Here is a 47268-nt window from a genome sequence, read left to right on the forward strand (position 1 = left end):
CGGCAGCGCGGACCGGGGGCCGCGGCCGCGCGGCGTCAGGCGCGATCGACGCTGACCCAGTAACGCGTGCGGTATCGCAGCCTGAGGTCCAGCACGCCGGCCGCCACCTCCAGCGCCTTGTCGGTGTCGTCGATGCGGAAGGCCCCGGTGACTTCCAGGTTTGCCACGCTGGGGTCGCAGCGCAGGATGCCGACGCGGTAGCGGCCCAGTTCCGCCAGGAAGCGGTCCAGCCGCATGCGGTTTGCGACCAGCATGCCGGCAGCCCACGCCGGTCCCTTGCCGTCGACCCGGGACGAGGGCGACAGCGCGCGGTCGTTGAACTCTGCCTGTTCGCCGGCACGGACCACCCGCCCGGCGGGATCCACGCGCACGGCGCCTTCAAAGACGGCGAGCTGCGCGGAGCCGAGGCCGTCGTCCAGCTGGCGCACGGCAAAACGCGTTCCGAGCGGAGTGAGGACTCCGTGCCGGGTCTGCACGCTGAAGGGGCGTCCGGCGGCATCCGCCGCCGTCGCGATCAGGATCTCTCCGCTGCGCAGCTTGATGCGGCGCTGCTGCGTGTCGTAGTGCAGCACCACCGCGGTATCGGTGTTCAACGTCAGGACGGTGCCGTCGGGCAGGGTCATGGTCCGCTGTTCGCCGGTGGCGGTGCGATAGACGGTGCTGCCGTCCCACCAGCCTTCGCGCGCGCCTGCCCATGCCAGCGTACCCAGGCAGATGCCGCCGGCTGCCCATTTCATGACGTTGCGGCGCGAACGCTGCTCGCAGTAGCGCAGGATGGTCTGGCTGGCGGCAGCCTCGGGCGCGTTGCCCGCGCTGACGGCGTCGACGTCGCGTCCGATGCCCCGTAAACGTTGCCAAGCCAGCTCATGGCGCGCATCGGCCTGGCGCCATGCCGCACAGGCGGCCTGAGTGGCGGCGTCGGGTGCATCTCCGGTCCGCATCATCCATCGCGCAGCCTGTTTGATGATGTCCGGATGCAGCCGTTCGCCCTGGGCGGCGTTCATGCGTAGAGCACCGCGTAGCAATGTTCCCAGGCCTTGACGATGTCCCGCTGCACGGCCGCCACCGAAATGTCGAGCTGCCGGGCGATGTCCCGATAGGGCATGCCTTCCACCTGCGCCAGCAGGAAGACCCGGCGCGCGCGCGGCGGCAACTGCTCCAGCATGCGGCATACGGCGTTCAGCGCCTCTACCACCAGCGCGTGCGTTTCGGGGCTGGGTTCCAAGGCGTCGCTGCGCGAGGCCAGCGTTTCCAGATAGGCCTGTTCCACGGCGCGGCGGCGCGACTGGTCGATCAGGAGGCGCTTGGCGACGGTGGTGAGAAAACCGCGCGGCTCGGCGAAGGCCGCGCGCGACTCGCTGCGCATGACGCGTTCAAAGGTGTCGTGCGCCAGATCCGCGGCGTTTTCGGTGTTGCCGCTGAGCCGGCGGCGCAGCATCTGCACGAGCCAGCCGTGATGCTCGCGATACAGGCTGACGAAATCGTCGGAGGATGCAAAGTCGGCGGGGGGCAAGGGGCTTCCATCCAAACGCTAATAGGAATGATTGCTAATTGTATAGGATCGTCGTTCCTTGCGTCATGCCTGCGTTGGCGGCTATGGGGTTGCGTGGCGAGCCACAGGCTGGAGCGTGACGCGGCCGAGCAGGAAGGTCGGCCGCGCTGCGAATGCGTCAGATGGTGTGAAGCGGCGGATCGACGGCCGCCGGTCGGCCGTGTGCCTGATCTATCGAAGCGGCAAAGAGGGCAGCGGAGGTCTACCCTTAAACCGCGCCATGCGCGGCGATGTTGCGATACTGTCCCTTGAAATACAGCAATGGCTGCGTAGAAGCAGCTTCTTGCAGGTCCAACGCCTTCACTTCGCCAATCACGATCAGATGGTCGCCCGCGGCGTGTTCGGCATGGATCTCGCAATCAAGCCAGTGCAGGCTACCGGCAATGATCGGATTGCCGAGAGGCGATTCCCGCCAGTCCACGTCGTGCCACTTGTCCGTGCCTCGCTGAGCGAATTGGTTGGATATCCTGACCTGCTCGTCCGAAAGGATATTGACCACGAATCGGCCTGCCCGGCGGATTTTTGGATAGCTGGCGGAACTGCGCATCACACTGAACGACACCAGCGGCGGACTCATCGAAACGCTATGGAACGACTGGCAGGTGAAGCCTATCGGCTGGCCTTCGATGTGCGATGTAATTACCGTGATGCCGGACGCGTAGTGCCCGAGCGCTTCGCGAAAGCGCCTGGGCTCGATCGCCGTACTGGAAAGTGACATGGTGGGGGTTGGATACTGGGTGCAGCTCATGCGGGGTCGTCGCGAGCAGTTCGCGACGACAATTTTCCGCCTTGGGATCAGTTCGAGAGTTCCTTGCGGACGATTTCCGCGCCGGCGCTCAAAGCGCTCAGCTTGCCTCTTGCGACGGCGCGAGACAAGGGAGCCATGCCGCAGTTGGTGCAAGGATAGAGCTTGTCGGCATCCACAAACTGAAGCGCTTTGCGCAGCGTATTGGCGACTTCCTCGGGGGTTTCAATGGTGTCGGTTGCCACGTCAATGGCGCCTACCATCACTTTCTTGCCCCGGATGAGTTCGATCAGGTCCATGGGAACGCGCGAGTTGTGGCATTCCAGCGAAACGATGTCGATGCTGGATTTTTGCAGCTTGGGAAAAGCCTCTTCGTATTGCCGCCACTCCGATCCCAGCGTCTTCTTCCAATCCGTATTGGCCTTGATGCCATAGCCATAGCAGATGTGGACGGCGGTCTCACACTTGAGCCCTTCAATGGCTTTTTCCAGCGTGGCTACGCCCCAATCATTTACTTCGTCAAAGAACACGTTGAAGGCGGGCTCGTCAAACTGGATGATATCGACGCCCGCGGCCTCCAATTCCCTGGCTTCCTGATTGAGAATCTTGGCGAATTCCCACGCCAGTTTTTCGCGGCTTTGATAGTGGCCGTCATACAGCGTATCGATCATCGTCATGGGGCCCGGCAAGGCCCATTTGATCGGTTGCTTGGTCTGCTGGCGCAAGAACTTGGCATCTTCGACAAATACCGGCTTGCGGCGCGCCACGGCGCCCACGACCGTCGGCACGCTCGCATCGTAGCGATCACGAATCCTGACGGTCTTGCGGTTCTCGAAGTCCACGCCTTCCAGGTGTTCGATGAACGTCGTCACGAAATGCTGACGCGTTTGTTCGCCATCGCTGACGATATCGATGCCTGCGTGCTGCTGTTCTTGCAGAGACAAACGCAGCGCATCCTGCTTGCCCTCGCTCAGGCCTTCATCCTGCAATTTCCAGGGCGACCAGAGTTTTTCGGGCTCTGCCAGCCAGGAGGGTTTGGGCAGGCTGCCGGCGGTGGAAGTGGGTAGCAATTTTTTCACAATAGATGCCTTGGTGCTTTTGATGGGTCAAAGAGGGTAGTTGGCGGACCACTGCTGAAGAATCGCCTGGTAGGGTTTGATGAAGTGTTCCTCGACAAACCGTCCCTGCTCGATCGCCAACTGGCTACGTTCCTCTCGATCGTAGACAATCCGGGTCAGTGAATAATCCTGGTGCTTCAGGCTGGGCTGATAGGATTTTCCCGCTGCGGAATTCGCGTTGTAGATCTCCGGCCGGTAGATCTTCTGGAAGGTATCCATCGTGCTGATGGTGCTGATGAGCTCAAGATTGGTGTAGTCGCTCAGCAAATCGCCGGAAAAATAAAAAGCCAAAGGCGCAGCGCTGTTCGGCGGCATGAAGTAGCGAACCTTCATCCCCATCTTCTTGAAGTACTCGTCAGTCAGGGAATATTCGTCCTGCTGGTATTCAACGCCCAGCACAGGGTGCTGGTTCTCGGTCCGGTGATAGGTCTTGCTGCTCGATACGCTCAGGCATATGACGGGCGGCTTGCTGAAGTGCTCCTTGTAAGTGCTTGAATTCACGAAGCACTTGAACAGTTTCCCATGCAGGTCTCCAAAATTCTCCGGAGTGCTGAATCCCGGCTGATTCTTGGTGTGTTCCAGCAGCAGCACGCTGAAGTCATAATCCCGCACGTACGAGGAGAAGTTATTCCCTACGATGCCTTCGATGCGTTCGTTGGTTTTGTTGTCGACGATGCTCGTCTTCAGTATTTCGATCAAGGGGAGGGCATTGCCGTTGCTCGCGCCGGCTATGCTCATCTCGACGGAAATGATCTCAAGGTTAACGGCATAGCGGTCGCCCTTGGGATTGTCCCAATGCGCCAAGGCATTGAAGCGATTGTCTATCATCCTGAGGGTGTTGCGCAGGTTCTCCTGGCGACTCGTGCCCCGGGCAAGATTGGCGAAGTTGGTTGTGATCCGCGTATTGTCTGAAGGACGATAGTCCTCATCAAAACAAATGCTCTTGATGGCAAATTCAAACTCGTTGCTCATTGTGCTCTGCTGCCCTGAATCCTGAGATAAAACCCGCGTCTATGTCCTGCTTTTTCAGCGCTGCTTGTTTTCTTTTTTATTCAGCAGTCTTGACTTTGGCGGTACAGGGGGCGTAGTTTATGTCGCGCTATCCATGAATAAAAGTGAATTGATCTCATGGATCAATTAGATTGGCTCATGGATGGGCGAGCGGCCGATCTGCCCGCAGATCTGACCGCCTGGCGAGCAGACGCCGCCGCGAATCAAGCCGTGGCGGGCTTTTTCGCTTGTTCAATGAATGCGCGCATGTAGTCGATACCGACATCTGCCTCGCGCGCGCCCAGATAGATGTGTTTGGCAATGCCTTTCTTGCCCAGCCGGACCGGCACCACATTCATCGTGTCCGCATACTCCAGCACCAGCCAGCGTGGCAACGCCGCCACTCCACGGCCGCTGGCGACCATCTGCAGCATGATGTCGGTGGTCTCGATCGCCTTGTGCCGCTTGGGCGTGATACCAGCGGGCGTCAGGAACATGTTGTAGATGTCGAGCCGGTCGACCGGCACCGGATAGGCCACCAGTACTTCGTTGGAGAGTTGTTTGGGGGTGACATACTCCTCCTTGGCAAGAGGATGGTTGCCAGCGACGACCAGCACCTGTTCGTAGTCGAACACGGGCTCGAACACGAGCCCGGGCTTATTCAGCGGATCAGGTGTGACCAGCAGGTCGATTTCGTAGCCGAACAGCGCCCCGATGCCCCCGAACTGGAATTTCTGCTTCACATCCACGTCCACATCCGGCCAGGCCGCCAGATACGGGGAGACGATCTTCAGCAGCCATTGGTAGCAGGGATGGCATTCCATGCCGATCCGCAGCGATCCGCGCTCTCCCTGGGCGAACTGGCGCAGACGTTCTTCGGCCAGAGCCAGTTGCGGCAACACCCGATTGGCCACCGCCAGCAGGTACTGACCGGCTTGGGTGAGTCTCAGGCTGCGGCCTTCACGCAGCCAGATGTCGGTGCCCAGTTGCTGCTCCAGCTTTTTCATGCTGTGGCTCAAGGCGGACTGCGTCACGTGCAGGACGCCAGCGGCGGCGGTCAGTGAACCCTGCTTTTCCACCTCCTGCACGATGGATAGATGGACACGATCAAGCATCATCAAAATTCGTGATTTGTTGAAGTCTCGCCAGTTTACTCAGGACCTCGATATTCTTGCTTTCGACGTACTTCAAATCGCCGACAAGGTAGACCGCATCACGCGCGCGGGAGATTGCTACGTTCATTCGACGCGCATCCCCGTAGAAGGTTGCAGGTCCGGTCGTGCGCACAAATGAAAAGAAAACGATGTCGGCTTGGCGTCCTTGGAATGCGTCGACTGTATCCACCTCGACCGCCAGGTGCTCCTTGATGTCGAGCGTCTTGATAGCCTCTTTCAGCGCCCTGCACTGAGCGCGGTAAGGCGTAATCACAGCCACGCTGAGCTTTCTATCATGGGAATTCGCGGCTTTCCCTATGCGGCGCTGGCACATCTCAAGCAGCCTGTGCGTGATGATCTCGACTTCCCGTTGATTCTCAAGCACTCCGCCTTGCCGCACCGGCACACGGAAGCCGCGCGATTCATAAGTAAACCATCCAAAGTGCGTGAATTCGTGATCGCTTTCTTCGCGGTGATGGTCGAGCGAGCCGCTGTAGAAGTTCTCGGAGATGAATGAGCCGATGTGAGGCAGCATGCGGTACTGCTTGCCCAGCTGTCCCTTCATGGTGGCTGGAAGATTCTCGAAAATCCTGTCGATCACGCCGTCTTTGATAAGGCGAGCCTTGGATATGGCCAGGGTATCCAGTGCGTCGTTTTCTTCTTCACAGAACGTCGGAGGCAGCTGCTTGTGGTCGCCGACCAAGATGCACTTGCGGGCAACGCACATGGCCATGATCCATTCGGGCAGGGTTGCCTTGGAGCATTCATCAACGATGGCCAGATCGAAATCTTCGCTATCCGCGTCCAGCAGGTGGTCGATCTGGTTGCAGGTGACGCCAATGATCTGGTGATTGTCTGCCAGGTTCTGGAACTGCCATCGCGGTACCTGAACCTCCCCGTTTTCCACGTCCCCTTGTTCCAGGACGTTATAGAGCACGTTGGTGAGCCGGGGGGCGAAGTTTAGTGCCTTGTTCCACACCTCGTTTGCGCGAATCGCCGCAGCCGTTCCCTGTGTGTGTTCGGACTCATACTCGGTGACGGCGTAGCGCGGGTAGCGCATGGTCTTCGAGCGCATCTGGTCGTCTCCGATCTTGCATAAGCGATCCAGTGCGTTATCGACCGCCACGTGCGTTTCCGAGGTGACCAGGATGCGGGCATTCGGCTTCGCTTTCAGCGTTTGCAGGATGATCTCCACGATTGCGGTCGTCTTGCCCGTGCCCGGTGGGCCCTGCAAGAAAAACAAATCCTCGGCGGCCATCGCGCTCTTGATGAGCTTGAAGGCGTGGTCGTCTGGATCGTCGTAGCCAGGCTGAATGGGCTTGTTGATGATCAGGCTCATGTTGTCCAGAGCCATCACTTGGGATGCCTCGTCCATGATCGCCTTGACCTTCTGTTCTGCCTCTTTGTCCAGCGGGCGCCGCTGGCGACTGCCGGCCGAGCCGTCCACGCCCACACGGTCGCCTTGTCGGGAGTCTTTGCTGCTGTAGTAGTGGTGCAGCAGCCGGTTGTGCTTGATGTTGCAGTTCGCGCCCTGGCGAAAGCGAATCAGGAACTTGATTTGGCGCTCGTACTTGACGCAAGTCAGCCGATCGTCGATGGAGAGTTCCAGGACTTTTGTCAGGTACTCCAACCAGTCGTCGAGGTGGTCGATGAAGTCGAACACGGGCCCCGGCGGCATGGACTGAGGCTGTTTGTCATTGATGGCGAGTTCCATATCAGTTGACCGTGGCTCTCAGCAGCGTTTCAACGCCGGATGGATTGTTCATGCCAAGGTTCATGACGACCTTGCGGATCAGTCGAGGCTTGGCCTCATCGCCTACGGCAGTCATAGGCAACACGATGGGCCTGCCAACAATCTCCTCGACGATCGCCATGTCAGGGTCGATGGACAGCACGCCCATATTTACCTCCGCCATGTTTGCGGAAAGCAGCGCATCAAGGGATAGAAGGATTCGCGATTTTGAGAATTGCGGCAACGCGGCCAGCAGCCTGTCGCGAGAGGTGTAGCCCAGGCGCACTGCGTAGCAGATGGCCAGAATCGACTCTTTCAGGTTTGGCTTGCGCCATTGGAAAGTGATTTCAGACTTCATTTATTGGTCTACGGGTTCGGGTTCCTGGACTGGTAGTGCTTGCGTCGGTCTTCTCGTGTGCTCACGCCGATCGCCCGGTGCACATCGAAGTCCTTGCCCATGCTGAAGATCTGCATGATGCGACGAATGCTCTCGTCAGGCTGCAGTGATTCGAACTTGCCCAGCCGTTCCCTGAGTTCGTTGCCGCGGGAGTAGACCACTTGGCGTGCCGTGGAGATTTCGCGGCGCTTGTCGCCGGCCGCTTGCCTGGCCCTGAAGAGTCTTTCGCGCATGACCTTGTCCTGGTCAAGCGTGTCGAAGTTCTTGAGCTTGTGGTTTGCCTCGATCTTGACCCTGATGGCGTTGAACTCTTCCTGGATGCCGTTGAACTCCTCATTGGCCTCAAGCTGGAGGGCGGCTGTTCCTCGGTGTATGGAGATCAACTTGGGTAATGTGACGTCGCCCTCGATCTCGGCGATCCAGCTGTTGGCCAGGTCGTTTTCTGTCAATGCGGAACCAAATCGGTCACTGAGCTTGTCCTTGATCTTGCCAAAAATCTCGCTGCACTTCCTGTACTGTTCGCTGAGGTCGGCCTTGTTTGCCTTGTGCTCCTCCATGAGCTCTCTGGACGCCGCGATCCGCTGATCGCGTTCATGGCGTAGCTCCTTGAGCTCGGTTTGAAGACGCATGGAATGGCTCTTCAAGCGGCTGAGGTCGTGTCTGATCGAATCGGTGTTGTTTTTTTGGCTGGTCCTCACGTGGCGCGCCGTACGCTCGATAAACGTGGAGCTGACCTGGATGGGACGCTGCCTGATCATGTTGTTCCACTCGGCTCGCTCATTACGCTGGGTAAGCCTGTTCAGCTCGACCTGAAGCGCTGCGATGAAGTCCAGGATCTTTAGCTTGGTGTCGATGCGCTCGGAAAGCAAATCAATTTGTTGGCCCGTTATGGACGTGTTCATCCATGAGTCAAAGCAAACGAACATCTTGTCCTGGAAGTCTCCAAGATGTGAGACATAGGCTTGGGCCCTGCCAACTTGCTCATTCAGGAACTCAATGAGGTCCTTGAGTTCAGCGTCGCGCTTTTTCTTGAAAGCGGCGACCTCTGCCCTGTACTCGTCAGCCTTGGCGTGCAAGCGGTCCCGAGCCGCCTTTTCGTGCTGTTCGAGCTGATGGATAAGTGCGTTTGCCGTTGCAGTTTCTTTTTCCAGTGATCTCCCACAGAAAAAGTGCATTATTTTTTTCAAAATCATGGGTATCACGCCTGAAGCAGAAACTCATATGCCTGGTCGAATCCAGTGATGGCGGGCAGGGTCAGATCTACGCGGTCCTTCAGCGCCCCGTCCAGCTGATACTTGAGCTGGCGGTCCTCCGGACTATCCGAGAGCCCCTGATCCACAAGCTGGTTCAGGTGCGCAATCTCGTCCCTGTAAGCGTCAATGCGCAGCTGGGCCTCGTATTCTTTGAGTTTTTGCGACGAAACAACGTTCGTCTCGTCCTGGTAGCGCTTGATGACGGGATGGAACATCAGATATTTCAACTCCAGGTGCTTATCGAGGCTCGCGCGCATTTCCCCGAATTTGTCGCTGGCCTGCTGTATGACTTCACGCCTGGCCTGTTCGTACTGAAGGTCCATGGCGTGGATCTGGTACTCGAACTGCTCCATCAGTTCTTGCATCTGCCTGCGTTCCGCAGCGTCAATCTGGTCGAAGCGGCGATACAGTTCCGCCTGTAGTGACTTGAGTTGGCTCTTGCGCGTGCGGTACTCGGACAGGATAGAGATTGCGCCGCTGAATGGAATGCAATCTGTCCAGACAAATGTGTTTTCGGACATGGTTCCGACCGATGTCGCGTACTGAGCAAGCGTGATGTGGCCAATCTCAAGCTTCGCCGCTGCATCAGTGATATCTCTGATCGCGATCTTCGAGCCTACGCCCTGGAAGTGTCCGACAAACGAGCCAATCGCCAGCGAGAACCCGATGGCGAAGACTGCGCCGAGGGCGATGGGGCCGAGCGCTCCCAGGGTTGTCCCAAATACCGTCACCGAAGCCACGTTGGAGGCGATGAACTGCCCCAGGAAGGCCGACGCCGGCGCGGCCAGGCTGGTGGCGCAGGTGACGCCAACGATCTGGATAGTGCTGCCGATGGATGATGATGCGAATTCGATGCTGTCGATTTCGCCCTGGGAGAACTTGTAGAGGTTTTCGCCTAGGGATATGGCGATGGCCACTGTCGCGGCAGCGACGTTGCCCTTTGTCATCTGCTGGCCTATGGTGCCGCCCAGCGAAGATGCGCTGGCCTTGGCGGCGGCGCCTCCCGCAGCCTTCGCCGCCGTTTTTGCCGCTGCCTCTGCGGCCGCATCAGCCATCAGCTGCCCAAGATGCTGGACGCCGGTGACGGCAACAGCACGGGCTGAGCCTTTTAGCGCGCTGAACACTATGTTCTGAGCAGCTTCCATGCAGCGCTCTTTGGTCATGGGCTCGTTGCTGGTCATGAAGCTGTAGAGCTCTCCGGCAGCGGCCGATGAGGCGCCGGTCAAGGCACCAGACTGCACGGCGTTGCGGTACTGCATGCGATTGAATTCCGCGCGGACCCGTGCCTTGTCCTTGTAGTCCGGGCCTTCGCCCTTTTTCCTTGCGTCTTTGGCCAGTTCTTCGGCGCTGCCTTTTCCCTTGCGGTTCAGGCCCGTGCTTTCGATGTTCTTGCCATCGTTTGATGAGATCTTTCCCGTGGCCTTGTCGGCCGTGTCCTTGTAGCTTTCAGCGACATCAGGGCGGTTTCCCTCAGCCTTGGACGCGCGCTTGCTGGCTGAATTCTTGACCTGCTGGACCTGATCGTCGGGGACCACCTTGCCCACGGCGTCGTACCGTTTGGGCGAAAGCGCAGCTGCTGTTGAATCCCCGTCCTTGTAGAACTTCACCTGATAGTCGTGGCTGCCATCAGGGGTTTGCACACGGATATCTGTCACCGGATCATTGACCTGTCCGACATCGAGCGTGGCCGTGTGGTTCAGCTGCCCCTTTGCAGCGGCTTCGATGTTGAATGAGCCTGCGTGGTGTGCCTCTGCAGTGAAGCCTTGCTGGACATCAATCGATTGCTTGGATAAATCACCACTTTTGGTAGTGATTGAATCCATGATCTTGGTTTTGTAGTCTGCGAGGGCACTGTTCAGTGCATCGCCCTGGAGCTGGTTGAATCCGCCTGCCGCAAGTGAAAAACTGAAATCTACGCTCTCCGATTTGTGCTTGGAATCATGTTTTTTTTGAGTGGGCATAAATCGTTGAAAAAATGATTCTTTTGAAAGAGTGGCGCAGAAGCGATGTAAAAATAATCCTTGAAATAATACGCAAATGGTTCACGTGTGGTGGTTTCAATAACCATCATTTTTCGTGCCATTTCGAGTATTTGCATGAAATGTAGAGTGTTCCAGATTGGCAGCAGCGGGGCGGATTCAAATTCACCGATTTCCAAGCGTTCCTTCGCGATGCCGCGCCGCATTGGCAAGGTCCGCGATCGGCGCCAGCAGCTCCCGGTCAAAACTCTCAAGCGTCGCGCCAGCGCGCAATCTTGCGGGCCAATCGGAATGCGTCAGCGCGCCACGTCCGAGCGAAACGAAGTCTGCCTCCTGCCGCGTCATCATCCCGCCGGCCGCCATCGGGTCATGCAGCGATCCGTTGGCCAGCACCGGGACTGGAACGTGCCGCCGCGCCAGCGCCGCAAGGCTGGGACCCTCATCATCAAAAGCCGGACGCCAGGCCTCGAACTCGGTTGTGTGCAGATAATCGATGGGCTGCGCGCCCAGCGTGCGGTAGATTTGCGCCGCGTCCGCCTGACCGCCTTCCCACTTGTGGGTGAAGTCGTTGACCTTGCCCTGCGAACTGCGCACGCCCACGACGAAGTGCTGCCCAACCGACTGGCGCACGGCCTGGATGACCTCCACGGTCAAGCGCAGCCGGTTGTCCAGGCTGCCGCCATAGCGATCTTCGCGCAGATTGGTGTAGCGGGTGAGGAACTGGTCCAGCAGATAGCCGTTGGCGCCGTGTATTTCTACGCCGTCGAAGCCCGCTTCCTGTGCCCTGCGCGCTGCGTGCGCGTATCCTTCGACCGCCTCTGCGATGTCCTCGTCCGACATGGCTTCAGGCGTCCGGTACGGCCCCTCTCCCCGATAGAACGTCATCTGCTGTCCCTTGGGTTGCACGGCCGACGGACCCTTCGTCGTGTCGCGATGGGGATTGCCCTGCGACAGTGCGCCCGCATGCATGAGCTGGGCGATGATGCGGCCGCCGTGCGCATGCACGCGATCCACCACGGCGCGCCAGGCGTCGCGCTGGACGTCGTCGGTGAGGCCGGGCTGGAACAGGTAGCCCTGCGCGTGGGCCCGGTCGGTATAGATGCCTTCGGTGATCACCAGGCCGAAGCCGCCGGCCGCGAAGGCTGCGTAGTAGTCGGCCATTTGCGGCGTGGCGCGGCCATCTTCCGTCGCGCTGACGCGGGTCATGGGCGCGACGGCGAGACGATTGGCCAGCGTCAATCCTCTGTCCAGCCGCAGCGGCGTGAACAGCCCGGCCTGCGCGGCGCCGTCCGGACGATAGTCGAGCGCGTCCATGTCAGCGGCCCTCCTGCGGACGCACGGCGGCGATGGCCTCGATCTCGATCATGGCGGCGGGGTCGTAGAGCGCCTTGATCTCGGCGATGGTGTCGGCCGGGTAGGGGGCCGAGAAGAAACGGCGGCGCAGCGTCACCACGTCCTGGAAATGCCCCATGTCGGTGACGAAGATGGTGACCTTGATGACGTCCTTCAGGCTGGAGCCGCCGGCTTCCAGCGCGCGGCGCAAGTTCAGGAAGGCTTGTTCGCCTTGGGCCAGAAAGCCGCCGGCGACGATCTTGCCGTCATCGCCGGCGCCCGCCTGGCCGGAGATGAACAGCAGATTGCCGAACTGGATGCCCTGCGACAGCAGGAACGGTTCGTAGTTGTCAGGCTGGGTGATGACGCGCTGTAGCATGATGCGATTTCCTTCATTTATGGGTGAGTGGCTGGAGCAGCGTGAAAACCGCTGATCCATGCCTCCAATGTAGGGATGCGCGGTTGTGGTGACAAAGGTTCATTTGTCAGCTATAAGATGAGTAAATTTCATCTATTACCATGCAACGCCGATCTCTCCCTCTTTCCGGACTGCGCGTGTTCGAAGCCGCCGCGCGCCTGGGCAGCTTTAAGGCCGCTGCCCAGGAACTGGCGGTCACGCCGACCGCTGTCAGCCACCAGATCCGCGCGCTGGAAGCGCAAACCGGGCTGGCGCTGTTCGACCGCCATGTGCGCAAAGTGTCGCTGACCGAAACGGGCGCGCAGCTCTATCCCGTGCTGCGCGATGGGTTCGATGCCTTCGAGGCGACGCTGGCGCGCTTGACGCAGCAGCGCGCGCGGACGCAGGTGACCATTTCCGCAACCAACGCGTTCACGGTGAAGTGGCTGGTGCCGCGCATGGCCGATTTCCGCAGCCGGCATCCCGGCATCGATCTGCAGTTGCAGGCCAGCGACGACGTGGTGGACCTGCGATCGGCCGCGGTCGACATCGCGATCCGCTATGGCCGCGGGCCGTATCCGGGCCTCGTCGCGCAGCCGCTGTTCACCGACCGTTTCGCGCCCGTGGCGAATCCGCGCCTGGGGGTCTCATCGCCGGACGATCTGGCTCGCGTGCCCTTGATCCGTTTCAACTGGAAGTGGTCTCATCCGGACAATCCGACCTGGGAGCGCTGGTTCGAAGTCGCGCAGCGTTCCCTGCCACGGCAGGCGGGCCAGTTGCGTTTTTCCGATGAGGGCCATGCCATACAGGCGGCGGTTGCGGGCCATGGCGTGGCGCTGGTCAGCCTGCCGTTGATCGCCGAAGAGCTGGAAGCAGGCCATCTGGTTCAGCCCTTCGGCCCGGTGATAGCGGGACACACCTATCACCTGGCCATGCTTGCGGATCGGCCGCCCTCGGCGCCTGTGCAGGCGGTTGCGCAGTGGTTGATTGCGCAGGCGGCGACGCAAGAGCCAGGCTCGCGCGAAGCTTAGGCGAGCAGGTTGTTGGAGGCTGGCGCGCTGCTTTCAGTGCGCCGCGTTTGCAAGCAGATCGGCGACCGCAGCCTTGGCGCGGCCGAATTCCGCATGGTCGTCCATCGACGCGGCAACATTGGCAAATGCCTGGTAGGCGAGCAGCTCCATGACGAGTTTTGCCTCGTCGGCATCGGCCGCAATTTGCCCCTGTGCCTTGGCTTCGCGGATCAAGCCGCGCAGGCGTGCTCGGCCTGCCTCGCGGTATTGCTGGATCGCGTCGCGCAAGGGGCCGGGGCGCGCGCGATATTCGCTGCTTACCGCAGTAATGACACAGCCGCCCGGAAGCTGGCGGGTCTCCACGAAGTCGAACCAGCCGCTCATCAGGGCGCGCAGCCGCGCCAGCGGGGTGCGCTTGCGCATGGCCGGTTCAATGACCTGGGTCTGGTACAGGCCGATCGCATGGGCCAAGGCTGCCAATTGCAGGCTTTCCTTGTCGCCGAACAGAACCTGGAGATTGCTTTTCCCCACTTCAGCCCGTTCGGCCACCTGGCCGAAGGTCAGGCCGCCCAGGCCTTCGACGGAGAGGAGTTTCACGGCTTCGTCCAGCACGCGGGCGCGCGCGCGCTCGCCGCGCAGCCGGCGGCCATCGGGGGGGGGGGAGGGAGGCAACGGGTTCATGGGAGCCTGTTCTTTTACTTGCACGAGTTCGATTCATCCACGATACTATAAATACGATCGTATATATATAAACGTGAAAAATGAACCAGGCTTTTGCGCTGCAAGCTGAACAGAACCGCCCCGGCCGCGCCCTTGCGGTGCTGTTGACGGGCAACTTCGTGACGATCCTGGATCTGTTCATCGTCAATGTCGCATTGCCCAGCATCCAGAGCGGCTTGTCGGCCAGCGATACCGACTTGCAGCTGGTCGTGGTGGCCTACGCATTGGCTTATGGCTTGTGCCTGATAAATGGCGCGCGCCTGGGCGATCTTTTCGGGCGACGGCGCTTGTTCCTTGCCGGCATGGGCCTGTTCACCCTGGCTTCGGCCCTGTGCGGGCTGGCGCTCACGCCATGGCAGCTGATCCTGGCGCGCGCGCTGCAAGGCGTGGGCGCGGGCGTCTTGATGCCGCAGGTGCTCGCTTCGATCAGGGTCATGTTCGAGGGAGACGCGCGCAGGCGCGCGTTCGGGATCATGGGCGCCGTGCAGGGCGTGGCGGCAAGCCTCTCGCAACTGTTGGGCGGGATACTCATCACGCTGAATCCGCTGGATTTGGGATGGCGGCTGGTGTTTCTCATCAACGTGCCTATCGGCATCGCCGCGTTGGTGGCGGGGCGGCGGGCGCTGCCCGAATGGCGGGCGCCGGTGCCGACGCGGGTGGACCTGCGCGGGGCGCTTGCGGGTGCTGCCGGGCTGGCCTTGAGCCTGGTGCCTGTGATGGAGGGACGAGAGCACGGCTGGCCCTGGTGGTCGCTTGCCGGGCCTGTGCTGGCCCTGGGGGTGTTGGCGTACTTCGTCCACTATGAAAAGACGCTGGCCCGGCGCGGTGGGGTGCCTGTGCTGGATATGCGGCTGTTTGCCAACCGGCCATTCGTGGCGGGCATAGGCGCGGTGTTTTTCTTTTTTTCGGCAATCAGCTCGTTCTTCTTCGCGCTGACGCTGCTGTTGCAGTTCGGGCTGGGATTGGCGCCGCTGATGGCGGGCGCAGTGTTCACGCCTTCGGCGCTGGCATTCTTTGGCGCTTCGCTTGCGGGTCCCAAACTGGCGGCGCGCTATGGACGCGGGGCGCTGTTGTGCGGCGTGCTGGTTTTCATCGCGGGCTTGGGGCTGTCCGCGATCACCGCCGCGACGCAACCCCAGAACCTGACGCTGCTGGTGATATCGCTGCTGCTGAACGGCGCAGGACAAGGACTGGTGATCCCGCTGGCATTCAATGCCATTCTTGGATCGGTGCAAGAGGAACAGGCGGGCATGGCCTCAGGGATGCTCAGTACCTTGCAAGTCGTCGGGACTTCCACCGGCGTCGCGGTGGTGGGCGGCGTGATATTCACGATGCTCGGGGCCGCGGGGAGCTGGTCCGCCGGGGATGGCGCATGGCTCTATGGGCGGGCGCTGGCGGTGGCGATGTCCTACAACCTTGCCGCCGCGCTGCTCAGCCTGGTCTTTTTCAGGATGGCGACGCGCCGATAGCCCGTGCGCTTGAACACCGCCCGGATCAACCGCTCCCGGCCTGGGCCTACGCCCTGAATGCCGCAAACCCGTCCCAACACTCGCGCGTGAAGTCATACAGCGCGTCCTGCGCCGTCAAGGGCGTGCGCCCCGCCAGCCGGGCCAGTGCATAGTGGCCTTGGCGCTGCGGATCGGACGGGATCGGCACTTCGACTAGCAACCCGGCTTCTTGCTGTCTGCGCGTGACGCAGATCACGCCTAGCAGCAACGCGTCCGAGCGCAATGCCAGCTCGACCAGCGCGTCCAGGTTTTCGCAGCGGTGGGTGACCATCTGTTCGGGCGCGCCGCCCGGTCCCAGCGTTTCCGCCAGCCGCAGCGAGACCTCGGGGCTGAGCGTGCTGGAGGCCACCGGGTACTGGCGGACCTGTTCTATGCCTGGCCGCTTGTAGGCAAGGATGGGATGGCCCTTGCGGCAGACCAGACCGGCCCGCAAGGGGGGCAGGGGACGGGTTTCCAGGTCGGCTGCGTCATACAGCATGCGGGCATCGCAGACCATGGCGTGGAGGCGTTCGGCGCGCAGCATCTCCAGCAAGGCGGCGGTGGCGCCCAGCTCGACGCCGACGCGCACCTGGGGATGGCGTTCAGCCATGTGGGCCAGAAAGGGCGACAGCAGCAGGGACGCGGGCGCCGGGCTCAGCCCGATGGACAGGGTGCCGGATTCGCCGCTGTGCAAGGTTTTCAGCTCGCGCTGCAATTCCGCTTCCTCGAAGCGCATGCGGCGCGCGCGTTCGGCCACGCAGGCGCCGTAGGGCGTCAGGCGCACGCGGCGGGTGCCGCGGTCCAGCAGGGGCAGGCCGAGTTCGGCTTCGAGCGCCTGGATGCTGCGGCTGAGCGCCGGTTGCGACAAGTTGACCGCCTCTGCGGCGCGCGAGTAAGTGCCGTGTTCGACTACCGCCAGCAAGTGCTTGAGTTTCTGAAAATCCATGTGCAGACCGCATAAATACTATGAAATAAATGCATTGGAATTATAGAAGCGCGATTCGTATGATGGTTCGCAGACGGCGCCCGCAGAGGCGCCGCAAACCGCGTCCGGGACTCGCACCGCGGCGCGGCTCGACAAATACGGAGACAGATTCGAATGAAGCAGCACTTGTTGTCGGCCGCCATCCTGGCGGCCTGCGCGGCCATGGGCGCGCAAGCCCAGGCCCAGGACGTCCAGCAAAATTCCGGGAAGCAGGCCGGGGCCGGGGCGCGCCCGGCGGGCGCGGCCAGCGGCCAGGTCACGATACGGCGCGACGGCTATGGCATGCCGCATGTGTACGCCAATACCGTGTACGGCATCTTCTACGGCTATGGCTATGCGGTGGCGCAGGACCGATTGTTCCAGATGGAGATGGCGCGGCGCAGTACCCAGGGCCGCGTGGCCGAGGTGCTGGGCCAGCCCATGGTGGCCTTCGACAAATCCATCCGCGGCAACTTCTCGCCCGAGCGCATCCAGCGCCAGCTGGCCGCGCTGCCGGCATCCGAGCGCCAGATCCTGGACGGCTATGCGGCCGGCATGAACGCCTGGATCGCGCGGGTGCGCGCCGAGCCCGGCAGCCTGATGCCCAAGGAATTCAATGACCTGCGCTTTCAGCCCGCGGACTGGACGGCCTACGACGTGGCGATGGTGTTCGTCGGCACCATGGCCAACCGTTTTTCCGACGCCAATAGCGAGATAGACAACCTGGCGCTGCTGACCGCCTTGAAGGACAAGCACGGCGACGCGCGCGCCATGCAGATCTTCAATCAGCTGCGCTGGATGACCGACAGCCGCGCGCCCACCACCGTGCCCGAGGAAGAGGGCGTGTACCGGCCCGATGGCGCCAAGCCGCCCGCCAAGCTGTCCTATGCGCTGCCGCGCTACGACGGCACGCCGCCCATGCTGGAACGCGTGGCGCGCGATCCGCAGACGCGCGGCGTGCTGGACGAGGCGCCCGCGGCCGTGCCGGCGCGGCTGCTGGCGCAGTTCGCGGAATCGGGGCAGCCGGGAATCGCCGGCTTTCCGACCACCAGCAATATGTGGATCGTGGGCCGCGACCACGCCAAGGACGCCCGCTCCATCCTGCTGAACGGGCCGCAGTTCGGCTGGTGGAATCCGGCCTATACCTACGGCATCGGCCTGCACGGCGCGGGCTTCGACGTGGTCGGCAACACGCCGTTCGCCTATCCCAGCATCCTGTTCGGCCACAACGCGCATGTGACCTGGGGCTCGACCGCGGGCTTTGGCGACGACGTGGACATCTATGCCGAAAAGCTCGATCCGAACGACCGTACCCGCTACTTCCACGACGGCGTCTGGAAGACGATGGAAAAGCGCACGGAACTCATCGAGGTCAAGGACGCGCAGCCGGTGGTGATGGATGTGTATCGCACGGTGCACGGCATCGTCACCAAGTTCGACGACAAGCAGCACGTGGCCTACGCCAAGGCGCGCGCCTGGGAAGGCTATGAACTGCAATCGCTGATGGCCTGGACCCACAAGGCGCAGTCGCGCAACTGGGACCAATGGAGTCAGCAGGCCGCGCGCCACGCGCTGACCATCAACTGGTATTACGCGGACGACAAGGGCAACATCGGCTACGCGCACACGGGCTTCTATCCCAAGCGCCGTCCGGGCCATGATCCGCGCCTGCCCGTGCCCGGCACCGGCGAGATGGATTGGATAGGCATGCTGCCGTTCTCGACCAACCCGCAGGTCTACAACCCGCGCCAGGGCTTCATCGCCAACTGGAACAACCAGCCCATGCGCGGCTATCCGTCGACCGACCTGTTCGCCATCGTGTGGGGGCAGGCCGACCGCTATGCCGAGATCGAAACCCGCCTGAAGGCAATGACGGCCCATGGCGGCAAGGTCAGCGCGCAGCAGATGTGGGACCTGATCCGCACCACCAGCTATGCCGACGTGAACCGCCGCCACTTCCTGCCGTTCCTGCAGCAGGCGGTGCAGGGGCTGCCTGCCGACGACGCGCGGGCGCAGTTGGTGACGGGGCTGGCGTCCTGGGATGGCATGGGCACCAGCGACAAGCAGGCCGGCATCTACGACAACGCCGGTCCGGCCGTGATGGACGCCTGGCTGCGCGCCATGCTCAAGCGCACGCTGGCCGACGAGATGCCTGCCGATTTCTTCAAGTGGTACAGCGCCACCGGCTATCCGACGCAGACGGCGCCTGCCACCGGTTCGGTCAACCTGACGGTGGGGGTGAAGGTGCTGTTCAACGCGCTGGCCGGCCGCGACGCGGGCGTGCCGCAGCAGTACGACTTCTTCAATGGCCAGCGGCCGCAGGACGTGACGCTGGCCGCGCTGGACGATGCGCTGGCGGCCTTGCAGAAGGCCTACGGCCAGGATCCCGCAAGCTGGCGCATACCCGCGCCGCCCATGGTGTTCGCGCCCAAGAACTTCCTGGGCGTGCCGCAGGCGGACGACAAGGCGGTGTTGAGCTTCCCGGCTACGCAGAACCGCGGCACCGAGAACAACATGACCGTGTTCGACGGCCGTGGCGTGCGCGCGGTGGACGTGGTGGCGCCGGGGCAGAGCGGCTTTGTCGCCCCGGACGGCACGCCGTCGGTCCACACCCGCGACCAGTTCGACCTGTACACCGGCTTCGGCAACAAGCGGGTCTGGTTCACGGATGCGGAAGTGCGCGCCAATGCTAAGTCGATAGAGACGTTGCGCTACTGACGGCGTAGCCGCCCTGGTGGCTGGCCAGCCGCGCATAGACCCCTTGCCGCTTGAGCAATTGATCGTGCGTGCCAGCCTCGGCCAGGGTGCCGCGCTCCAGAACCAGAATCAGGTCGGCATCGCGGATCGTCGACAGACGATGCGCGATGACCAGCGTGGTCCGGTACTGCATCAGCACGTCCAGGGCGCCGCGCACCTGCATTTCGGACAAGGTGTCCAGGTGCGAGGTGGCTTCGTCCAGGATGAGTACGGGCGCGTTCTTCAGGAAGGCGCGGGCAATCGAGATGCGCTGGCGCTGGCCGCCGGACAGCTGCATGCCGCGTTCGCCCACGCGCGTGGCCAGGCCTTCCGGCAAGGCGCGCACGAAGTCCGACAGCGCCGCCTGTTCCAGCGCGCGCGCCAGGTCCTCGCGGCTGGCTTCGGGCCGCGCCAGCCGGATGTTGCCTTCCAGCGTGTCGTTGAACAGATAGGTATCTTGCGTCACCAGCGCCACGCGTTCGCGCAGGCCGTCCAGCTGCAGCTCGCGCAGGTCCACGCCGTCCAGCTTGACCTGGCCCGCGCGCGGATCCCAGAAGCGCAGCAGCAGGCTGGCAACCGTGCTCTTGCCCGCGCCGGACGCGCCCACCACCGCCACGGTGGCGCCGGCCGGCACCTTGAAGCTCAGGTCGCGCAGGGTGTCTTCCTGTTTGCCGGGATAGGCGAAGCTGACATGGTCGAAGGCCAGCGACAGGCCATGGGCAGAGACAGGCGCAGGCAGCGGCCCGTCGGTCACCGGCTCGGGCTCGTTGGCGACTACGTGCAGGCGGCGGGTGGCGGCGATGGTGTCGGCCAGTTGCCGGCTGACCTGCGAGATCTCGGATACCGGCAGGAAGGTGGCCAGGGCGATCAGCACCAGCAGGGGCAGCATGCCGGCCGAAAGCGCGCCGGCCGATACTTGCAACGCGCCCACGACCGCCACGGCCACGCCGCCCAGGCCCATCGCGATCTCAAAGCCGGCGGTCTGCCGGGACAAGTCATCCATGATGTCCAGCCGGCGGGTCCGGTAATGGTCCGCCACGCGCAGGAATTCATCGCGGCGGCGGCCGGTGGCCTGGAAGGCGGTCAGGTCGGCCAGGCCCTGGATGGTGTCGGTGGTGTGGGCGCTCATCTCGCCCAGCGCCTCGCGCGCCTTGTCGCCCAGGGCGTCGACCTTGCGGCGGCCGCGCACCGGCGACACCAGCGCATAGGCCAGGAAGGGCAGCAGCGCCAGCGCCACCGGCCAGCTGTAGACGCCCAGGAAACCCAGCACCGATAGCGGCACCAGCACCGAGACGATGGCCGGGGCGATGGTGTGGGCATAGAAGTACTCCACCATTTCCACGTCCTGCGTGGCCAGCGCCACCAGGTCGCCGGAGCGGCGCTGCAACAGGTAGGCCGGCGCCAGGCGCTCCAGCTTGTCGTAGAGCTTGACCCGCATGTCGGCCAGCAGCTGGTACGCCATGGCGTGCGCCAGCCAGGACTCCAGCCAGTGAAACAGCGCGGCCAGGGGCGCCGCGATCAGCAGGCCGACGATCAGGGCCGAGTAGTCGCGGCCGTCGCGGATGGCGGCGACGATCAGCGCGCTGAACACGCCCACGCCGATGTAGGCCGCGACCCGTGCCACGCCCAGCAGGATCGTGGCGGTCAGCGTGCCGCGCCACGGCCGCACTACCGACAGCAAGGTGCCGAGCGTGGCGCGCCAGCCGACCTGCACCGCGTCCGCGTCCAGCGAGCGCAGGGCCGGGCCTTGCGCGCCGGATTCCTGGCCGGAGGCATCGCGGTCCGCGGCGCGCGTGGGGGCGGCCATGGCCGGGGCGGCGGATCCCGCCGACGGATTGCGGTGCGCGGCGGCCTGCTCATGCATCAGGCGGTAGTACAGGCCGCCTTGCCGCATCAGTTCCGCATGCGGTCCTTCCTCCGCGACCCGGCCCCGGTCCAGCACCAGGCAGCGGTCGGCGCCGATGACGCTGGCCAGGCGGTGCGCCAGGATCAGCGTGGTGCGCCCGGCCATCAGGCGGTCCAGCGCCTGCTGGATCAGCGCTTCGTTTTCGGTGTCCACCGAAGACAGCGCCTCGTCCAGGATCAGGATGGGCGCGTCGCGCAACAGCGCGCGGGCGATCGCCACGCGCTGGCGCTGGCCGCCGGACAGTTGCAGGCCGCGTTCGCCGATGCGGGTGGCGTAGCCCTCGGGCAGCGCCATGATGAAGTCGTCGATATTGGCGGCGCGGGCGGCGGCGCGCACCTGTTCGTGGGTAGCGTCGGGGCGTCCCAGCCGCAGGTTTTCGGCTATGGTGCCGTGGAACAGGGTGATGTCCTGGCTCACCAGCGCGATGTGCGACAGCAGCGCCTGCGTATCCAGTTCGTTCACGTCATGGCCGCCGATGCGGATGCGGCCGGACTGCGGCACGCATTCGCGCAACAGCAGGCGCACGATGGTGGATTTGCCGGCGCCGCTGGGGCCGACCACGCCGACGCGTTCGCCCGCCGCGATACGGAAGCTCAGGCCTTGGTGGGCGCGGCGCTCGGGCGTGTAGGAAAACGCCACGTTATCGAACTCGATGGTGGGCGCCAGCCGGCCGGGCGTCTTGCCGACGGCGGCGGGCGCGGGCATCAGGGGTTGGGCGTCCGTCAGCGCATGGATGCTGGCGGCGGCCGACTGGCCCAGCATGCCCCGGTGCAGCACCGAGCGCAGGTCACGCAGCGGACGGAAGATCTCGGTGCCGGCCATCAGCACGATCAGCAGGGCTTCCACGCTCATGTCGCCGTGGGCCACGCGCCAGGCGCCCAACGTCAGCGCCAGCGCCGCGCCCAGCGCCACGCCCAGGTCGCTGATGCCGCGCGTCAGCAGGCTGACCGACAGCACCCAGAAGGTATTGTCCGACAGGCTGCGGGCGCGGGCGGCCAAGCGCTGGCCCCAGGCCTTGCCCTGGCCATAGGACTTCAGGGTGGGCAGGCCCTGCACCGCGTCCAGGAAATCCTCGCCGAAATCGTTCAGCGACTTGCTGCGCGCCAGGCTGGCGCGGCGGTCCAGCATGTGCACCGCCATCGGTCCGAACAGCGCGAACAGCGCCGCCGCCAGGAACACCAGCGCGGTGGGCACGTCCCAGAACGCAATCACGGCGAAAATGGCGAAGGGCGCCGCGGCGGCGATCGCGACCTGCGGCAGGTATTGGCCGAAGAAGGCCTGCAACTGCTCGACCCCGTCCACCACCGTCAGCATCACGCCGCCCGTGCGCTGGTTGGCGAACCAGGCCGGGCCCAGGGTCACGATGCGGTCATAGAGCCGGGCGCGCAGCGCGTGCTGCACGGTGGCGGCGCAGCGGTTGGCCTGCACGGTGCGCCAGTGGTCCAGGAAGGCGCGCAGCAGCACCATGGCGGCGGCGCACAGCGCGGGCGCAAGCCAGTCCTGAGGCGGCGCGCCGTCGAACACGCGGGCCAGCAGCTGGCCCAGGAACACGTAGCGGGCGATGCCCGCCGCCAAGGCCAGCAGCCCCAGGAAAATGCCGCCCGCCATGCCGGCGCGCAAGCCCGCCGTCAACTGCCAAAGGCGCGAATCGAAATACATAGCAAACTCCTTTCAGTGCTTGCATGGTCACTGATCCCGCGCACCGGCGAAAGCGATAGTTTTTCAATCTAGGGTTGAGCTAGACTTGACCCATGGCCGATCTACCCAACCACACGCCGCCGCTGGCGGCACTGCGCGCCTTCGAGGCCGTCGCCCGCCTGGGCAGCCTGAGCCGCGCCGCCGCCGAACTCCACGTCACCAAGAGCGCCGTCAGCCATCAGTTGCGGGCGCTGGAGGCCGATCTGGGCGTGGCGCTGCTGCGCCGCGGCGGCACCGTGCGCCGCGCCGAAACCACCGCCGCGGGCGCGGACCTGCTGGCGTCCGTGCAACAAGCCTTGACCCTGCTGGAAACCGCATGCCGCAATGTGCGGGCCTCGGCTCGCGGCAAACGGCGCAATACCCTGAACGTTTCGGCCAACCCGTCGCTGGCCGCCATGTGGCTGGCGCCGCGCATCGGGCGCTTCATCGAACTGCATCCTGGCATCGACATCCAGGTCTATCTGCACGCCAGCCAGGACCCGGCCTGGAAAAGCCAGGACATCGACCTGGCATTCCTGCACGTGCGCGCCATGGGGCCGCATATCGCCGAGCCCGGCGACATTCCGCTCATGACGGAGACCGTGGTGCCGGTCTGCAGCCCGTCGCTGGTCGATCCGGCCGAGCGCGGCGATCCCGGCGTTTTCCTGCGCCATCGCTGGCTGGAGGAAAAGCACGTGGACAGCCCCGAGACCGACTGGCGCACCTGGAGTCCGCGCCTGGGGCTGGCCGAATCCGACTGGCAGGAGCCCATGGTGCTGAGCGGCTTGAGCACGGTGGCGGCGGCGGCCGCCGCCGGGGTCGGCATCGCGTTGGGTCGCGCGCCGCTGATCGACGAGGAGCTGGCCAGCGGCCGGCTGGTGCCCCTGGTGCCGCAGCTGCGCATGCCGGGTTCCTGGGGCTATGTGATGCGGATCCAGGCCAACCGGCCGATGGACGCGGCCTTGCCCACTCTGGTGGAGTTCCTGGCGGAAGAGGGGCGCAGCACCGGCGCCTGGCAGAATCTGGCGGACGCGGGGCGCTGAGGCCGCGCCTGCGCTTCAGTCCGCGCCGCCCCGGCCGCGCGGCGGCGAGCTGATGGTGACCGCCGAGGTCACGATCAGCTCCATCAGGATGTTGCGCGCCAGGTTTTCGGCGTAGTCGTTGCGCGCCTCCGCCGTGGCGATGGCGCGTTCCACCGAGCCTTCCACGATGGCGTTGATCTGCTGGATGTGCAGCTCGCAGATCTGCACCAGGTCCGGATGGCGCTTCTGGTGGAAGTACAGGAAGCGCCGCGCCAGCGTCTGCAGCATGGCGTGGAACTCGGCCGCGTAGCTGTTGCGCGAGGCGGCGCCGATCTGGCTGGTCAGCGTGAAATGCAGGCGCATGTACATGCGCATGTCGTTGATGGCCTTGAGGTCTTCGAGTTCGCGGGCCAGGCGCGCCAGTTCGGCGCGCTCTCCATCGTCGGCCCATTGCGCCGCCTGCGCCACGATCAGCCGTTCGATCTCGCGCCGCGCCTGGATGATCTTCAGCTGTCCCTGGTAGTCGATCTCGGAAATGAAGATGCCCTGGCGCGGGGCGATTTCCACCAGGCGCTGGAACGCCAGCTTCTGCAGCGCGTCGCGCACCGGCGAGCGGCCGATGCCGACGCGCTCGCTCAGGGTGGTTTCCGACCATTGACTGCCCGGCGGCAGTTCGCCGGTGACGATCATTTCCTCCAGGGCGCAATAGGCCTTTTCGGTCTGGCTGACGGCCGTGCGGACAAAGAGGGGGGCGGACTGGGTCATGGAGTCGGAAGCGCGCGTTGTTGAAGTTCGCGTTTTAACACTTTGCCGGTGCTGTTCTTGGGCAACTCATCCAGGAATACATAGCGCTTGGGCCGTTTGAAGCGTGCGATGGATGCCAGGCAGAGTTGGTCCAGGTCCTGCTCCGTGGCGCGGGCGCCGGGCTTCAGCACCACGAAGGCCAGCACCGACTCGCCCCATTCGGGGTCGGGGCTGCCCACCACCGACACTTCCTGCACGGCATCGTGGCGCATCAGCGCCTCTTCCACCTCGCGCGGATAGATATTGGTGCCGCCGCTGATGATCACGTCCTTGGAGCGGTCTTTCAGATGCAGCAGGCCACGTTCGTCCAGGATGCCGATATCCCCGGTATGGAGCCAGCCGTTCGCCAGGGTGTCGGCGCTGGCGCGCGGATTGTTCCAGTAGCCTTGCATCACGGTCGGCCCGCTGACCACGACTTCACCCAATTCGCCGGCGGCGGCCGGCTGGCTGGATGCTGCGCGTATCTCGACCTCCATGGAGGCCTGGACGTAGCCCACCGATCCCAGCAGGATGTCATCGTTGTTGGCCACCGCGTCGGCGATCTGGGCTGCCGACAGCGCGGAGATCGACATCGGGCTTTCGCCCTGTCCGTAGATCTGCGCCACGCGCGCGCCGTAGCAGGCGACCGCGTCCTTGATGTCTTCGACGTAGAACGGCGCGCCGCCCACGATCAGCGTGCGCAGGCCGGGCTGCGGCCCGTTGGTCTGGCGGGCGTGACGCACGATGCGCTGCACGATGGTGGGCGAGGCGAACAGGCTGACGCGGCGATAGTGCGTCAGCAGCGCGGACAGTTCGTCTTCATCCAGCCCGCCGCTGTCGGGGATGATCTGCAAGGCGCCATGCAGCCAGTACGGAATGCTGTAGAGGCCGGCGCCATGCGATAGCGGCGCGACGTGCACGATGGCGTCGCCGGGCTGCACCGACTGCACGTCGGCGTAGAAATTCAGGCACATGCCCACCATGTTGGCGTGGCTGAGCATGACGCCTTTGGGCTTGCCCGTGGTGCCGCTGGTGTAGAACAGCCAGGCCAGTTCCTGCGGCTTGCGCCGCTCCAGCGCCAGCGCCGGGCCGATGGCGGCGTTAGCGTAGCGGGCCGAATCCACGTCCACCAGCTGCACGCCGTCCAACTCGCGCACGACGGACGCCAGCCCCTCATGCACGGCGCCTCGCGACAGGCACAGACGGGCGCCGCTGTCGCGCAGCATGTAGTCCAGTTCCTTGGCGTGCAGCTTGGCGTTGACGGGAACGGCGCACAGGCCTGCATGCCAGATGGCAAGCATCGATTCGATATAGGCGGGATGGTTGGGCAGCGCCAGCATGACGCGCTCGCCGGCCTGCAAGCCCATGGGGCCGCGCAACCAGCCGGCCAGCGCTTGCACGCGGGCCTGGAGCTGGGCGTAGGTAAGCGGGTCGCGGGTGCCTGCGGCCAGAGCGGGCTGGCCGGCGTGGGTGATGGCGCTGCGGTGAAAGAGAGAGCTGAGATGCATGGCGGTCTCTGGGGTTGATGGGGCGCGCGGATCAGCGGCCGAGCAGGGTGATGCAGGTCACTGCTTCTTCCACGCCGTTGAATCCACCGCCGTTCTCGGCGATGGCGAAGCGCGCGCCTTCGACCTGGCGGGCGCCGGCCTCGCCGCGCAGCTGGATCACCATTTCGTGGACCTGGGCCAGGCCGGTGGCGCCGATGGGGTGGCCGCGCGACAACAGGCCGCCGGACACGTTGATCGGGATGCGGCCGCCCAGGCTGGTGGCGCCGGATTCGGCCATCGGTCCGCCTTCGCCGAAGGCGCAGAAACCCAGCGCTTCGGTTTGCTGGATCTCGGCGAATGCGGTGGCGTCGTGGACTTCCGCCAGCGACATATCCTGCGGACCGACCCCGGCGCGTTCATAGGCTTCCAGCGCGGCCAGATGGCACAGGTGGCGGTCGTAGCGGTCGGCCGGGCGGTCGGTGGCGGTGCGCAGCACGCTGGCGTACAGGCGCACGGCGCGGGCGCGCTGCAGGCGCTTCAGTCCTTGGGCGTTGCAGACGATAGCGGCCGCCGCGCCGTCGCTGATGGGCGCGCACATGGGCAAGGTCAGCGGCCAGGACACGGGCCGGGCGGCCAGGGCCTCGTCTATCGTCATGGGGTACTGGAACTGCGCCAGCGGATTGCGGGTGGAATGCATGTGGTTCTTGGCGGCCACGGCGGCCAGCTGGCGCTGGGTGGTGCCGAAGGTCTTCATGTGCAGCCGCGCCAGGCTGGCGTAGATGTCCATGAACACGCTGCGCTTGCCCGGCTCTTCGAAGCCGGGCGGGGGCGTCACATCGGGCGCCAGCGCCATCAGCCGCGCCATCTGCGCCGGCGCGTCGTGCACGTCCCAGGCGCCGTCGAATACGGCGAAGCTCTTGGCCTTGTCCTCGGAAAACAGCTTGTCCACGCCCACCGCCAGGCAGATGTCGCCCGCGCCCGAGGCCACGTACAGGTGCGCCGCGTTCAGCGCGGTGCTGGAGCTGGCGCAGGCATTCTCCACGTTGGTGACGGGGATGCCGGCGATGCCCATGGCCTTCAGCGCAACCTGGCCGGCCACCATGTATTGGCCTTCGATGGAACCCTGGCCGGCGGTGGCGAAGTAGGCCGCCTGCAGGTCGGCGGCGTCGCAGCCGGCGTCGGCCAGCGCCTGCGTGACCGCGTCGCGCACCAGGTCCTTGACGCTTTTGGCCGGCTGTTTGTCGAAGCGGGTAATGCCCACGCCCGCGATGTAGGTGGTGTCGTTGCTCATGCTTGGATGCCCGTGGTGAGGATGGATTCGATGATGTGGCGGTCGGCCTCGACGTCCGCGGCCGATCCGCTCCAGGCGATTTCGCCGTGGTCCAGCACGTACTGGCGGTGCGCCAGGCGGGCGGGGACCTTCAGGTTCTGCTCGACCAGCACGATGCCGGTGCCCTGGCGGTGGACTTCGGCGAACACGTCGATAAGTTCGTTGACGATGCGCGGCGCCAGCCCTTCGGTCGGCTCGTCCAGCAGCAGCACCCGCGGATTGCCCAGCAGCGCTCGGGCGATCGCCAGCATCTGCTGTTCGCCGCCGGACAACTGGTCGCCATGGAAGCCTATGCGCTCGCCCAGCCGCGGAAAGACCTGCAGCACGCGGTCCTGGGTCCAGTAGCCGGGCTGGTGCGCCAGCGCGCCCATGCGCAGGTTCTCCCGCACCGTCAGGTTGGGGAAGATGCGGCGCGTGTCGGGCACCAGGGCGATGCCGTCGCGGCTGATCTGTTCGACGGCGCGGCGCGTGGCGTCCTGGCCGGCGATCAGGCGGTTGCCCGACGACAGCGGCAATAGACCGATCAATGTCTTGAGTACCGTGGACTTGCCGGCGCCGTTGCGCCCGACGATGGCGACGATTTCGTCCTGGGCCGCGCGCAGACCAATGTTCTTGAGCGCCAGCGCCTGGCCGTAGTGCACGCTGGCATGTTGCAGTTCGATCATGCCGCCACCTCCTCGCCCAGGTAGACGGCGCGCACGGTGGCGTCGTCGCGGATGGCGGCCGGCGGCCCCTCGGCCACCTTGCGGCCGTTGGACAGCACCACGATGTGTTCGGACAGCGTCATGATCACGTCCATGTTGTGTTCGATCAGCAGCACCGTGCGGCCGGCGGCGGCATGGCGGATCAGGCGGGTGGCGCCGGCGATCTCGTGATGGCCGACGCCGGCCAGCGGTTCATCCAGCAGCAAAATGCGCGGATTGGGCAACAGGGTCAGGCCCAGTTCCAGCGCGCGCTGCAAGCCATACGACAAGGTGCCTGCCACGGTGTCGCGCCAGGCGGTCAGGTCGGTCAGTTCTAGCATGGCGTCGATGGAGGATGCCAGCCGGCGGTCATAGCGCGGCGCCAGCCAGAACGGCAGCAGGCGGGAGTGGCTGATCTGCGCGGCGATGCGCAGGTTCTCCAACACCGTCATCTCGGGAAAGATCTTGGTGATCTGGAAGCTGCGGCCGATGCCATGACGGGCGCGTTCATGGGCCCGCAGGCGCGAAATGTCCGCGCCGTGGCACAGGATGCGGCCGCCATGGCCGGGCAGGTTGCCCGACAGCACGTTGAGCAAGGTGGTCTTGCCGGCGCCGTTGGGACCGATCAGGCCGTAGACGCGGCCGGTTTCGAAGGCATAGCTGAAGTCCTCGATGGCGCGCAGCGCGCCGAAGGTGACGCTGACCCGGTCGCATTGCAGGGCGATGTCGCTCATGACGGGCTCCCTTCGCGCGGGGCCAGCGGCACGCTGGACGCGGCCGGACTGGCGGGGGCGGGCGCCGCGGGGCGTTGGCGGCCCCAGCGGGCCTGCAGCGCGCCCAGCACCCCTTGCGGGAAATACAGCGTGGCCAGGATGAAGACCAGGCCCAGGATGCCGTACCAGTAGGGCGTCCAGCCGCTGAGCCATTCCTTCAGCGCTTCGAACAACAGCACGCCGGCCACCGGTCCCCACAGCGTGCCCGCGCCGCCCAGCAAGGTCATGATGATGACGTCGCCGGAGGTGGTCCAGTGCAGCATCTGCGGGTTCATGTACATCAGCACCGCGGCCAGCAGTCCGCCCGCCAGGCCGCCGACCGCGCCCGAAACCAGAAAGGTGATCTGCTTCAGGCGCTGCACGTTGTAGCCCAGCTGGGCGGCGCGGATTTCGTTCTGGCGCACGCCCGCGACCGCGCGGCCGAAGGGCGAGGCGCGCAGCATCGCCATCAGCGCCATCACCAGGGCGAAGATGGCGGCGACGTACCAATAGAAGTTCACGGTATCGAAGAAGTCGATGCCCGCGAGTTCCGGCCTGCCGATGCCGGGCAGGCCGTCGGCGCCGCCGGTCCATTCGCGCAGCTTGCTGTCGGCCAGGATGTACATGAGCTGCGACAGCGCCAACGTGACCAGAGCGAAGAAGATCCCCGAGACCCGCAGCGCGAACACGCTGAAGATCCAGGCGCAGGCGGCGCCCGCCACGATGGCCAGCGCCAGGCCCGCCTCGAATGGCAGGCCGTAGCGTTGGGTGGCCAGCGCTAGCGCATAGCCGCCCGTGCCCAGGAAGGCCGCATGGCCGAAGGACACCATGCCCAGCAGGCCGAACACCAGGTCGAAGCCCACGGCGAAGATGGACCACACCATGATCAGGATGCTCAGGTTCAACAGGAAATCGTTTTGCGTGCAGAAGGGCACCGCGATCACCGCGGCGGCCACGCCGGCCGCGATGGCGGCGTCTTGGCGGGAAGTCGTCATGCCAGCCTCGCTTGGCGGGAGAACAGTCCTTGCGGACGGGTGAGCAGGGTGGCGATCAGCATGGCGAAGGTCAGGATGTCGACCCAGCTGGGCATGAAGGTGTAGCCCACCGCGCGCACCATGCCGATCAAGAGCGACGCGGCGACCACGCCGCGGATGTTGCCCAGTCCGCCCAGGATCACCACGATGAAGCAGTCGATAATGGTGTTGGTGGCCATGCCCAGCTCGATCGGGAAGAGCGGGGCGGAGATGGCGCCGGCCAGCCCGGCCAGCGCCGCGCCCACGCCGAACACCGCGCTGCGGATGGCGGCGGCGGGCAGGCCCAGGATGCGCACCATCTCGCCGTCGCTGCTGGCGGCGCGCACCAGCATGCCGAAGGTGCTTTTCTCCAGCACGAAGAACAGCGCTGCCGATACCGCCAGGCCGAAGGCGATGACGAACAGGCGGTAGACGGGGATGGTGCTGCCGGCCAGCTCGACCGTGCCAGCCAGTAGCGCCGGCATCGGCGTTTCCTGGTAGCCCAGGCCCCAGACGAACTTCACGGCCTCGCTGATGACGAGGATGAAGCCGAAGGTCAGGATCAGTTGATAGAAATGCGGGCGGTTGTACAGCGGCCGCAGGGCCAGCCGTTCCATCGCCACGCCGACCAGGCCGACGCCCACCGTCGCCACGACCAGGCCGGCAATGAAGGAACCGGTGCGCAGCTGGATGTCGAAGGCCAGGTAGGCGCCCAGCATGTACAGCGCGCCATGGGCGAAATTGATGACGCCCAGCATGCCGAAGATAAGCGTAAGGCCGGACGCCAGCAGGAACAGCAGCATTCCCAGGCTCAGGCCGATGATCACGGTGGACATGGCAGAAATCCGTCAGGCGGCGCGCCCAGGCGCGCCGGGTGGAAGACCGGTCCGCGGGGGGGACCGGCGGGTGCATGGCGCGGCGGCTTCAGCCCGCGCAGGGTTCGAACACCTGGTCCGGCGGAAACACCTTGACGATGTCCATCACGTAGGCCGGCTGCGGCGGCTTGCCCGTGTCCACCACGCCCCACAGGCCGTTCTGCATGGCCTGGTGGTCGCAAGCGCGCATGGTCTTCTTGCCTTCCACCGAGTTGTCGCGCTCGCTGGCGGCAAACGCCTCGACCCACTTTTCCTTGTCCCAGGTGCCGGTCTTGTCGACCACGTCCAGCCACCAGCTCATGCCGTCGTAGGCTTCGCCGGCGGCGGCCGAGGGGAACTCGTTGTATTTCTTGCGGAAAGCCTCGACGAAGGCCTTGTTGGCGTCGTTCTCGACGGTGAAGTGATATCTCACGCCCGACTGCACGCCGACCGCGGTGGGTCCCACCCCGGCCGCCATGGTTTCGTCGGCGATGACCGGGCCGAAGATCTTGCGCGTCTTGCCCAATTCGATCTGGCCGGCCTGCTTGACCATGGTGACGGCGTCCGAGCCCGTCATGAACAGCGCCACGCCGTCGGCGTTGGAGCGCGCGATCTTGTCGGCGATGGACGAATAGTCGCGGTTGCCCAGCGGCGGGAAGTCGGCGCCCACGATCTCGATGCCAGCCTTTTCGGCCTCGCGCCGGTACCAGTCCCAGCTGTCGCGCGTGGCCTGGTAGTCGGCCGTGACGCCGTAGATCCGCTTGAGCTTCTGCTCCTTGGAATAGGCCAGCGCCATGCGCTGCTCCATGCCCAGCGTGTTGGAGGTGCGGAAGGTATAGCGCGAGCCGCCCGGCACGGTGATCTTGTCGTCGGCCGACATGGTGACCAGATGGGGGATCTTGCGCTGCTTGGCGATGTTCATGATGGCCAGCGTGCTGGCCGAGCTGACCGCGCCGAAGATCATCTGCGATCCGTCGGAGATCAGCCGGGTGGTCTTCTGCACCGCGGGCTGCGGCTTGGTTTCGTCGTCCTCCCAGGTGACCTGGATGGGCTTGCCCAGCACTTTGCCGCCGCGCTGTTCGATGGCGATGGTGACGCCTTTGCGCATGTCTTCGCCAAAGATGCCGTAGGTCCCCGACAGCGATACCACGCCGCCGATCTTGAACGTGTCGGGATCGGCGGCGTGCGCCCCTGTCGTGAACAGGGCGCACAACGCCAGCGCGCCGCTGGCGGCGTGACTCCATGTCTTCATTTCTTGTCTCCACGTATTTTTCATTATGGCTCGTAATGTTTTACGTAGCTCAGTTGAAATACTACGATTGAGATTGTGATGTGAAAAATTGGGGTATACCCGAGCCATAAGGGCGAAAAAAAGCCCCAGGGCCGCAGGGCGCTGGGGCGGGGTTGGTCGAAAGGCCTTAATCCTGGAACAGCGTCTGGACGCTTTCGCGCACCAGCGCGAACAACTCGACCGCCAGGTCGGACGGTTCGGAATCCCGCAGCCGGAAGATGGCCACCGGCGGAAGCGGGATGCGGGGGCTGACGTCCAGCAGCGTCAGGTTCAGGCGTTGGGCCAGATAAGCGGCGGAGTCCGACCGCAGCAGGCCGATGAAGCCAGGCTGTTCCGCCACCACCGCGCCGATGAACGGGGGGCTGGATTCGACCGTCGCGGGCGGCACCGGCAGCCGCAGCTTGAGCAGGGCGGTGCGCAAGGCATTTCGCACCAGGGAGTCTTTCGACGGCATGACCCAGGAGTATTGCAGCAGCTCTTCGATGGGGACCTGCCTGCCTCCCTGGATCGTGTCCGGGTGGGCGACGAAACTCAGCTCATCCGGATAGAGAACCTCCACATGCAGCAAGGCCGCTTCGTCATCCCTGAGATTCCTGCCCGGCAGGCTGCCGATGACGAAATCCAGTTCCCCGGCCATCAGCATGTCGAACAGCCTGACGGCAATGCCGTCGATGATTTCCACGTGCGCCTGCTGGTGCCGCGCCGCGATCAGGGCCACGGGGCGGGACAGCAGGGACATGCCGGTGTAGGACGGGGCTCCGGCCCGCAGTGTGCGGATGGGATTGCGGCGCAGTTCCGTCAGCTCCGATTCCAGTCGCGCCAGCTTGTTGACGATCAGCCTGGCGTCATGCGTCAGCGATTCCCCGAAGGGGGTCAACGAGACCCCGTCGCGCCGCCGCTCGAAGACGGCGGCGCCCAGGGCATCTTCCATTTCCCGGGCCATCTTGCTGATGGCCGGCTGGGACAGGGACATCTGGTCCGCCAGTTGGCGAAACGACAGTCCTTCCGAGACGCCTTTGATCAGTTCGAACTGCTTCAGGCGCAGGCGGCCCAGGAGCTTGGAACTGCCTTGAGGCTGCGGATCGGTGCTCATGGCTTACCCAAAAGTTATCACCATTTGAGTTTATTTCAGTTATCAGTTAAGCGTTGCCTCCTTATCCTAGGGCCAGCAGTGAAAGCAAAAAAGCCACTGCACCGGAGGAGACCACCATGAAACTCAAGAATCTGTTCGCGCCCCTGGCCGCGATGTTGATGCTGGGCGGCTTGTGCGGCGCCGTGCGGGCCGAAGCGGCCTGGCCCGCCAAGCCGGTCACCATCATTGTTCCGTTCCCGCCTGGCGGCGCCACCGATGTGATGGCCCGCCTGTTCGCCCCGCGCATCGAGGCCGCCATCGGCCGTCCCGTCGTGGTGGAAAACAAGGCTGGCGCGGGCGGCACCATCGGCACGTATCAAGTCGCCCGGGCGCGCAACGACGGATACACCTTGCTGTGGGGGACCGTCGCCACGCATGGCATCGGTCCGAACATCTACAAGAATCTCGCCTACGACGCGGTGGCCGATTTCGAACCCGTCGTGCACGTGGTCGACCAGCCCTACGTGCTGGTCGCTCATCCTTCCAAGAAAATCACCTCGCTGGCGGATCTGCTCAGGCAAGCCAAGGAAAGGCCCGGCCAGATTTCCGTGGCCACCGCCGGGGTGGGTACCGCTGCGCACATGCTGTTCGAGAAGCTGCAGTCGGACACGGGTACATCGATGCTGGGGGTTCCTTACAAGGGGGCGGGGCCAGCCATGGCGGACCTGCTGGGCGGACAGGTGGATCTGGCTTTCGACGTGATCCTGACCACGGCTCCCTATATCGCTGCGGGCAAGCTCGTGCCGCTTGCCGTGACCAGCGGCAAACGATCGCAGACCCTGCCCAACGCGCCGACCATGGCCGAAGCCGGCGCAAAGGGTTTCGTCGCGTCCGGCTGGAACGGCCTGTTTGCGCCTCGCGGCACGCCCCAGGCCGTTGTCGAAAAAATCAATGCCGCCGTGAACCAGGCGCTGCAAAGTCCGGAAATCAACCGGCGCCTGTTGTCTGAGGGGTCTATCCCTGTGGGCGGCACGGCCGCGGATTTTGCCGGCTTCATCCAGGCCGAGATCCGGACCTGGGGCGACGTGGCCAGGCAAGCCAATGTTTCGATGGACTGAGGAAAGACGATGAATGCCGAGCAAGCGAAAAAGCCGGACGCGGATCAGGCCGCTCCAGGCCCGTGCGCGGGGCCGTTGGCGGGCGTGCGGGTGCTGGATATTTCCACGGTGGTGGCGGGCCCGTTCTCGGCCACGCTGATGGCGGACCTGGGAGCGGAAGTCCTGAAGATCGAGCTGCCGGGCGACGGCGACCACATACGTCAGTTGCCGCCGCACAAAAGCGGCGTGGCGCTCTGGTCGAAAGTCGCTAACCGCAACAAGCGCGGCATCACGCTGGATCTGCGCCAGCCGGAAGGCTTGGCGATACTCGAACGCCTGTTGCCCCGCTACGATGTGCTGGTGGAGAACTTCCGGCCGGGCACGCTGGACCGCTGGGGCCTGGACATGGCGCGTTTGCGCGCCTTGCGGCCCGACCTGATCGTGCTGCGCGTGACCGGCTTCGGCCAGACCGGGCCCTACCGGTCGCGGCCCGGCTTTGCCCGGATCTTCGAGGCCATGTCGGGCTTCGTGAACCTGTGCGGCGAAAAGGACGGCCCGCCGCTATATCCGGGCTTTCCGGTGTCCGACGCCTTGACCGGCGTGTTCGGCGCCTACGCCATCACGGCGGCGCTGCTGCACCGGCAGAAGCACGGGGAAGGGCAGGAAATCGATCTTTCCGCCACGGAGGCGATGCTGCGGGTGCTGGATTTCATGCCGATCGAATATGACCAGCTAGGCGTAGCGCGTTCGCGCCAGGGAAATCTCAATGCCTATTCGGCGCCCAGCAGCGTGTACAAGACCCGCGATGACAAATGGGTGGTGCTGGCCGTCAGCGCGCCCACCGTGTTCCGGCGGCTGGCCCACGCCATCGGGCGCGCCGATCTGCTGGATGATCCCTTGTTCAGCACCAATACCGCGCGCATCCAGAACCGCGCCGAGATCGAGGCCATCATGGAAAACTGGTTCCGCGCGCATGCGCTCGGCGAGGCGTCCGACATCCTGATGCGGCACGAGGTCAGCTTCAGTCCCATCTACGACATCGCCGACATCGTGGCGGACCCGCATTTCATCGAGCGCCAGGTCCTGGTGCGCGTCGAGGACGAGGAACTGGGCTCCGTCAGCATGCAGAACGTGGTGCCCCGGTTCTCGGCGACGCCGGGCCGGATCTGGCGGACCGGGCCTGGCGTCGGCCAGCATAACGACGAAATCTATGGGCAGGAACTGGGCCTGTCGCGGGCGCAGCAGGCGGACCTGCGCGAGCGCAGCATCATCTAGGACAGCGCGCAGGGAGGACGAGATGACGATTCCATTGCTGCCGCCGCGCTTCAGCGGCACCTTCACGCTTTCGAATGCGCTGCACGACGGCTACCTCCAGGCGGTCGGCGGCGGCCATCCGGTGCATAGCTCGCGGGACCTGGCCTTGCAATCGGGCTTTGCGGACGTGCCGCTGGCTGGCATCCATGTATTGGGCGCGTCCATGGCGACATTCACGCGCCAGTTTGCCGGCAACCCCATGCTGCTGCTGAAGGTGGAAACGAAGTTCCTGCGTCCGGCATATCCAGGAGATGCGCTGGGACTGGAACTCGAACTGCTTGAAAGCGCGGCGGTCGCCGGCACGCCGTTCACCGGCGGCCGGTACCAGGGCTATTGCATCGATGCGGACCAGCAAAAGGTGCTGATGCTCGATTTCAAGATACGTGTGGCTTTGGCGGGAAGCAACCTTAGCGCTGGCGCGCCGTAGTCTGCGTCAACGCCGACTGCACCATGCTTTCGACCAGCGGGATGACCTTGTCCGCCAGTTCGGGGCGATAGGCGTAGGGATGGGTTTCATCCATGTAGGTGGACTGGCACATTTCCAGCTGGATCGCGTGGACGTTGTCCGCGGGCTTGCCGTAGTGGCGCGTGATGTAGCCGCCCTTGAAGCGGCCGTTCACCGCCCACGTGTAGGCGGAGTTGTCGCGCAGCCGGCTTTCGACGGTTGCCAGGATATCGGGCGCGCAGGCTGCGCTGTCGGCCGTGCCGATGTTCAGGTCGGGCAGCTTGCCCTCGAACAGGCGCGGCAGCACGCTGGCGATCGAGTGCGCTTCCCACAGCAGCACGGTGCCGTGTTCAGCCTTGATGCGGTCGATTTCCTCGCACAGCTTGGCGTGGTAGGGCTTCCAGTAGGTCTGCAGGCGATGTTCGCGCTCGGCGTCGGTGAGGACGGCTTCGTTGCGGTAGAGAGCGTCGCCACGAAACGTCTGGGTCGGGCACAGGCCGGTCTTGGTCTGGCCGGGATACAGGCTTTCATCGTTGGGTGGGCGGTTCAGGTCCACCACGTAGCGCGAATAGCGCGCGCCGATGACCGACGCGCCCAGCGCCTGGGCGAATTGATACAGCGTGTCCAGATGCCAGTCGGTATCGCCCGATTGCAGGCCCAGCGGCGTCATCTGCGCGCGCTGCGAGTCGGGAATCATGCTGCCCAGGTGGGGAATGGAGATCAGCAGCGGCGCCGTGCCGCGGCTGAATTGATAGATGTCGCTCAAGTAAAACTCCGGGGGAAATGGCGGGGCGCAGGCAAGGGCATGCCTGGCAGCGTCCCTGGGTATCCGGTATTGCGCCGTCTGGGGCAATGCCGGCAATCATAGTGGATCGGGCGCATGTCTACGCCCGCGGCGGCGCCGCGTCGCTGGCCCAGGGTGCGCCGCTGCTCCATTTGCTGGCGATGGCGTCGATCAGGACCCGCACCTTGGGCGCCAAATGGCGGCGGTGCGGATAGACCGCGCAGACCGGTGCGCCGGCAGGCGCCACGGATTCCAGCACCGGCGTCAGCCGGCCGGCGCGCAGATCTTCGCCCACCAGGAAGGCGCCCAGCTGGGTGATGCCTTCGCCTGCCAGCGCGGCGTCGCGCAGTGCCTCCGTGTTGCCCAGCCGCATGCGGCCGGCCACGTGCACGGCGCGTTCCTGGCCGTTGACGGCAAAACGCCAGGGCACCAGCGCGCCGGCGTGGGTGTAGGCCAGGGTCTGGTGGCTGGCCAGGTCATCCGGATTGGCGGGCGCGCCGTGGCGGTCCAGGTAGCCGGGCGCAGCGCAGGCGATCAGGCGGTGCGGCGCCAACACCCGCCGCACCAGCCGGCTGTCGGTTTCGCCGCCGATGCGGATGGCCACGTCCACGCCGTCGCGCACCAGGTCGATGTAGTCGTCGGAAAAGCTGACGTCCGCCTCGACCTCGGGCCAGTCCCGCAGGTAGTCGCGCAGCAGCGGCATGATGTGCAAGCGCCCCAGCGACACCGGCAGATCGATGCGCAGCCGGCCGCGCGGCGCCTGCTTGCGGCTGGCCATGGCGTCGGTGGCGTTGTCCACCTCGGACAGGATGCGCTGCGCGTGTTCGTAAAAGACGCGGCCTTCGTCGCTCAGACTGACGCTGCGGGTGCTGCGGTGAAGCAAGCGCGCGCCCAGGCCGAGTTCCAGGCGCGCGATGCACTTGCCGATGGCCGAACGCGACAGACCCAGCTTTTCGGCCGCGGCGGTGAAGCTTTGCGTGTCGGCCACGCGGACAAACGCGAGCAGGTCGCCTATGTGGTCCAGGCGGGCGGCCGGGTAGGGTGAATTGTGCACGATTCGTCCCTTTTGTTTATTCATTAACCTACTTTATCAGCGAAATGGAAGCAGTAGACTGCCTAGGGGTCGGCCCGGCTTGGGTCTTATCTGGAACCTCATCATGACCCGCGGCACCTCGTTGCAAGACTTGCCCACTCCTGGCTCTCCTAGCGCCTCACCGCAGGCCGAAAGCACCGGATGGCGCGCCTGGCTGGGCGTCATCGCCGTGGGCATGGCGACCTTTTGCGTGGTCACCACCGAAATGCTGCCGGTAGGACTGTTCGTTCCCATCACGGCAACGCTCGACGTCTCGGTGGGCATGGGCGGCTTCATGTTGTTCGTGCCCGCCATCCTGGCGGCGCTGTTCGCGCCGTTGGTCGTTCTCGGCGCGAAGAGCGCCGACCGCCGCGCGATCCTGTGCGGCTTGCTGGCGCTGCTGGTCTGCGCCAACGCGGCCAGCGCCTGGGCGCCCAGCATGCCGTGGTTCCTTGCGGCGCGGGTCCTGGTGGGTTTCTGCATCGGCGGCATCTGGGCGGTCGCGGGCGGGCTGGCGGGCAGGCTGGTCGGGCCGGGCGCCGTGGGACTGGCCACGTCCATCATCTTCGGCGGGGTCGCGGTGGCGTCCGTGCTGGGCGTGCCGTTGGGCGCCTTCATCGGCGAGCTGGCCGGCTGGCGCGCAGCCTTCGGCGTCATGGCGGCGCTGTGCGCCGGCGTGCTGCTGATGAATCTGCTGAGTCTGCCGCCGCTGCCCGCGGCGCACTCGCTGCGGCCGCGCCAACTGCTGTCGCAACTGGCCAATCCGGGCTTGCGGCTGGGCCTCCTCATCACGCTGTTCCTGGTCGCCGGCCATTTCATGGCCTACACCTTTGTCCGTCCCTTGCTGCAGATCCACGCGGCGTTCGGGGAAAGCTGGATCGGGCCGCTGCTCTTTGCCTATGGCACGGCGGGCGTGGCGGGCAACTTCCTGGGCGGGGCAGCGGCTGCGAAACGTCCCGCCGCGACCCTGCTTGCGATCGCGGCCAGCCTGTTGCTGATCTTGCTGCTGCTGGCCATGCTGGGGCAGCTACGCCCGGCGGCGGCCGCCTTGCTGTTGCTGTGGGGCCTGGCCTACGGCGCGGTGTCGGTGTCGCTGCAAACCTGGATGATGAAGGCGGCGCCGGACGCGGTCGAGGCCGCCACCGCGCTGTTCGTCGCAGTGTTCAACCTGGGCATCGCGGCCGGTTCGCTGCTGGGCGTGCCCAGCGTGGACGCGCTGGGGCTGCGGGCCAATCTGTGGCTGGCGGCTGCCTGCATGCTGTGGCCGGCGCTGATGCTGGCGCGGGCAGGGTGGGGCGAAATGCACGGCGGCTACGCGCGGAAGGCGCGCAACAGGGTGTCCACGCCGTAGCGGCAGGTCGCCAGATGGTCCTCGTCCGGGCCTTCGGCACGGCCGCCGGTCAGCCGGGCGAGCGAGGCGATGCCGTTGATCAGGTTGCCCAGGGTGCGCGCCGCCAGGCGCGGATCGTCGATGTGCAATTCGCCGCGCTCGCAAGCCCGTTGCAGGCATTGCTCCAGAGGGGCGTGGAGCTGCATTTCCACTGCCAGCCGCAGGGACTCGGCCAGTTGCGGCAGGCGATGCGATTCCGAGATGACCAGGCGGTAGAGCGCGACCGATTTGGGCTGCACGGAGTAGCTCAGGAGACGTCGCGCCAGTTCGTGCAGGGCTGGACCCACGGGCTGGTCCAGCATGGCATCCGCAAACACCGCTGCGCGCATGCCGTTCAATTCATGTTCCAGCACCGCGACCAGCAGACCTTCTTTGTTGCCGAACAACTGGTAAGCGGTGGCCGCGGATCCGCCCGCCTGGCGCACGATGCGCTGGATGGACGTTTGCGCGTAGCCGTGTTCCAGCAATGACTGCGTGGCGGCTTCGAGCAGGCGCTCACGGCGCGCTTCGCCCCGGCTGGTCAGCGCGCGCGGCGTCGTATCGTCTGGAATGGTGTGCACTTCGTTCCCCCCGTGGCCGTAATCGGCCGCTGACTCCCTATGTCCGGCGGCGTGTCTGGCTGAAATTGTGTAATGTATAGTACATTACGCTGACGCAACATCATCCAAATCGCTGTGACGCCCTGCAACAACGGCGCTCGCGGCGCACATCGCTATGATCGACGACCTGCTTCAACTGGGAAAACTCGTCAGCCTGGGGCTGGCCCTGATGCTGCCGCTGGCCAATCCCCTGACCTCCATGACGCTGCTGCTGTCCCTGGGCCAGCAGATTCCCTACAAGGAGCGCGAACGCCAGGTCAAGCAGGCGGCGTTCTACGTGGTCGGCATCATGGTGGTGACCTACTACGCCGGCGCCTGGATCATGCATACCTTCGGCATCTCGATCCCGGGGCTGCGTATCGCCGGCGGCCTGATCGTGGCCAGCATCGGTTTCAGCATGCTGTTCCCGTCCGCGCCGTCTACCGCGTCCGAAGCCGACGTGGCGGACGCCCAGGCCAACCGCCAGACCCCCAACATCGCCTTCGTGCCGTTGGCGATGCCGGGGACGGCCGGGCCGGGCACGATCGCCATGATCATCAGCGGTGCGGCGACCCTCGACGCGTCGGTGTCGCAGACCTACGCGGCCTGGGTGCTGGCGGTGACGCCCATCCTCGTGTTCTCCCTGCTGGGCCTGCTGTTCTGGATCTGCCTGCGTTCAGCCGGACGCATCGTGGCGGTGATTGGCCAGGGCGGGGTGGAGGCCATTTCCCGCATCATGGGCTTCCTGTTGGTGTGCATGGCGGTGCAGTTCGTGATCAACGGCGTTCTCGAAATCGTGCAGCAATATGGCGGCGTCTAATCCTGCCCGGCGCGGCTGGCTGGCGATCACAGGGCGCATCGCCTTCAGCCTGGCGCTGATTTTTTCCGCGCTATGGGGTTGCCTGGCGTTGGCTTACCGCGTGCCGGGCGGGCAGGTCGCGCAAGGCGCGGCGGCGCTGGCCTGGGCCGCGCTATGCCTGCATGCGGCTGTCGCGCTGTGGCGTGGACGCACGCGGCGCGCCATCTGGACCTGGCTGTTTGGCATGGCCGCGTTGTGTGTGTGGTGGCAGACGCTGGCGCCCTCCAACGACCGGATCTGGGCAGACGACGTGGCGCGCACGCTGCGCGGCAGCGTTTCCGGATCCATCGTCACCTTGGACAGCGTGCGCAACTTCGATTGGCAGGCCGATACCGATACGCGCTACACGGCGCGCTGGGAAAGCCAGCAATACAACTTGAACGAGCTGACCTCGGTGGACATGGTGCTGTCGTACTGGGGCAGCCCGGCCATCGCCCACACGCTGGTTTCCTTTGGCTTCAGCGACGGCCGCCACGTCGTGTTCTCGGTCGAGATCCGCAAGGAGCGCGGCGAACAGTTCTCGGAGATCGGCGGCTTCTTCAAGCAGTTCGAACTGAGCGTGATCGCCGCCCAGGAACGCGACATCCTCTACGTGCGCGCCGGGCCGCGCGCCGAGCGCGTGTACCGGTATCCGGTCGACATGCCGGTGCCCGCCATGCGCGAATTGTTCTTGTCCTATGTGCGCACCGCGAATGAACTGGCCGACCGGCCGCGCTTCTATCACACGGTGACGGCCAACTGCACCACGCTGGTCTACGCCATGGTGCGCGCGATCGTGCCGGGCCTGCCCATGGACTACCGCATCCTGCTGTCCGGCTATCTGCCGGAATACCTCTACGAACAGAGGGGGCTGGACACCGGCAAACCCCTGGCCACGCTGCGCCAACAGGCCTACCTCGGCAAGCCCGCCTTGCCTGGTCCGGATCCGGTCGAGTTTTCGCGGACCATCCGCCAGCCGGCGAAAGCGGGGGCCGCGCAATGATCGGGCTCTGGCGTGCCGGCGCGAAAGGCTGCGCGATCCTGGGCCTACTGGCGTGCGCGGGTTGCGCGGGCGTCAAGGTGTCCTCTGTCAGTACGCAGGATTACATCGCCCAGCGCCGCGGCGATGTGCTCACCACCGGTCAGCTCAGCGCCTCCGCGCGCGAGTCCATGGCCGTGCTGGGCCTGAACGCGCAGGATTGCCGCAAGGACCGCGACGCCTGCACGCAGTCGCTGGCCACCATGGAAGGGCTGGACAGCGAACGGCGCCTGGCCACGCTGTCCGAAGTCTGGCTGATGGAGGCGCTGACCACGGAAAAGCAGCGCCCCGCGACTCAGGCCGACCAGGACGAGCTGCTGGACGCTTACCTGCAAACGGCGCGGGCCGCCTACGCCTATTTGTTCTTCACGCCGCGCTCGCCCAGCGACCGCGCCTTCGAAGACCGCCAGACGCAGGTGCGCGACTATTACAACTACGCCGTGCAGCAGGCCGTCACGCGCCTGTTCGAGCAGTATCGCGGCCGTCCGCCGGAACCCGGCACGAAGATGACGGCCGGCGCCTGGCAGGTGCTAGGCGAAATGTCCGACGTCAAGCTGCCCGGCGGCAAGCAGTTCCCGCACGAACTGGTGCCCGCCTCGACGTTGACGTTCCGGGGACTGCGCAGCATGTACCGGCGCGACGGCTTCGGCGCCGAACTTGTGGCGGTCACCGCGCGCCGCGTGAACGATGCCGACACCTTCAAGACGCCGTACAGCGAAACGCCTTTTCCCGCCGTGACCGTCATCATGGGCTTTCCCGGCGACACGCTGGAGCAGGTCATGGCGTCGCAGGAAGCGACCCTGGCGGCCTACGACCCCTACAAGCGGGACACGGTGGAACTGGCCGGCACCACGGTGCCCCTGGCGGCCAACTTCACCTCGGGCTACGGCCTGTGGCTGGCGCGCTCGGGCTTCGCCACCCAGGCGCTGCGCAACGTGCTGGGCAAGGAAGAAGGCATCGAGGCGCCGCACGTCTACTTGTTACAGCCCTATGACCCGGACCGGCGCACCGTCATCATGCTGCACGGCCTGGCCAGCAGCCCGGAAGCCTGGATCAACGTCGCCAACGAGGTCCTGGGCGACGAAACCCTGCGCCAGCATTACCAGATCTGGCAGGTCTACTACCCGACCAACGCGCCGCTGGCGCTGAACAACCGCGCCATCCGCGACGCGCTGCGCCAGACCATCGAACATTTCGATCCCATGGGCACCGCGCAAGCCTCGCGCGACAGCGTCATCATCGGGCACAGCATGGGCGGCGTTTTGAGCCGTCTACTGGTATCCTCGTCCGGCACTGTGCTGTGGGACGCGCTGCGCGACCACGCCAAGCTCGACGACACCCAGCTCGCCCAGGCCCGCGCCGAATTCGACCCGGTGCTGACTTTTGACGCGTTTCCCGGCATATCGCGCGCGGTATTCATTGCGGCGCCACACCGGGGCACGCCGTTTGCCGAGAACACTTTGTCGCGTTGGCTGTCCAACCTGATCACGCTGCCCGTGACGGTGGTCAGGCAGTTCGCCAAGCTCAACCGCCTGGCCGACGCCGATGGGCCGCCCCGGCCCGAATCCTCGATCCGGGTGCCCAACGGCGTGGACAACCTGAGCGAAAAGGACCGATTTGTGAGATTGACCGCTTCCATGCCGATTTCGCCGGCGGTGCGCTACCACAGCATCATTGCGAACCACACGCCCGGCGTGCCGCTGGCGGAGTCGGACGACGGCCTGGTGCCGTACCGCAGTGCGCACCTGGACGGCGCCGAATCCGAGAAGATCATCAGCTTCTCGCATAGCGTGCAAGAAACGCCGGAGGCGATCCTGGAGCTCAGGCGCATTCTGCGGCTGCAGCTGGAGCAGGGGGTGCGCTGATGCACGGCTTATTGTTTGGCCTGCTCCTCATCGCCGCCGGTGCGATCACGGCCGCGCTGTTGCGCCAGCCGGGCGTACTGCTCTACGACTGGATCGCGACGCGGGCAAACAGGCGGCGGGCCGCCGTCCGCCAGCAACCAGTCGCCATCCATGAGGCGGGGGCGCGCGAATCCGGTCAGGCCAAGCGCAGTCAGCCCGCCACCCTGGCCGGATAAGCGCCGCCGCCAGTTCGACGGGGCCTGCCAGAGAGCGCCGCCTTACCTGGGTTCCAGCCCCAAGTGTCCGCGCAGCGTGCTGTGCTGGTATTCGCTGCGGAACAGCCCGCGGCGTTGCAGCACCGGAATCACGTGCTCGACGAAATCGTCGATGCCCCCGGGCAGGGACGGCGGCATCAGGTTGAAGCCGTCGGCCCCTTCGTTCCGGTACCAATGTTCCATCTTGTCGGCGATCTGCTCCGGCGTGCCCACCATGGTGCAATGGCCGCCGCCGGCTGCCAGTCGTCCGAGCAACTGGCGCACCGTGGGTTTTTCGGTCTCGATGATGCGCAGGATGGTCGCGTAGCGGCCCTTGGGGCCGGTGAATTCGGACAAGGGCGGTAGCGCCGGCACGGGCGCGTCCAGCTCCCATGCGGAGCAGTCCTGCAGCACGAACGTGCCCAACTGGCGCAACGAGGCGTCGCTGGGCAGCAGCACGTCCAGTTCACGCTGCTTGGCTCGGGCTTCGGCCTCGGTCGAACCGACGTAGGTGACCAGGCCCGGCATGATGGGCACGAAATCCTGGCGGCCGGCGGCCAGCACGCGCCGCTTGATGTCGCGGTAGTAGGCTTGCGCCGCGGGCAGGTCGTAGGCGACCGCGTAGATCGCTTCGGCGCGCCTGGCGGCCAGGTCGCGGCCCTGGTCCGAGGCGCCAGCCTGGAACAGCACCGGACGGCCTTGCGGCGGACGCGGCACCGTCAGCGGGCCGTCGACCAGGAAATGCTCGCCGTGATGGCCGATCTTGTGCACGCGTGCGGGCACGCCGTAGTCGCCGGCGCGGTCGATGGCCAGGGCGTCCTGGTCCCAGGAGTCGAACAGCTTGAGCGCGACATCGACGAATTCCTCGGCGCGCGCGTAACGCCAGTCGTGTCCCGGCATGGACTCGTAGCCGTGGTTGCGCGCTTCCGCATCGAACATGGACGTGACCACGTTCCAGCCCATGCGTCCGCCCGAGATATGGTCCAGCGACGCCACCATGCGGGCCGCGTGGAAGGGCGTGAAAAAGGTGCTGGAAACCGTGCTGATCAGGCCGATGCGGGAGGTGGCCCGCGCGATCGCGGCCATGGCGGTCAGCGGCTCCAGGTACCAGCGCGGGCCGTCGCCGATGTTGTCGACCGATTGCCCGTCGGCGAAGAAGATGGCGTCCAGCTTGCCGCGTTCGGCGGTGCGCGCCAATGCCTCGTAGTAGGAGATGTCGCCCAGCCGCTCGGCGGCGGAATCGGGGTGGCGCCAGGCGGCGCGATGGTGGCCGCAGCCGAAGATGAACAGGTTCAGATGCAGCATGGCGATCCGGCCCAAACAGGGGCGGTAAAAGGCGCGATAGGCATGGTCAGGCTCTACGATTGCAGCGGCGAACATACAAACGGCCGCCGCACGCGGGCGAACTTAGCACAAAAGTTGCGGGCGGGTCTCCACGCCAGACGCGTTGACATTGCCGTGCCGCTCTCCTAATCTTGCGGCAATTCCTGGGGGAGCCCTGCAAGGGCTGAGATTCCGCGCTATCGCGGTAACCCTTTGAACCTGATCCGGGTAATGCCGGCGAAGGGAAGGACATCGCGCAGTCCGCGCGCCCTCCCTAGACTTTCATTCATCTTGCGGCCTGCGCACCCAGCGTGGCGGGGCCGCCGCGTTGCGCGTCCGGCTGCCAGCCGGCAGCGGGAGGACCGATACCATGTTGACCCAATCAAGCGCCCTGATGTGGCTGCTGCTGTTTTCTGGCGGCTTCGCCTTGGCCAGCGTGCTGTACACGCGGCGCAAGCGCGGCACGCTGGAGGACTATATCGTTGCCCGCAACAGCCAGGGCGCCTTCGGCACCATCCTGACGCTGATGGCCTCGACGCTGGGTGCCTGGATCCTGTTCTCGCCCGCGCAAGCGGCGACCTGGGGAGGCCTGGCGGCGGTGATCGGCTACGCCCTGGGATCGATGTCGCCGCGCCTGGTGATGATTCCGCTGGGGCGGCGCATGCGCGAACTGATTCCGCACGGCCACACCCTGACGGAATTCCTGATGGCGCGCTACGGCCGGCCCATGTATGGGCTGGCGCTGTTCATCATGCTGTTCTATCTCTTCATCGCGCTGTCGGCCGAAGTCACGGCGATCGCCAAGCTGGTCACCATGTTGGCGCCCGTGCCGCTGTGGGCCACCGCCGCCATCGTGATGGGCACCACCTTGCTCTACACCACCTACGGCGGCCTGCGTTCGTCGATCTTCACGGATCAGGTGCAGATGATGGTGATCGTGCCCTTGCTGGTGATCCTGTGCCTGGTCGGCTGGCAGGCCGCGGGCGGCGCCATGCCCACCATCGAAGCGCTGCAGGCCAAGGCGCCGCAGCTGCTGGACCTGACCGATCCGGTGGGCATCAAGGCCGGGCTGACCTTCTTCGTCGCCATCCTGCTGACTGGCATCTTCCACCAAGGCAATTGGCAACGCATCTACGCCGCGCGCGACGCGCGCTCGATGCGCAACGGCTTCCTGCTGGGTGGCTTGCTGGTCGCGCCCTTCATCTTCCTCATGGGACTGTTCGGACTGGCCTTCGTTGGCCTGGCGCCCCAGGGCGACAGCTCCATCGCGCTTTTCAGCGTCATCATGCCGCACGCGCCCGCGTGGTTCGTGATCGCCCTGATTCCGCTGGGGCTGTCGCTGGTCATGAGCACAGCGGACACGGCGATCAGCGCCGTCTCCAGCATCATCGCGGTCGACATGCGCCGCCTGATGCCCAACGCCAAGTCCATGACCATGAAGCGCCTGGCGCGCTGGCTGGTGCTGCTGATGGCCATTCCGGTCATGATCGTGGCTTCGCAGGGTTATAGCGTGCTGTACCTGTTCCTGCTGGCCGACCTGCTTTGTTCCGCCGCCGCGTTCCCGGTCTTCTATGGCCTGTTCAGCCGCAAGCACGACGGCCTCACCGCAACCGTCGCCACCATTTCTGGCCTCGTGGCTGGCTTGTTTTTCTTTCCGGCGCCGGGCGACAAGCCCTCGTTCCTGCTGGAGTCCTTCCTGCTGGCCGCGGTGGTGCCGGTGGCGACCACGGTGCTGATGCGCTGCCTGCTGCGCGGCCGCAAGGAATTCGATTTCTCGACCTTGAGCGCGGCGGTGCGCCGGCTGGATCAGGATCCGGTCTGAGTGGCAGCTCCGCGGCGCGGCGCCCGATGGCG

At 65.1% G+C, this 47268-nt stretch carries 40 protein-coding genes, 1 pseudogene and 1 riboswitch; of the genes and pseudogenes, 13 read left to right on the top strand and 28 right to left on the bottom strand.

From position 1 onward, the window contains the following. Positions 1 to 35 precede the first annotated feature (35 nt). From AC6LKD_RS21430 to AC6LKD_RS21485, 12 genes are all read right to left on the bottom strand, one after another. The gene (locus tag AC6LKD_RS21430) at positions 36 to 1004 is read right to left on the bottom strand and encodes a FecR domain-containing protein (protein ID WP_013393184.1); all 969 of its coding nucleotides are present in this window, start codon (positions 1002 to 1004) and stop codon (positions 36 to 38) included. After that, a complete protein-coding gene (locus tag AC6LKD_RS21435) occupies positions 1001 to 1513 on the bottom strand; it encodes a sigma-70 family RNA polymerase sigma factor (RefSeq protein ID WP_498117386.1) in 513 nt (170 codons plus the stop codon). The genes AC6LKD_RS21430 and AC6LKD_RS21435 overlap by 4 nt, the downstream gene beginning before the upstream one ends. Positions 1514 to 1760: 247 nt before the next feature. After that, positions 1761 to 2300 carry a flavin reductase family protein gene (locus AC6LKD_RS21440; protein WP_498117387.1) on the bottom strand — a complete coding sequence of 180 codons (540 nt, stop codon included), beginning with the start codon at positions 2298 to 2300 and terminating at the stop codon, positions 1761 to 1763. A gap of 47 nt (positions 2301 to 2347) precedes the next feature. Beyond that, a complete protein-coding gene (locus AC6LKD_RS21445) occupies positions 2348 to 3376 on the bottom strand; it encodes a methionine synthase (protein ID WP_492275543.1) in 1029 nt (342 codons plus the stop codon). 27 nt (positions 3377 to 3403) lie between these two features. Further along, positions 3404 to 4387, bottom strand: a complete 984-nt coding sequence (locus tag AC6LKD_RS21450; protein ID WP_498117388.1) for a DUF1852 domain-containing protein — start codon at positions 4385 to 4387, stop codon at positions 3404 to 3406. 242 nt (positions 4388 to 4629) lie between these two features. Beyond that, positions 4630 to 5520 carry a LysR family transcriptional regulator gene (locus tag AC6LKD_RS21455; protein WP_013393189.1) on the bottom strand — a complete coding sequence of 297 codons (891 nt, stop codon included), beginning with the start codon at positions 5518 to 5520 and terminating at the stop codon, positions 4630 to 4632. Next, entirely contained in the window at positions 5513 to 7273 is a 1761-nt protein-coding gene (locus AC6LKD_RS21460) for an AAA domain-containing protein (protein ID WP_498117389.1), read from the bottom strand. Before AC6LKD_RS21460 ends, AC6LKD_RS21455 begins: the two co-directional genes overlap by 8 nt. Before the next feature lies 1 nt (position 7274). Beyond that, positions 7275 to 7649: a hypothetical protein gene (locus AC6LKD_RS21465; protein ID WP_013393191.1), complete on the bottom strand. Its 375-nt coding sequence runs from the start codon at positions 7647 to 7649 to the stop codon at positions 7275 to 7277. A gap of 8 nt (positions 7650 to 7657) precedes the next feature. Further along, positions 7658 to 8881, bottom strand: coding sequence for a hypothetical protein (locus AC6LKD_RS21470; RefSeq protein WP_498117390.1), 1224 nt, complete (start codon positions 8879 to 8881; stop codon positions 7658 to 7660). 5 nt (positions 8882 to 8886) lie between these two features. After that, a complete protein-coding gene (locus AC6LKD_RS21475) occupies positions 8887 to 10902 on the bottom strand; it encodes a hypothetical protein (RefSeq protein WP_498117391.1) in 2016 nt (671 codons plus the stop codon). Between the two features lie 183 nt (positions 10903 to 11085). After that, on the bottom strand, positions 11086 to 12234 hold the full coding sequence (locus tag AC6LKD_RS21480) for an oxidoreductase (RefSeq protein ID WP_498117392.1): 1149 nt from the start codon (positions 12232 to 12234) through the stop codon (positions 11086 to 11088). Position 12235: 1 nt separating this feature from the next. Next, complete coding sequence (locus AC6LKD_RS21485; RefSeq protein WP_013393195.1) at positions 12236 to 12631, bottom strand: RidA family protein; 396 nt, start codon at positions 12629 to 12631, stop codon at positions 12236 to 12238. 140 nt (positions 12632 to 12771) lie between these two features. On the opposite strand from AC6LKD_RS21485, the gene AC6LKD_RS21490 reads away from it, so the two are divergent. After that, complete coding sequence (locus AC6LKD_RS21490) at positions 12772 to 13680, top strand: LysR substrate-binding domain-containing protein (RefSeq protein WP_498117393.1); 909 nt, start codon at positions 12772 to 12774, stop codon at positions 13678 to 13680. Positions 13681 to 13713: 33 nt separating this feature from the next. Here AC6LKD_RS21490 and AC6LKD_RS21495 read toward each other — a convergent pair. Further along, a pseudogene (locus AC6LKD_RS21495) lies at positions 13714 to 14405 on the bottom strand (TetR/AcrR family transcriptional regulator). 15 nt (positions 14406 to 14420) lie between these two features. Between AC6LKD_RS21495 and AC6LKD_RS21500 the strand changes: the two are divergent. Then, a complete protein-coding gene (locus tag AC6LKD_RS21500; protein WP_498117394.1) occupies positions 14421 to 15848 on the top strand; it encodes an MFS transporter in 1428 nt (475 codons plus the stop codon). A 46-nt stretch (positions 15849 to 15894) separates the two neighbouring features. On the opposite strand, the gene AC6LKD_RS21505 is transcribed toward AC6LKD_RS21500, so the two are convergent. Continuing rightward, positions 15895 to 16812, bottom strand: a complete 918-nt coding sequence (locus AC6LKD_RS21505) for a LysR family transcriptional regulator (RefSeq protein ID WP_498117395.1) — start codon at positions 16810 to 16812, stop codon at positions 15895 to 15897. Positions 16813 to 16965: 153 nt separating this feature from the next. Here AC6LKD_RS21505 and AC6LKD_RS21510 point away from each other — a divergent pair, with 153 nt between their 5' ends. After that, positions 16966 to 19548: a penicillin G acylase gene (locus AC6LKD_RS21510; protein WP_498117396.1), complete on the top strand. Its 2583-nt coding sequence runs from the start codon at positions 16966 to 16968 to the stop codon at positions 19546 to 19548. Here AC6LKD_RS21510 and cydC read toward each other — a convergent pair. After that, positions 19520 to 23131: a thiol reductant ABC exporter subunit CydC gene (gene cydC / locus AC6LKD_RS21515; RefSeq protein WP_498117397.1), complete on the bottom strand. Its 3612-nt coding sequence runs from the start codon at positions 23129 to 23131 to the stop codon at positions 19520 to 19522. The two genes, AC6LKD_RS21510 and cydC, sit on opposite strands and share 29 nt — an antisense overlap. Before the next feature lie 92 nt (positions 23132 to 23223). On the opposite strand from cydC, the gene AC6LKD_RS21520 reads away from it, so the two are divergent. Further along, positions 23224 to 24192, top strand: coding sequence for a LysR substrate-binding domain-containing protein (locus AC6LKD_RS21520; RefSeq protein WP_013393202.1), 969 nt, complete (start codon positions 23224 to 23226; stop codon positions 24190 to 24192). A gap of 15 nt (positions 24193 to 24207) precedes the next feature. Here AC6LKD_RS21520 and AC6LKD_RS21525 read toward each other — a convergent pair whose 3' ends face one another. From AC6LKD_RS21525 to AC6LKD_RS21565, 9 genes are all read right to left on the bottom strand, one after another. Next, positions 24208 to 24936, bottom strand: coding sequence for a GntR family transcriptional regulator (locus tag AC6LKD_RS21525; protein WP_498117398.1), 729 nt, complete (start codon positions 24934 to 24936; stop codon positions 24208 to 24210). Further along, positions 24933 to 26462, bottom strand: coding sequence for an AMP-binding protein (locus AC6LKD_RS21530; protein WP_498117400.1), 1530 nt, complete (start codon positions 26460 to 26462; stop codon positions 24933 to 24935). The genes AC6LKD_RS21525 and AC6LKD_RS21530 overlap by 4 nt, the downstream gene beginning before the upstream one ends. 31 nt (positions 26463 to 26493) lie before the next feature. Further along, complete coding sequence (locus AC6LKD_RS21535) at positions 26494 to 27732, bottom strand: thiolase family protein (protein WP_498117401.1); 1239 nt, start codon at positions 27730 to 27732, stop codon at positions 26494 to 26496. After that, on the bottom strand, positions 27729 to 28436 hold the full coding sequence (locus AC6LKD_RS21540) for an ABC transporter ATP-binding protein (RefSeq protein WP_013393206.1): 708 nt from the start codon (positions 28434 to 28436) through the stop codon (positions 27729 to 27731). The genes AC6LKD_RS21535 and AC6LKD_RS21540 overlap by 4 nt, the downstream gene beginning before the upstream one ends. Beyond that, on the bottom strand, positions 28433 to 29188 hold the full coding sequence (locus tag AC6LKD_RS21545) for an ABC transporter ATP-binding protein (protein WP_498117402.1): 756 nt from the start codon (positions 29186 to 29188) through the stop codon (positions 28433 to 28435). Before AC6LKD_RS21545 ends, AC6LKD_RS21540 begins: the two co-directional genes overlap by 4 nt. Beyond that, positions 29185 to 30201: a branched-chain amino acid ABC transporter permease gene (locus AC6LKD_RS21550; RefSeq protein WP_013393208.1), complete on the bottom strand. Its 1017-nt coding sequence runs from the start codon at positions 30199 to 30201 to the stop codon at positions 29185 to 29187. The genes AC6LKD_RS21545 and AC6LKD_RS21550 overlap by 4 nt, the downstream gene beginning before the upstream one ends. Next, a complete protein-coding gene (locus tag AC6LKD_RS21555; protein ID WP_013393209.1) occupies positions 30198 to 31055 on the bottom strand; it encodes a branched-chain amino acid ABC transporter permease in 858 nt (285 codons plus the stop codon). Before AC6LKD_RS21555 ends, AC6LKD_RS21550 begins: the two co-directional genes overlap by 4 nt. Before the next feature lie 88 nt (positions 31056 to 31143). Then, a complete protein-coding gene (locus AC6LKD_RS21560) occupies positions 31144 to 32325 on the bottom strand; it encodes an ABC transporter substrate-binding protein (RefSeq protein WP_492275561.1) in 1182 nt (393 codons plus the stop codon). A gap of 166 nt (positions 32326 to 32491) precedes the next feature. Then, entirely contained in the window at positions 32492 to 33457 is a 966-nt protein-coding gene (locus AC6LKD_RS21565) for a LysR family transcriptional regulator (protein WP_498117403.1), read from the bottom strand. 116 nt (positions 33458 to 33573) lie between these two features. Here AC6LKD_RS21565 and AC6LKD_RS21570 point away from each other — a divergent pair, with 116 nt between their 5' ends. The 3 genes from AC6LKD_RS21570 to AC6LKD_RS21580 are packed head-to-tail and all read left to right on the top strand — an operon-like array spanning position 33574 to position 36274. Then, positions 33574 to 34554 (top strand): Bug family tripartite tricarboxylate transporter substrate binding protein, encoded by a 981-nt coding sequence (locus AC6LKD_RS21570; RefSeq protein WP_492275563.1) that lies wholly within the window; start codon positions 33574 to 33576, stop codon positions 34552 to 34554. Between the two features lie 9 nt (positions 34555 to 34563). Further along, a complete protein-coding gene (locus AC6LKD_RS21575; protein WP_498117404.1) occupies positions 34564 to 35808 on the top strand; it encodes a CaiB/BaiF CoA transferase family protein in 1245 nt (414 codons plus the stop codon). 22 nt (positions 35809 to 35830) lie between these two features. Next, a complete protein-coding gene (locus AC6LKD_RS21580) occupies positions 35831 to 36274 on the top strand; it encodes a MaoC family dehydratase (RefSeq protein ID WP_013393214.1) in 444 nt (147 codons plus the stop codon). Here AC6LKD_RS21580 and hutG read toward each other — a convergent pair. Together hutG and AC6LKD_RS21590 are read right to left on the bottom strand one after the other, a co-directional pair. Further along, a complete protein-coding gene (hutG, locus tag AC6LKD_RS21585; protein ID WP_492275566.1) occupies positions 36255 to 37058 on the bottom strand; it encodes an N-formylglutamate deformylase in 804 nt (267 codons plus the stop codon). The genes AC6LKD_RS21580 and hutG overlap by 20 nt on opposite strands. A gap of 118 nt (positions 37059 to 37176) precedes the next feature. Further along, complete coding sequence (locus tag AC6LKD_RS21590) at positions 37177 to 38130, bottom strand: LysR family transcriptional regulator (RefSeq protein ID WP_498117405.1); 954 nt, start codon at positions 38128 to 38130, stop codon at positions 37177 to 37179. 103 nt (positions 38131 to 38233) lie between these two features. Here AC6LKD_RS21590 and AC6LKD_RS21595 point away from each other — a divergent pair, with 103 nt between their 5' ends. After that, a complete protein-coding gene (locus AC6LKD_RS21595) occupies positions 38234 to 39499 on the top strand; it encodes an MFS transporter (RefSeq protein ID WP_498117406.1) in 1266 nt (421 codons plus the stop codon). Here AC6LKD_RS21595 and AC6LKD_RS21600 read toward each other — a convergent pair. Next, positions 39460 to 40098 carry a TetR/AcrR family transcriptional regulator gene (locus AC6LKD_RS21600; RefSeq protein ID WP_013393218.1) on the bottom strand — a complete coding sequence of 213 codons (639 nt, stop codon included), beginning with the start codon at positions 40096 to 40098 and terminating at the stop codon, positions 39460 to 39462. The two genes, AC6LKD_RS21595 and AC6LKD_RS21600, sit on opposite strands and share 40 nt — an antisense overlap. A 154-nt stretch (positions 40099 to 40252) precedes the next feature. Between AC6LKD_RS21600 and AC6LKD_RS21605 the strand changes: the two genes are divergently transcribed. The 4 genes from AC6LKD_RS21605 to AC6LKD_RS21620 all read left to right on the top strand — a co-directional run bounded on the left by AC6LKD_RS21605 (position 40253) and on the right by AC6LKD_RS21620 (position 44073). Continuing rightward, on the top strand, positions 40253 to 40936 hold the full coding sequence (locus tag AC6LKD_RS21605) for a MarC family NAAT transporter (RefSeq protein ID WP_498117407.1): 684 nt from the start codon (positions 40253 to 40255) through the stop codon (positions 40934 to 40936). Next, positions 40923 to 41957, top strand: a complete 1035-nt coding sequence (locus tag AC6LKD_RS21610; RefSeq protein ID WP_498117408.1) for an Lnb N-terminal periplasmic domain-containing protein — start codon at positions 40923 to 40925, stop codon at positions 41955 to 41957. The genes AC6LKD_RS21605 and AC6LKD_RS21610 overlap by 14 nt, the downstream gene beginning before the upstream one ends. Positions 41958 to 42034: 77 nt before the next feature. After that, positions 42035 to 43858 carry an esterase/lipase family protein gene (locus tag AC6LKD_RS21615; RefSeq protein ID WP_498117409.1) on the top strand — a complete coding sequence of 608 codons (1824 nt, stop codon included), beginning with the start codon at positions 42035 to 42037 and terminating at the stop codon, positions 43856 to 43858. Then, positions 43858 to 44073 carry a hypothetical protein gene (locus tag AC6LKD_RS21620; protein ID WP_498117410.1) on the top strand — a complete coding sequence of 72 codons (216 nt, stop codon included), beginning with the start codon at positions 43858 to 43860 and terminating at the stop codon, positions 44071 to 44073. Before AC6LKD_RS21615 ends, AC6LKD_RS21620 begins: the two co-directional genes overlap by 1 nt. A gap of 42 nt (positions 44074 to 44115) precedes the next feature. Here AC6LKD_RS21620 and AC6LKD_RS21625 read toward each other — a convergent pair whose 3' ends face one another. Continuing rightward, the gene (locus tag AC6LKD_RS21625) at positions 44116 to 45396 is read right to left on the bottom strand and encodes an LLM class flavin-dependent oxidoreductase (RefSeq protein WP_498117411.1); all 1281 of its coding nucleotides are present in this window, start codon (positions 45394 to 45396) and stop codon (positions 44116 to 44118) included. A gap of 174 nt (positions 45397 to 45570) precedes the next feature. Next, positions 45571 to 45677, top strand: a riboswitch (TPP riboswitch). Between the two features lie 107 nt (positions 45678 to 45784). On the opposite strand from AC6LKD_RS21625, the gene AC6LKD_RS21630 reads away from it, so the two are divergent. Further along, positions 45785 to 47236: a sodium:solute symporter family protein gene (locus tag AC6LKD_RS21630; RefSeq protein ID WP_013393223.1), complete on the top strand. Its 1452-nt coding sequence runs from the start codon at positions 45785 to 45787 to the stop codon at positions 47234 to 47236. Positions 47237 to 47268: the final 32 nt, after the last annotated feature.

The organism is Achromobacter sp. D7-1 (assembly GCF_059760445.1).

What these genes read in the sequence shown, in the direction of transcription:
- AC6LKD_RS21430 (WP_013393184.1), bottom strand. Translation starts at nt 1,004, where the DNA reads ATGAACGCCGCCCAGGGCGAACGGCTGCATCCGGACATCATCAAACAG.
- AC6LKD_RS21440 (WP_498117387.1), bottom strand. Translation starts at nt 2,300, where the DNA reads ATGAGCTGCACCCAGTATCCAACCCCCACCATGTCACTTTCCAGTACG.
- AC6LKD_RS21450 (WP_498117388.1), bottom strand. Translation starts at nt 4,387, where the DNA reads ATGAGCAACGAGTTTGAATTTGCCATCAAGAGCATTTGTTTTGATGAG.
- AC6LKD_RS21455 (WP_013393189.1), bottom strand. Translation starts at nt 5,520, where the DNA reads ATGCTTGATCGTGTCCATCTATCCATCGTGCAGGAGGTGGAAAAGCAG.
- AC6LKD_RS21460 (WP_498117389.1), bottom strand. Translation starts at nt 7,273, where the DNA reads ATGGAACTCGCCATCAATGACAAACAGCCTCAGTCCATGCCGCCGGGG.
- AC6LKD_RS21465 (WP_013393191.1), bottom strand. Translation starts at nt 7,649, where the DNA reads ATGAAGTCTGAAATCACTTTCCAATGGCGCAAGCCAAACCTGAAAGAG.
- AC6LKD_RS21470 (WP_498117390.1), bottom strand. Translation starts at nt 8,881, where the DNA reads ATGATTTTGAAAAAAATAATGCACTTTTTCTGTGGGAGATCACTGGAA.
- AC6LKD_RS21475 (WP_498117391.1), bottom strand. Translation starts at nt 10,902, where the DNA reads ATGCCCACTCAAAAAAAACATGATTCCAAGCACAAATCGGAGAGCGTA.
- AC6LKD_RS21480 (WP_498117392.1), bottom strand. Translation starts at nt 12,234, where the DNA reads ATGGACGCGCTCGACTATCGTCCGGACGGCGCCGCGCAGGCCGGGCTG.
- AC6LKD_RS21485 (WP_013393195.1), bottom strand. Translation starts at nt 12,631, where the DNA reads ATGCTACAGCGCGTCATCACCCAGCCTGACAACTACGAACCGTTCCTG.
- AC6LKD_RS21490 (WP_498117393.1), top strand. Translation starts at nt 12,772, where the DNA reads ATGCAACGCCGATCTCTCCCTCTTTCCGGACTGCGCGTGTTCGAAGCC.
- AC6LKD_RS21500 (WP_498117394.1), top strand. Translation starts at nt 14,421, where the DNA reads ATGAACCAGGCTTTTGCGCTGCAAGCTGAACAGAACCGCCCCGGCCGC.
- AC6LKD_RS21505 (WP_498117395.1), bottom strand. Translation starts at nt 16,812, where the DNA reads ATGGATTTTCAGAAACTCAAGCACTTGCTGGCGGTAGTCGAACACGGC.
- AC6LKD_RS21510 (WP_498117396.1), top strand. Translation starts at nt 16,966, where the DNA reads ATGAAGCAGCACTTGTTGTCGGCCGCCATCCTGGCGGCCTGCGCGGCC.
- cydC (WP_498117397.1), bottom strand. Translation starts at nt 23,131, where the DNA reads ATGTATTTCGATTCGCGCCTTTGGCAGTTGACGGCGGGCTTGCGCGCC.
- AC6LKD_RS21520 (WP_013393202.1), top strand. Translation starts at nt 23,224, where the DNA reads ATGGCCGATCTACCCAACCACACGCCGCCGCTGGCGGCACTGCGCGCC.
- AC6LKD_RS21525 (WP_498117398.1), bottom strand. Translation starts at nt 24,936, where the DNA reads ATGACCCAGTCCGCCCCCCTCTTTGTCCGCACGGCCGTCAGCCAGACC.
- AC6LKD_RS21530 (WP_498117400.1), bottom strand. Translation starts at nt 26,462, where the DNA reads ATGCATCTCAGCTCTCTCTTTCACCGCAGCGCCATCACCCACGCCGGC.
- AC6LKD_RS21535 (WP_498117401.1), bottom strand. Translation starts at nt 27,732, where the DNA reads ATGAGCAACGACACCACCTACATCGCGGGCGTGGGCATTACCCGCTTC.
- AC6LKD_RS21540 (WP_013393206.1), bottom strand. Translation starts at nt 28,436, where the DNA reads ATGATCGAACTGCAACATGCCAGCGTGCACTACGGCCAGGCGCTGGCG.
- AC6LKD_RS21545 (WP_498117402.1), bottom strand. Translation starts at nt 29,188, where the DNA reads ATGAGCGACATCGCCCTGCAATGCGACCGGGTCAGCGTCACCTTCGGC.
- AC6LKD_RS21550 (WP_013393208.1), bottom strand. Translation starts at nt 30,201, where the DNA reads ATGACGACTTCCCGCCAAGACGCCGCCATCGCGGCCGGCGTGGCCGCC.
- AC6LKD_RS21555 (WP_013393209.1), bottom strand. Translation starts at nt 31,055, where the DNA reads ATGTCCACCGTGATCATCGGCCTGAGCCTGGGAATGCTGCTGTTCCTG.
- AC6LKD_RS21560 (WP_492275561.1), bottom strand. Translation starts at nt 32,325, where the DNA reads ATGAAGACATGGAGTCACGCCGCCAGCGGCGCGCTGGCGTTGTGCGCC.
- AC6LKD_RS21565 (WP_498117403.1), bottom strand. Translation starts at nt 33,457, where the DNA reads ATGAGCACCGATCCGCAGCCTCAAGGCAGTTCCAAGCTCCTGGGCCGC.
- AC6LKD_RS21570 (WP_492275563.1), top strand. Translation starts at nt 33,574, where the DNA reads ATGAAACTCAAGAATCTGTTCGCGCCCCTGGCCGCGATGTTGATGCTG.
- AC6LKD_RS21575 (WP_498117404.1), top strand. Translation starts at nt 34,564, where the DNA reads ATGAATGCCGAGCAAGCGAAAAAGCCGGACGCGGATCAGGCCGCTCCA.
- AC6LKD_RS21580 (WP_013393214.1), top strand. Translation starts at nt 35,831, where the DNA reads ATGACGATTCCATTGCTGCCGCCGCGCTTCAGCGGCACCTTCACGCTT.
- AC6LKD_RS21595 (WP_498117406.1), top strand. Translation starts at nt 38,234, where the DNA reads ATGACCCGCGGCACCTCGTTGCAAGACTTGCCCACTCCTGGCTCTCCT.
- AC6LKD_RS21605 (WP_498117407.1), top strand. Translation starts at nt 40,253, where the DNA reads ATGATCGACGACCTGCTTCAACTGGGAAAACTCGTCAGCCTGGGGCTG.
- AC6LKD_RS21610 (WP_498117408.1), top strand. Translation starts at nt 40,923, where the DNA reads ATGGCGGCGTCTAATCCTGCCCGGCGCGGCTGGCTGGCGATCACAGGG.
- AC6LKD_RS21620 (WP_498117410.1), top strand. Translation starts at nt 43,858, where the DNA reads ATGCACGGCTTATTGTTTGGCCTGCTCCTCATCGCCGCCGGTGCGATC.
- AC6LKD_RS21625 (WP_498117411.1), bottom strand. Translation starts at nt 45,396, where the DNA reads ATGCTGCATCTGAACCTGTTCATCTTCGGCTGCGGCCACCATCGCGCC.
- AC6LKD_RS21630 (WP_013393223.1), top strand. Translation starts at nt 45,785, where the DNA reads ATGTTGACCCAATCAAGCGCCCTGATGTGGCTGCTGCTGTTTTCTGGC.